Raw genomic sequence first — 57,336 nt, 5'->3', positions numbered from 1 at the left:
TGCTGGTCGAAGACGGCCTGCGCCGCTGGGTGCCCGGCACCGAGCAGGGCCGGGTGCTGCTGCAGGAGATGCGCGAGGCGATGGCCGCCGATGAAAAGCCGATGCCGGAGCTGGAGATGCTGGCCTGGGGCCGGCTGCCGCTGGCGTGGTCGGCGCGCTGCTTCACCGCACGCGCGCTGGACCTGCCCAAGGACCAGTGCGGGTTCCGCTGCATCGAACATCCCGAAGGCATGCCGCTGTCCACCCGCGAGGGCGAACCGTTCCTGACCATCAACGGCATCCAGGTGCAGGGCAGCGAAGTGATCGACATGGCGCCGCTGCGCGACGAACTGGCCGCATGCGGCGTGGGCGTGTTGCGGATCTCGCCGCAGGCCGAAGGCACCGCCGGCGTGGTCGGGCGTTTCCGCCAGGCCCTGGATGCGACGGAACTGCCGCAGCCGTTGGGCCCACCGAGCGGCTACTGGGATGGCCTGCCGGGCAAGGCCGCGCTGGCGATGGCGGTGGCCACGGGCGCGGCCTGAGCCGGCGCGCTTTCACTCCGCGTCGCCGCGCCAGTGCGCTCCCAGGCTGCCGCCACGCTGCAGCGCCGCCTCGACCAGCCGGGACGCCAACCGACCCTGCCAGCCGCAGGCGTGGGCATCCTCGCGCAGGTTGCGCTGCGCTTCGACCAGCCCGCCGGCATCGCGCACCGGACCCAGCGCGTGCCACAACAGCGCGCGCAGCCGATCCAGCGCATCGGCATTGGCGGCCTGGCCAGGGCCGGCCCAGGCGAAGTCGCCGCCTGCCGGCGGTGCGGCATCGCCGGCGCCCGCCAGGCGGCAGCCGATGCGATGGCCGAACCCCAGCCCCGCCAGCAGCGAATTGCTCGCCAGCCGGTTGGCGCCATGCACGCCGTTGCAGGCCACTTCGCCCCCCGCATGCAGGCCGGGCACGCCGGTGCGGCCATCCAGGTCGACGGCCAGTCCGCCCATGTGGAAATGTGCGGCCGGGGTGATGGGAATGCGCGCGACCGCCGGGTCGATGCCATGCGCGCGGCAGGCCGCATGCACGGTGGGGAAGCGCGACGGCCACGCATCGCCCAGCAGGGTCGCGTCCAGCCAGGCACGGCCGCCGTCGCGCAGTTCCTGCCAGACCCGGCGTGCGACCAGGTCGCGCGGGGCGAGGTCCTCCAGCGGATGCAGGCCGGCCATCAGGCGCCGGCCGTGGTCGTCGTACAGCCGTGCGCCGGCGCCGCGCAGCGCTTCGGTGACCAGCGGCAAGGCGCCGCCGGACGCAGCCGTCGCCGGCACCGCCAGCGCAGTCGGATGGAACTGCACGAACTCCAGGTCGCGCGCGGCCGCACCGGCGGCCAGGCCCAGCGCCAGGCCGCTGCCGTCGGCACCGGCCGGATTGGTGGTGGCCGCGAACAGCGCGCCGATGCCGCCGGTGGCCAGGACCACGTCGCCGGTTTCCACCATCGTGGCGCGGCCGGATGCCGCGCGCAGGCGCACGCCGGCAATCGCGCCTCCACGCAGCAGCAGCGCCTGGACCTGCACGCCACCGCGTACCTCGACATGGCCGGCAGCGCGCACCGCGCGTGCCAGCGCGGCCACCAGCCGCGCGCCGCTGGCGTCGCCACCGGCGTGCACGATCCGGTGGGCGCGATGGCCGCCCTCGCGGCCCAGGCACAGGCCGTCACCGTCGCGGTCGAAGTCCAGCCCCTGCGCCTGCAGGCGCGCGATCGCCGCCGGCGCCCGCGTGACCAGGTGGCGCACCGCGGCGCGGTGGTTGTGGTGCGCGCCGGCGAGCAGGGTGTCGAGCGCATGCGCGGCCGGCGAGTCGCCGGCGCCCAGGGCCACGGCGATGCCGCCCTGCGCCAGTGCGGTGGTGCTGCCGGCGCCATCGGCGCCGCGCGCCAGCAGCAGCACCGGCCGCGGTGCCGCGGCCAGGGCGACCGACAGGCCGGCCCGCCGCTGCCGACCACCACCAGCGGCGCGCGCGGCGCCCTCACGCGCGGTCGTGGCGGCCGACCGCCAGCATCCGTTCCAGTGCGGTGCGCGCGCGCGCGGCGATCTCCGGCGGCACCACCACTTCGTGCTTCAGTTCCTGCAGGCAGGCGTGGATGTTGGGCAGGGTGATCCGCTGCATGTGCGGGCACAGGTTGCAGGGCTTGATGAATTCGGTCTTCGGGAAGCGCGCGCGCAGGTTGTCGGCCATCGAGCATTCGGTGATCAGTGCCACCCGCGACGGCTGCTCGCGTTCGAGCCAGGCGCCCATCGCCGTGGTCGAACCGACGAAATCGGCCTCGTCCTGGACGTCCGGCGGGCACTCGGGGTGGGCGACCAGCTTCGCGTCGAAGCGTTCGCGCGCGTGCCGCGCCTGCTGCGCGGTGAACTGCTCATGCACTTCGCAGCGGCCGTCCCACAGCACCAGGTCGATCCCGGTCTGCTGGGCGACGTGGTGGCCGAGGAAGCGGTCGGGCAGGAAGATCACCTTGCTGGAGCCGGACGCGGCGGCCATCGCTTCCACCACCCGGGTGGCGTTGGCCGAGGTGCAGCAGGCGTCGGATTCGGCCTTCACCTCGGCGCTGGTGTTGACGTAGCTGACCACCGGCGCACCTGGATGGCGCTCGCGCAACCCGCGCACGTCGGCGGCGGTGATCGAGGCGGCGAGCGAGCAGCCCGCTTCCAGGTCCGGGATCAGCACGGTCTTGTCGGGGGCCAGGATCTTGGCGCTTTCGGCCATGAAGTGCACGCCGGCCAACACGATCAGCTGCGCGTCGCAGTCGGCGGCGGCGCGGGCCAGCGCCAGCGAGTCGCCGGTGACGTCAGCCACGCCGTGGAAGATCTCCGGCGACTGGTAGCTGTGGGCCATGATCCCCGCGCCGCGCTCGCGCTTGAGCGGGCGGATCGCATCGATCCACGGCAGGTGCAGCGGCCATTCCAGGCAGGGCAGCAGCGGTTCGAGCCGCGCGCCCAGTTCGGCGTAGCGTGCTTCCAGTTCCGGGCTCCAGCTCATGCCGGGGCGGGCGGGGACACCGGCCCGTGCGGGCGACGCGGGCCGGCCGTCAGCCATTGCGGTGGGCCTCGCGCGCGGCACGCAGCAGGCTGCTGCTGCGGTGCAGGAGCACGCGCAGCCCCAGCGGCAGGTCTTCCCACGGCAGCCGGTCGAGCAGGTTGCGCACGGTCAGGCCCAGCTCGGTGTCGCCGGTCAGGACCAGGCGGCGCTGGAAGAACAGGGTGTCGGCATCCTCCAGGCGGCTGGCCAGCAGGGCCAGGTCGGTGGCGCTGCCGCGCACGGTCGCCTCGGCCGGTTCGCGGCAGGCGCGCAGGCGTTCGCCATTCCAGGTGAACACCCATTCCAGGCCGAGGTCGTCCACGCTGATGCCGAGGCGGCGGTCGTGCACGATCGCCAGGGTGTCGGCGTCGAGGCTGGCCAACGCCCGGCCCAGCGCGCGCTCGGCCAGCGGTTCGTGGCTGGCGCGCGGCAGGCGGCTCAGCAGCGGCTTCCAGCGCCGCGGCGGCGGCAGCAGGCGCAGCAGCCGGTTGCCGGCGGCGGCCGGGGACAGGGACAGGCGGACAGAGGCGGGCGGAGTGATCATCGGGGCCGGGAAGCGGGGTCCGGTGGCACCGGACTGGGCCTGCTGCCGGCAGGCATCGGAGATCAGCGTGCGCATCAGCGCGTCGGCGGTGTCGCCGGGCACGGCCACGCGTGCGGCCACCGAACGGGCGCGCGACAGCACGTGCGCCTCGCGGTCGCCGTCGCGCACCGGCAAGCCGGCCAGGTGTTTGCCGTGACGCACGGCACCGACCAGGTGCCGGCGGACGCCGGCCAGCACCACCACCGCATCGTCGACGTGGTCGATCGCATGGCGCGCGCCGGCCAGGGTGCCGGAGGCGATCCGGCGCGCCGGACCACGGATGGGCCGCGGGGGACGGGGAGGTCTGTACATGCGGTCGGGCGCGGCGGGGTGATGCGCAGCGATGCTAGCGGCCGCCGGGCGGGGGGCTCCTGATCCAGGTCAAGCCGTGGCGATGCGCGGCGCTCCGTGCTCGAGCGCGAACGCCCGTGCCCGGTGCAGGCAGCGCAGCATGCAGCCGATGCTGGTGGCGGAGGCCACCGCCAGCAGGATCCCGGCCAGCATTGCCAGCGGTGGCCAGGCCACGGCCAGCACCAGCAGCACCGCGGCGGCCAGGTGCGCACACAGCGCCAGGTGCTTGTCTTCATCCGGCAGCAGGCGGCCCACCGCCAGGATCCGCACCCCGCGCGGGCAGCGGCCGCGCAGCGCGACCCAGGTGATGAAGCTGGTGATCTCCAGCAGCATGCCGTTGACCAGCAGCGGCACGCCGATGCCGAGCGCGAACAGTCCGGCGAACATGCCCGCGCGCGGCCCTGTGCCGGTGCCACCACCGGCGGCCGCCGTGCACAGCGCCAGCCCGGCCAGCAGCAGGGCGATGCTGCCGGCCCGCCAGAAGCGCAACAGTGCCGGGTTGCGCCGGTGCGGCGCGCGCCATTGCAGCCACAGCACCGCCAGCGCGAACGTGGCCGCCGGCAACGCCAGTGCCAGTGCCGGCCACAGCGGCGCCGCTCCGGCCAGGCGTGCGGTCACGCCGGCAACCAGCAGCACCGCGGTCGCGGCCAGCCACGCACGCAGCACGCGTGGCGGTACCGCCACGGTGCCCTGGAACATCGGCAGCGTGGTGCTCGCCACCGCACCGAGCAGGCACAGCATCCAGCCGCCGGCACCGAGCATGGCATGAGCATCGACCACGCGGTCCAGCGGCAGGGCGATGCGGCCACCGAGCACGGCTGCGGCCAGCACGCCCAGGGCGACGGTGGCCAGCAGCGCCAGCAGCGCCACGCCGATGCCGGCGCGCAGCAGCCGCCCGGCGCCACGCCGGAGCAGGGCGGGCAACGGTGGCAGCACCACGGCCAGCAATGCGCCGGCCAGCAGCAGCGAAGCCGGTGCCAGCAGCGCGTGCGAGCGGTACAGGCCGACGGCGAACAGCAGCAGTCCGAGGTTGAGCGCGGCATGCGCCAGCGGCGCCAGCACGCGCGCGCCGGGCAGCGGCGTGGCCGCGGCCACGGGCAGGAACTGCAGCAGGCTGCCCAGCATCGCGTTGCCGAGCACGCCCAGGGTGAACAGGTGCACCAGTACCACCGCTGGCGGCGCCCAGCGCCCCAGCGCCAGCGCATCGCCGTCGAACACCAGCAGCACGCCGGCCACCACGCCCCACAGCGGCGCGGTGAGCAGGAAGCGCAGCGGCCGCGCCGACGGCGGTGCGTGGGTCAGCGCGAGTCCGCTCATTCCGCCGCGGGTTCGGCGGCAAGAAGCGCGCGATCCTCCCCGTGGCGGATCGTCATGCGCTGCATCGGTTCCGGCGGTGGCAGGTGGCGCAGGTCCAGCGGCGCGGACACGGCTTGCTCCAGGGGGCGAGGCTGCGGCCAGCTTCGCGGAGCGGCGATGGCCTTGCCTTGACCTGCATCAGGCTGCGGCGCAATCGCGCGCCGGATTGATCCTGGTCATGGAGAACGCGTGCACGCATTCACTACGTTGCGCGCACCCCACACGAGGACGCTCCATGAAAACGCGTTGCGCGCGACGTACCTTCCCTACCCTGCTGGCGCTGCCGCTGGCGTTGTCGCCACTGCTCGCGGTCGCCGCCAGCGAAAGCGCTGCCCCGATCCTCGACCTGCGCTACCGCCACGAGCAGGTCGACCAGTCCGGCTTCGACCGCGACGCGGTCGCCGACACCCTGCGCGTGCGCGCCGGCTATCGCAGCGTTTCCTGGCACGGCTGGTCGGCGCTGGCCGAGGCCGACGCGGTACTGGGCCTGGGCGGCGACCGCCACAACGACACCCGCAATGGCCAGCGCCAGTACCCGGTGATCGCCGACCCGGTCGGCGCGGAGATCAACCAGGCGCTGCTGCGCCACGCCGGCGACGGCCACGTCGCCACCTTCGGCCGGCAGCGGATCAACCTGGGCAACCAGCGCTTCGTCGGCGGTTCGGCCTGGCGCCAGAACGAGCAGACCTTCGACGGCGTGCGGCTGCAGGCGACGCCGGGCGAGCGCGTGGCGCTGGAATATGCGTGGATCGGCGGGGTCAACACCGTTTTCGGTCCCGCCGACAGCGATGCGTCCAACGCCGCCAATCGTTCCGACAACGGCGGCGACAGCCACCTGCTGCAGGCCACGTTGCGGCTGGCGCCGGCGTTTTCGGCCACCGCCTACCACTACCGGCTGGAGCTGGACGACCTGGCGGTCACCGCCACCGCGCCGCTGGGCACGCTGTCCAGCCGCACCAGCGGCCTGCGCCTGGAAGGCAAGCAGGGCCCGTGGAGCTACGCCGGCGAGTACGCGTACCAGCGCGAACTGGATTCCAACCCGTGGCGGCTGGACAGCCGCTATCGCCTGGCCGAACTGGGCTATGCGCTGCGCAAGGCGGTGCTCAAGGCCGGCTTCGAATCGCTCGGCGGCGGCGAGGGCGGCGGCAACCGCGCCTTCCAGACCCCGCTGGCGACCAAGCACGCCTTCCAGGGTTGGGCCGACATGTTCCTGACCACGCCGGCGCAGGGCGTGGACGACCGCTACGCCGGGGTGACCGTGCCGCTGGGGGGTGGCAGCCTGCAGGCCTGGTACCACGACTTCGTGCCCGAGCGCGGCGGCGGGCGCTACGGCAAGGAGATCGACCTGTCCTGGGCGCGGCCGGTGCCGGGGGTGAAGGGCCTGGCCGGCCTGGTCAAGCTGGCGCGCTACCGCAGCGATGACGCCACTCGCACGCTGGATACCGACAAGTTCTGGCTGCAACTGCAGTACGCGTACTGAGCCGGCCGGGTGGCGGGCGACAGGCCCGCCACCTCCCGGCCGCTTACCCGTCGCCCGTGGCGTCCAGCAGGTGGCGTTCGTCGTTGCGGCAGATGGTGAGCGCGGCGCCGCCCTGGACCAGGTCGCGCATGCGCCAGGCGAAGCCGTCCGCGTCGAGCAACGGCAGCAGCGGCAGCGGCCGCATCGGCGTCAGCGCGACCAGGTGCCAGCCGGGCGGCAGCAGGCGCAGGGTTTCGAGGATGCGCTCCATCGGCTCCGGCGGCGGGCGGTCGCGCAGGTCCAGGTGCAGTGCGGTCATGGTGTGTCGTCTTCCACGAGGTCGAACGCGTCGTCGTCGCTGCCGTGTTCCACGCCGCAGTCCAGGGACATGCCGGCCGCGTCCATCGATTCGAGCAGGCATCCCGCCTGCGGGCAGGCCGCTTCCGGCAGCGCGATGTCGTGCAGTCCACCCATGGCTCATCCTCCCAGCAACAGCAACCAGCCCAGCGGATGGTGGAAGCGGGCGATGCCGTAGACCTGCAGGAAGCACAGCCCCGCGCCCACTACCAGCATCGCGCGCGCCGCGCCGCGGCGTTCGCGGCGGAACGCGAGGATGCCCAGCACCACGTACGCGGCCACGAACAGCAGCTTCACCCACAGCCAGCCGTTGGCGAACAGACCGCTGGGCAGGATCGTCAGCAGCATGAGCGCGGCGGTCAGCAGCGCCGTGTCGATGGTGTAGCTCAGGTAGCGCACCGGTGCCAGCCGCGGCCAGCGCATGCCGGCCAGCAGGGCCAGCGCGCGCAGGGCGAAGAATGCGCCGCTGGCCAGCGCCGAGGCGATGTGGACCAGCTTGATGTCGGGGTAGAAGGTGATCATGCGGTTCGCGTTTCCCTGCGCCTCAACCGGGCCGTCCGTCGCGTCGCGGGGTCAGGTAGATGTGGCCGATCCGCGCCACCCACGGCGACAGCGCCAGCAGCCAGCCGACCGCGGCCACGGCCTGCCACAGGCCCGGGTCGGGCAGCACGTCGGCGAGGATGCGCACGGTCGCCACCACCTGGATCGCCACGAAGGCGAACCAGGCGATGCCGTACATCCGCAGCGGCCGGCCCGAATGACCCTGCGTCACCCGCGTGACCATCGCCACCAGCACGCTGCCGAAGAAACCGACGAACAGCGCATGCATCGGCGCGCGGCCGAGGATGAATTCACCACCCAGCAGGTAGGACAGGCTCTGCGCCAGGTACAGCGCGAAAGTGACCGGCAGCCACGCCGTGCCGATGAACAGCACCGCCAGCAGTCCCGGCATGCGCGGCCCGCCGGCGAGGCGGCGCGGCCACCAGCGCCACACCGCGTAACCGGTAAGCGCCAGCAACGGCGCGTCGGCCAGCCACAGCCAGGCGTAGGCATGCACCAGCTCCAGGCCCAGGTGCAGCATCACCAGCACCCACACCGCGCCCAGCAGCCACAGCGGCCGCCACGCCCTGTAACCGGGCACCGCGTTGCCGGCGAAGAACGGGAACATGCGATGGGCCACGGTCACGTACACCGGCAGCAGCAGTCCGAAACCGCCGAGCTTGATGCTGGCGAACGCCCAGCGCGCATCGGTACCAAGCACGAAGGCGATGAACATGGCGATGCCCAGCCAGCCCAGCACCAGCGCGGCGAAGCACGAACGCGCATGCCAGGTCTTGCCCTTCTCGTCGGCCAGCAGCCGGCCCAGGATCGCCAGCCCCGCGGTCCAGCCGCCCAGCGCCATCCACAGGCCCACGGTCAGCCCCGCTTCCCAGCCGGCGGCGCCGAGCAGGATCGCCAGCTGGCCGCCCATCAGCCCCAGCCCCACCGGCACGTAATGCCAGCGCTTGAGGTCGGGCAGGCCCATCCAGCGCGGGAACACGGTCAGCAGGAAGCCGAAGATGAAGCTGGGCAGCACCAGGTACTGCATCAGGAAGGCGTGCAGCCAGCCCGGCGGGATCGCCAGCTGCGGCATGGTCCACAGGCCCCAGCGCACCGACGCCAGCCACAGCGCCCACCACAGCATCGCCAGCAGCACGTTGGACGCGCCGACGAAGAACATCAGCCGGTGCGGCGCGTGCGCCAGCCAGCGGGGTGAGGCGGCAGGACGCCGCGCAGGGGGCATGGGAGCGACCTCGATGTGCATGGAGGCAGTCTGTGCCAGCCGGCCTGGCCGTGCCTTGACCCAGGTCAGGCCAGCGGCAGCCGTGCACGAGTCTACGCGCTGCACCGTGCGCGGGCAGCCGGGACTCTTCTCCCGATTGCCGGGTGCGTTGGGGCGGGGCCTGGAAAGCACGAAAAGCTCGAGAAGCGTCGGCTTCGGCGGGGGCCGCCGTTCTGCCGCACTGGGGGCCGTCGCTCACGTCGGCGTCCCTGCCCAGTTCGCGAGCGCGGCACATCCATGTGCCGCTCGACCCCCAATGCGACAGAACGACGTCCTGTCGCGGCGTTGAGTCCACGGTTTCTGTTGTCCCCGCCGGACCGCAGTGCGCGGTTGGCCCTGTTGGGGCGTGGCTCCGATCAAACGCACGCGGTTGTCTCTTGTAGAGCGGGGCTTGCCCCGCTCTACAAAAGCGCAACACATGGCCGTGCCGCTGGCCGAAGGCCAATAGAAGCCACGCCCTAAAAGATCGCGAAGGACGCCGTACCCTGGGTATATGGCCCAAGTGGCACATGGATGTGCCACGGCCCTGAGTAAAGACAGGATGTCGTCCCGAAGGGTGGGTCATATACCCAGGGTGCGGCGGCCCCCGCCGGAGCCGAGAGCTTTGGCGCCTTCGAACGCGACGCACCGACCGGGGCGTACGCTCTTGCCTCCGAAGAATAAAAAAAACCGGGGCCGCTCGCGCGGCCCCGGCCCCCCCCCATCGCTGCAACCGCTGTCAGTGCTTCGGCACGATCGCCGCCGCGGCAACCGCGGTCGCCGACGGCACCGGCGCTTCCCGCTTCGGCGACACCCACAGCCGGAACACGAACCAGGCCAGTGCCAGCGCGCCGACGCTGAACAGCGTGTCGGCCGGTACCCGCATCCACACCAGCAGGTCCACGATCGGCTGCTGCATGAACTCGGCCGAACGCGCGTACCAGTAGCCGTTGTCGATCGCCGCGTTGAGCTGCAGGATGCCCAGCGGCAGCAGCGTGAGCAGCGACATTCCGGCCAGGCCGATGTTGAGCGACCAGAACGAAGTCTTCAGCAGCCGCTCGCTCCACACCAGGTCAGGCTTCAGCCCGCGCAGGCAGAACAGCATCAGGCCGATGCCGAGCATGCCGTACACGCCGAACATCGCGGTGTGGCCATGGTTGGCGGTCAGGTTCAGGCCCTGCATGTAGTACAGCGGCAGCGGCGGGTTGATCAGGAAGCCGAACAGGCCGGCGCCCACCAGGTTCCAGAACGACACCGCCAGGAAGAACATGATCGGCCACTTGTACCTGGCCATCCACGGAGTCGCCTTGCCCAGCTTGTAGTTGTGGTAGGCCTCGAAGCCGACATAGGCCAGCGGCACCACTTCCAGCGCCGAGAAGCTCGCGCCCAGGGCGATCACCGCCGTCGGCGTACCGGTGAAGTACAGGTGGTGCAGGGTGCCAAGCACGCCGCCGGCCATGAAGATGATCGTGGCGAACAGCACCGCGATCGTGGCCGACTTCACCTGCAGCAGGCCCAGGCGGGTGAACAGGAAGGCGATCACCGCCACCGCGAACACCTCGAAGAAGCCCTCGACCCACAGGTGTACGACCCACCAGCGCCAGTACTCGACCATCGACAGGTGGCTGTGCTCGCCCCACATCAGGCCGGCCGAGTAGAAGATGCCGATCGCCACCACCGACAGGAACAGCAGGCTGACGATCGAGCGCGACTCGGCGCCCTTGCGCATCGCCGGCCACAGTGCGCGGCCGACCAGGGTCAGCCACAGCAGCAGGCCGATGAACAGGAACCACTGCCAGAACCGGCCCAGGTCCACGTACTCCCAGCCCTGGTGGCCGAACCAGAAGTTCTTGTCCAGGCCCAGCTTCTGCATCACCGCGAACCACTGCCCGGCGAAGGAACCGACCACGATCACGATCAGGCAGGTCCAGAGGAAGTTCACCCCCAGGCGCTGGAACTTCGGCTCGTGCCCGGAGATCGCCGGGGCGATGTACAGGCCCATGCCCAGCCAGGCGGTGGCGATCCACAGCACCGCCAGCTGGGTGTGCCAGGTGCGGGTCAGCGAGTAGGGCAGGATCTCGGCCAGGGCGAAGCCGTAGGCCTCCTGGCCCTCGACCTGGTAGTGCGCGGTGGTCGCGCCCAGCAGGATCTGCACCAGGAACAGCGCGATCACCACCCAGAAGTACTTGGCGGTGGCGCGCATCGACGGGGTGACCTTGATCGCGGCCAGCGGGTCGCTCTTGGGCAGCACCGGCACCATTTCTTCGCCGTGGCTGACCGCGTAGTGCCAGCCGAGCAGGCCGATGCCGGCGATCAGGAACAGCACGCTGAACACCGTCCACATGAACAGGTTCGACGGCGGGGTGTTGCCGACCAGCTCGTCGTGCGGCCAGTTGGCGGTGTAGGTGATGTCCGCGCCCGGACGCTGGGTCACCGAGGACCAGGCGGCCCACCAGTAGAACGCGGTGAGCTGGCGGCGGTGTTCGGCGTCGGGCACGGTGTCGTTGCGCATGGCATAGGCCTCGCGCAGTTCCGCCGTGGACGGATCGTTGCCGAACAGCAGCTGGTAGTGCGCGGCGACCTTGGCCATCGCCTCGGCGCGGTCGGCGTCGATGGTGATGGTGCCGGTGGCCGCGTCGTAGGTGTTGGGCCGCAGCAGGGCCTGCACGCGCTGTGTGTAGGCGGCCTGGGTGGCGGCATCCAGGGTCTTGTAGCTGTCCACGCCGTGCTCGCGCGCGGCCCAGGTGTCGAGGACCGCTTCGGCCTCGCGGTGCAGCCAGTCCGCGCCCCAGTCCGGGGCGACGTAGCCGCCGTGGCCCCAGATCGAGCCCAGCTGCTGGCCGCCGATCGACTGCCACACCTGGCGGCCGGTCTCGATGTCCTTGCGGGTGTAGACCACGGTGCCGTCGGTGGTGACCACCTGTTCGGGCATCGGTGGCGCCTGGCGGTGGATCTCGCTGCCCACCCATAGCAGGGCGGCGAACGAGGCGATGAGCAGGACCGCCAGGCCTGCCCAAAGCTTGCGGGTGGAATTCATGGCGTGGCTCTCTCGCTGCGGGGAAACGCCCGCATCATCGGCCCGCGCGGCCGCGGCCCTCCATGACACAGGTCAAGCCGCGCCCGCTTCCCCTGTAGGAGCCCGCATGAGGGCGACCCCGCGTGGCCCGGACACGCGGCGGTCAACGCGATCTTCCGGACCCGGCGCGTTGAACGATGCCGCCTTCCGGCGCCACCGGGTCGCCCTCATGCGGGCTCCTACAGGGAGCGCAGGGCGCAGCGCGCAAGCGCACAGGGCGCAAGGGTGCAGGGTGCAAGTGCACAGAGCGCAGGGCGCAGCGCGGGCAGGCGGGGTGCCGGCCCGGGGCCGGGGGCTACTCGCGCAGGACCGCCAGGGCCAGGGCTTCCAGCCGCGGCATGTCCACGATCTCCACGTCGCGCTGCTTGATGTGCAGCAGGCCTTCGGTCTCGAAGCGGCGCAGCACGCGGCTGACCGTCTCCGGGGCCTGGCGCAGGTAGTTGGCGATGTCGGTGCGCGACATGGTCAGCTGGAACCGCCGCGGCGAGAACCCGCGCGCGGCCAGCCGCCGCGACAGGCCGATCAGGAACGCGGCCATGCGCTCGTCGGCGGTGTTGTCGCGGGCGAACAGCGAAGCCACGCCGATGTCGCGGCTCATCAGCCGGAACAGGTGCTGCTGCAGGTTGGGCAGGCGCGCGGCGAGCAGGGCGATCTTCGGGAACGAGAACCGGCACAGCATCACCGTGTCCAGCGCCACCGCATTGCACGGGTAGCGGTCGTCGTGGATGCCGTTGAGCCCGATCACTTCGCCGGGCAGGTGGAAGCCCAGTACCTGTTCATGCCCGTTGCGGTCGATCTGGTAGGTCTTGACCGTGCCGGCGCGCACCGCGGCGATCGCGGTGAACGGATCGCCCTCGCGGAACAGGTGTTCGCCCGGGTGCAGCGGGCCGACGTGCTCGACCAGCACGTGCAGGTCCATCAGCGCGCTCTTGTCCATGCCCTGCGACAGGCAGGCCTGGGAAAAGGCGCAGGTGGAGCAGAAAGTCAGCGCATCGCCGTCGTCGGCCATCACGCCGGGGCCGGTGCGCGGGAAGACGACGCCCGACGGGTTCATGCGCGCCTCTCCGCCAGGATCAGACGGTGCGCGAATACCGGGGCGATGCCGCGTCGGCGGCCGGGGTGAGATAGCGGTCGAAGCACATGGCAATGATACGCAGCAACAGCCGCCCGCGCGAGGTCGCGTGCAGCCCGCGGCGGTCCACTTCGACCAGGCCGTCGTCCTGCAGCGGCGCCAGCCGCGCCAGCGAATCGCGGAAATAGTCGCGGAAATCGATCACGTGGCGGCGGCCCACCACCTCGAAATCCAGCTCACCATGGCACATCAGCGACTGGATCACGTCGGCGCGGATCACGTCGTCCGGGTCCATCTCCATGCCGCGCCACACCGGCAGGCGGCCGGCGTCGATCGCGTGCTCCCAGCCGGGGAGGTCGCGCGGGTTCTGGCTGAAGCTGGCGCCGATGTGGCTGATCGCGCTCACCCCCAGGCCCAGCAGGTCGCTTTCGGCGTGGGTGGTGTAGCCCATGAAGTTGCGGTGCAGGCTGCCGTCGCGCTGCGCGCGCGCCAGCTCGTCCTCGGGCAGGGCGAAGTGGTCCATGCCGATGTACTCGTAGCCGGCGGCGCCGAGCTTGTCGATCGCCAGGCGCAGCAGGTCCAGCTTGGCCTGCGCCGAGGGCAGGTCGGCGGCGTTGATGCGCTGCTGCGGGCGGAACAGGTTGGGCAGGTGCGCGTAGCCGTAGATCGCCAGCCGGTCCGGGCGCGCCTGCAGGGTGATGTCCAGGGTGCGCGAGAAGCCTTCCAGGGTCTGCTTCGGCAGGCCGTAGATCAGGTCGACGTTGACCGAGCGGAAACCGTGCCGTCGGCACGCGTCAATAATTCCCAGGGTCTGCTCCACGCCCTGCACGCGGTTGACCGCTTCCTGCACCACCGGGTCGAAGTCCTGCACGCCCAGGCTGGCGCGGTTGAAGCCGGCCTCGGCCAACTGGCCGACTTTGCCAGGGGTGATGAAGCGCGGGTCCAGCTCGATCGAACAGTCCATCTTCGAGCGGCGGGCGAAGGTGAAGTGCCGGCGCAGCACGTCCACCACCTCGGCGATCTGCTCCGGGTCGAGGAAGTTGGGCGTGCCGCCGCCGAAATGCACCTGCTCCACGTCGCGGTCGCGGTCGAACATGGACGAAGCCATGGCGATCTCGCGGTACAGCCGGGTCAGGTACGCGGCGCCGCGGGTCTTGTCGCGGGTGATGATCCGGTTGCAGCCGCAGTAGAAGCACGGGCTGGTGCAGAACGGGATGTGCAGGTACAGCGAGATCGGCCGCGGGATCGGATCGCCGTTGCTCTCCGCGGCGACCTTGCGCAGCTCGGCCTCGCCGAAGCCGGGCGAGAACTGCGGCGCGGTCGGATACGAGGTATAGCGCGGCCCCGGCACGTCGTAGCGCTGGAGCAGCTGCGGGTCGAAGAGGGCGGAGAGACTGGCCATGGAGCACAGGCTAGGACCGTACGCCTGGCCTGTCCTTGATGCAGGTCAATCCGGGCGGTCGTACCATCGCCGCCGAAGCGGGCGTGGTCATGCCGGTGCGTGCGCGCCCGCATGCGCGCCTGACCGGGATCAAGGCGCAGCCACATCGTTGCGTCCACGCTGGTGCCATGGCCTACCTGCCGCTGCTGCTGCTCCACCTGCTGGCCGCCATCGCCTTCATCGGCACGGTGCTGGTGGAGGTGCTGTTCCTGCCGGGCGTGCGCCGGCGCCTGCCCGCGGCGGTGGGCGTGCGGCTGGAAGCGGCCTTCGCCGCGCAGGCGCGGCGGGTGATGCCCTGGGTGCTGCTGGTGCTGTACACGGCCGGCCTGGGCCTGGCCTGGCACCACCGCGGCGCATTGGCGCAGCCGCTGGCGAGCACATTCGGCCTGCTGCTGTCGATCAAGATCGCGCTGGCGGCCAGCGTTTTCGGCCATTTCCTGCTGGCGATGGCCTGGCAGCGCCGCGGCCGCCTCTCCGGCCGCCGTTCGCACTGGCTGCACCGCAGCGTGCTGCTGCACGTCCTCGCGATCACGTTCCTGGCCAAGGCGATGTTCCACCTGTGACGCAGCGGGCGGGCTTCCCCGGGAGGGGAGGCGCGCAGGTCCGTATTGCCGGGTGAATGGAAGCCGGAGCCACTATCCGGTGCGCGTGCGACGCCAGGCCGGTGATGCACGTTCGCAGTGCGCTTTGCACCCAGGCGGTGCACTGCAGTTCGCCACGAGGGTGCGCCAGGGCCATCGGCCGGCGCCGTGCGGGGTGCGACAAGTACCTGATTCCATGTGGCTTTCGAGCGCGTTGCTGCACCGCGTCAGGTTCTGGCATGGGCATTGCATTGCAGCATCGTGAAGGCGCGACGGCGTGCCTGCGCACGCATCGTGCCTGCGCCAACCGCCGCACCCCACTTCCGGAGATGGCTGCCGATGAATCGATCGTTCTGGAAAGCCGGGCACGCACCCACCCTGCTGTCGGCGTTCCTCTACTTCGACATGAGCTTCATGGTCTGGTACCTGCTCGGCCCGTTGCAGGTGCAGATCGCGCAGGCGCTGCAGCTCGATACCCAGCAGCGCGCGCTGATGGTCGCCGTGCCGATCCTGTGCGGCGCGGTGCTGCGGCTGTTCCTCGGCCTGCTGGCCGACCGCATCGGCGCCAGGCGTACCGGCCTGCTCGCGCAGGGGGTGGTGATCCTGGCGCTGCTCGCCGCGTGGCGGCTGGGCGTGCACAGCTTCGGCCAGGCGCTGTTGCTGGGCGCGATGCTCGGCGTGGCCGGTGCCTCGTTCGCGGTGGCGCTGCCGCTGGCCTCGCGCTGGTATCCGCCCGAACACCAGGGCACGGCGATGGGCATTGCCGGTGCCGGCAACTCGGGCACGGTGTTCGCGGCCCTTTTCGCACCGGTGCTGGCCACCGCCTTCGGCTTCCAGAACGTATTCGGCCTGGCCGCGATCCCGCTGCTGGTGGTGCTGGCGATCTTCGCCGCCTGTGCCAGGGATGCGCCGGTACCGGTCGCGCGCAAGACCCTGGGCGACTACGCGCGGGCCCTGGTCGGCAACCGCGACTCGTGGTGGTTCATGTTCTTCTACGCGATCACCTTCGGCGGCTTCGCCGGGTTCGCCAGCGCGCTTCCGGGCTATTTCCACGACGAGTTCGGCTTCGCGCCGAAGGTCGCCGGCTGGGCCACCGCCGCCTGCGTGCTGGCGGGATCGCTGATGCGTCCGCTCGGCGGCGTGATCGCCGACCGCATCGGCGGTACGCGCTCGCTGCAGATGGTGTACGTCGCGGTCACCGCACTGGTCGCCACCGCGGCGCTGGGGATCGGCGGACCGGTGGCGACGGTGGCGCTGTTCGTGCTGACCCTGCTGTGCCTGGGCGCAGGCAACGGCGCGGTGTTCCAGCTGGTGCCGCAGCGTTTCGGCGCCGAGATCGGCCTGATGACCGGCCTGATCGGGATGGCCGGCGGCGTCGGCGGTTTCCTGCTTGCGGCCGGGCTGGGCGTGGCCAGGCAGCACGCCGGTTCCTACGCGCCGGGCCTGTGGCTGTTCGCCGGCATCGCGCTGGCCGCATCGCTGTGCCTGGTCGGGGTCAAGCAGCGCTGGCGCCTGCACTGGGCCCAGCCGGGCGCGGCCCGGGTCTGAGCCATGCGCAGGCGATACGCGAAGCAGGCCACGGCACCTGCACGACCGGCACCGTGACGGGCCGCACCAAGGGGAACCGATGATGAAGAAGCCAGGACTGGTGGTGGTGGGCAACGGCATGGCCGGCATCCGCACGCTCGAGGAGCTGCTGAAGCTGGTGCCGGACATGTACGAAATCACCGTGTTCGGTGCCGAGCCGCACCCGAACTACAACCGCATCCTGCTCTCGCCGGTGCTGGCCGGCGAGCAGGCCTTCGACGAGATCGTGCTCAACCCGCTGTCCTGGTACGCCGACAACGGCATCACCCTGCACCTGGGCAAGGAAGTCACCACGATCGACCGCGTGCGCCGCAAGGTCATCGCTGCCGACGGCACCGAAGCGGAGTACGACCGCCTGCTGCTGGCCACCGGCTCGGTGCCCTTCATCCTGCCGGTGCCGGGCAACGACCTGAAAGGCGTGATCGGCTACCGCGACATCCACGACACGCAGACCATGATCGACACCGCCAGGGTGAAGAAGCATGCGGTGGTGATCGGCGGCGGCCTACTCGGGCTGGAGGCGGCCAACGGCCTGAAGCTGCGCGGGATGGAAGTGACCGTCGTGCATCTGGCCGGCTGGCTGCTGGAGCGCCAGCTCGATCCGATGGCCGGTGCGCTGCTGCAGAAGTCGCTGGCCGAGCGTGGGCTGTCGTTCCGCCTCAACACCTCCACCACCGCGATCCTCGGCAACGAGGCCGGCGAGGTGAGCGCAGTGCGCTTCTCCGACGGCGAGGAGATCCCCGCCGAGCTGGTGGTGATGGCCGCCGGCATCCGCCCCAACACCACCCTGGCCCAGGCTGCGGGCATCCACTGCAACCGCGGCATCGTGGTCAACGACACCCTGCAGACCTACGACCCGCGCGTATACGCGGTGGGCGAATGCGCCGCCCACCGCGGCATCGCCTACGGCCTGGTCGCGCCGCTGTTCGAGCAGGCGAAGATCTGCGCCAACCACCTGGCTACCTACGGCATCGGCATCTACAAGGGCTCGGCGGTGTCGACCAAGCTCAAGGTCACCGGCATCGACCTGTTCTCGGCCGGCGAGTTCATGGGCGGCGAGGGCACCGAGGAGATCGTGCTCTCCGACCCGGCCGGCGGCATGTACAAGAAGCTGGTGATCAAGGACGACAGGCTGGTCGGCGCCTGCCTGTACGGCGATACCGGCGACGGTGCCTGGTACTTCAAGCAGATCAAGGACGGCAGCGCGGTCGGCGACCGCCGCGACACCCTGGCCTTCGGCGAGACCGCCCTGGGCGACGCCGGAACCGCCGGCCAGGACCGTGCCGCGAGCATGGCCGACAGCGACGAGGTCTGCGGCTGCAATGGCGTGTGCAAGGGCACCATTGTCCGGGCGATCCGCGAACAGGGCCTGTTCACGGTCGACGACGTCAAGAAGCAGACCAAGGCAGCCAGCTCCTGCGGCTCGTGCACCGGCCTGGTCGAGCAGATCCTGATGAACTGCCTGGGTTCCAACTTCCAGGAGACGCCGAAGACCAAGGCGGTGTGCGGCTGCACCACGCTCAGCCACGGCGAGGTGCGCCAGGCCATCCGCGGGCACCACCTGGTCAGCCACGCCCAGGCCTACGCCTTCATGGAATGGCGCACGCCCAACGGCTGCGCCACCTGCCGCCCGGCGATCAACTACTACCTGCTCTCGACTTGGCCGCGCGAGGCGGTGGACGACCCGCAGAGCCGCTTCATCAACGAGCGCGCCCACGCCAACATCCAGAAGGACGGCACCTTCTCGGTGATCCCGCAGATGAAGGGCGGCGTCACCAACGCCGGCGAGCTGCGCCGCATCGCCGACGTGGCCGACAAGTACGCCATCCCGATGGTCAAGGTCACCGGCGGCCAGCGCATCGACCTGCTCGGGGTGAAGAAGGAGGACCTGGTCGGCGTGTGGAAGGACCTGGGCATGAACTCCGGCCACGCCTACGGCAAGTCGATCCGCACGGTGAAGACCTGCGTGGGCAGCGAGTTCTGCCGCTTCGGCACCCAGAACAGCACGCAGATGGGCATCGACCTGGAAACGATGCTCGCCAACATGTGGAGCCCACACAAGGTCAAGCTGGCGGTGTCCGGCTGCCCGCGCAACTGCGCCGAATCGGGGATCAAGGACGTGGGCATCATCGCCGTGGACTCGGGCTGGGAGATCCACGTCGGCGGCAACGGCGGGATCAAGACCGAGGTCGCGCGCTTCCTGGTCAAGGTGAAGACGCCGGACGAGGTGAAGGAATACACCGGCGCCTTCCTGCAGCTGTACCGCGAGGAGGCCTACTACCTCGACCGCACCGTGCACTACATCGAACGCGTCGGCCTGGACTACATCAAGCGCAAGGTGGTCGAGGACGCAGGCAACCGCCGCGCCCTGTACGAGCGCCTGCTGTACGCGCTGGAAGGCCTGCCCGACCCGTGGGCGGCGCGGATCGCCGGCACCCAGGCGCGCGAGTACGCGCCACTGAAACTGGATGCACCCCCGCCCGACCGCCGCATCGCCGTGGCCCTGGAGGACTGAGATGGACGCAACGGACGATGCCTGGGTCCGCGTCTGCGCGATCGACGAGATCCCGCTGCTGGGGTCGCGGGTGCTGGAGTGCGGCGAGGGCGACAACATCGCCCTGTTCCGGCCGGCGGCCGCGCGCGTGTTCGCGCTGGCCGACCGCTGCCCGCACAAGGGCGGGCCGCTGTCGCAGGGGATTGTCAGCGGCGACACCGTGACCTGCCCGCTGCACGGCTGGAACATCCAGCTCGACAGCGGCCAGGCCTGCGCCCCGGACGTGGGCTGCGCGCGCAGGTACCCGGTGCAGCTGCGCGGCGGCGAGGTGTGGCTTTCGCTGGCCGTGGCTGCGGACGCGGACGCCGGGGCCACGGAGGCCGCGGCCTGATGGATGGCGCCGGCGTCCCGGCGGGCGAGGCCGGCGCCGCGGGCGTGCAGCGCCGCACCACGCCTTCGACCTGCTGCTACTGCGGCGTCGGCTGCGGCGTGCTGGTGCACAGCGAGCACGGCGGCGACGGCCGCGGACGCATCACCGGGGTGGAAGGCGACCCGCAGCATCCTGCCAACTTCGGCCGCCTGTGCAGCAAGGGCCGCGCCCTGGCCGACAGCGCGCGCAGCCTGCACGGGCGCGCGCTGTGGCCGGAGCTGCGCAACCACCGCCAGGATGCGCGGCGGCCGGTGGACTGGTCGCTGGCGCTGGACACGGTGGCCGAGCGCCTGGCCGGGATCGTCGAGCGCCACGGCCCGGACGCGGTGGCGTTCTACCTGTCCGGCCAGCTGCTGACCGAGGACTACTACGTCTTCAACAAGCTGGCCAAGGGCCTGCTGGGCACCAACAACATCGACACCAATTCGCGCCTCTGCATGTCCAGCGCGGTCGCCGGCTACAAACTGGCCTTCGGCACCGACGGCCCGCCCACCTGCTACGAGGACCTGGAACACGCGAAGACGGTGCTGTTCGCCGGCAGCAATGCCGCTTACGCGCACCCGGTGCTGTTCCGCCGGCTGGAGGCGGCGAAGGCGGCCGACCCGGACGTGCGCTGGATCGTGGTCGACCCGCGCCGCACCGACACCGCGGCGATGGCCGACCTGCACCTGCCGATCCAGCCGGGCACCGACGTGGCCCTGTTCAACGGCATGCTCCACCACCTGGTGTGGGAGGGCCTGCTGGACCAGGCGTTCATCGACGCGCACACCACCGGCTTCGCCGAACTGAAAAACCTGCTGCGCGAGTACACCCCGCGCATGTCGGCGGAGATCTGCGGCATCCCCGCGCAGGACCTGGTCACCGCCGCCGAATGGTTCGGCCGCAGCCCGGCGGCGCTGTCGCTGTACTGCATGGGCCTGAACCAGTCCGCGCACGGCACCGACAAGAACCTGGCGCTGATCCACCTGCACCTGGCCACCCGTCAGCTTGGCCGCCCCGGCGCCGGCCCGTTCTCGCTCACCGGCCAGCCCAACGCGATGGGCGGGCGCGAGGTCGGCGGCATGGCCACGATGCTGGCCGCGCACCGCGAGATCGACGATCCCGCGCACCGCGCCGAGGTCGAGGCGCTGTGGAAGCTGGCCCCCGGCACGCTGTCGCCGCGGCCCGGGCTGGCGGCGGTGGAACTGTTCGACGCCGTGCGTTCCGGCAAGGTCAAGGCGGTGTGGATCGCCTGCACCAACCCGGTCCACTCCATGCCCGACATCGGCCAGGTGCGCGAGGCGCTGCAGCGCGCCGAGTACGTGATCGTGCAGGAAGCGTTCACCGGCACCGACACCGTGCCCTACGCCGACGCGTTGCTGCCGGCGGCGACCTGGGGCGAGAAGGAAGGCACGGTCACCAATTCCGAGCGGCGCATCTCGCGGGTGCGCGCGGCGGTGGCCGCGCCGGGGCAGGCCAGGCCGGACGGGTGGATCGTGCGCGAGGTCGCGCGCCGGATCGAGGCGCGGCTGGCCGCGCCCGGCGCCGCGTCGCTGTTCGAGGCCGAAACGCCGGCGCAGGTGTTCGACGAACACCGCGCGCTCACCGTCGGCCGCGACCTGGACATCGGCGGCCTCGACTACGCCCGGCTGGAAGCCGACGGCCCGCAGCAGTGGCCGTTTCCCGCCGGCAGCGCGCACGGCCAGGCGCGGCGCTACGCCGATGGCGTGTTCGCCACCGCCGACGGCCGCGCCCGCTTCCACGCCACGCCCTACCGGCCGGTGGCCGAACCGACATCGGCGCGCTTCCCGCTGCACCTGCTGACCGGCCGCCTGCGCGACCAGTGGCACGGCATGTCGCGCACCGGGCGGGTGCCGGGACTGTTCGCGCACAGCCCCGAGCCGGGCCTGCGCATGCATCCGGACGACGCGGCGCGGCGCGGCTTGAAGGCGGGCGAACTGGTCCGGGTGAGCAGCAAGCGCGGCGAACTGGTGCTGCCGCTGGAACTGTCCGACGAGGTCGGCTCGGGGACCGTGTTCGCGGCGATGCACTGGAACGGGCAGCACCTGTCCAGCGGCGGCATCAACGAAGTCAGCCTGCCGGCGGTGGACGCGCGTTCGCGCCAGCCCGAGCTCAAGCACGCGGCAGTGCGGGTGGAACCGGCGCCGTTCGGCTGGCATCTGCTGGCCGCGCGCCGCGGCGATGTGCTGGCGATGCGCGAGGCGGTGCAGCCGCTGCTCCGGGATTGCGGCTATGCCGGCCTGTCGCTGCAGGCCGAGGCCGACGCGCCCGAAGGCATCGCCTGGCTGGTGCTGCGCGCGGCGGCGGCCGAGGCGAGGCCGGCGGCCTGGCTGCAGGCGCTGGACGCGGCACTGGCCCTGGCCGCCGGCGCCGACACGCTCGAATACCGCGACGTCCGCCGCGGCCTGCTCAAGCGCGTGGCCTGGCGCGACGACGCCGGCCAGCATTTCATCGACGGCCTGCTGTGGACCGACGCGCAGCCCGGCGGCGACGCGCTGCTGCGCACCGCGCTGTCCGGCGCGGCGTGGCGCGGGCCGCGGCTGGCCGCGTTCTCGGCGCTGGCCGACGTCGCGCGCGACCCGCTGGTGTGCGTGTGCCGGCAGGTCACCGAATCGGCGATCCGCGCCGAGGTCGGCCGCGGCGCGGACGTGCCGGCGCTCAAGCAGAAGCTGGGCTGCGGCACGGTCTGCGGCTCCTGCATTCCCCAGCTCACCCGCCTGGCCCGCGAGGCGGCCAGCGCATGAACCCGACGGAGACGCCGATGGCCATCGACACGAACGGCACTGCCGCCCCGCGCCGTATCCCGGCCGAAGTGGTGCTGCTCTCCGCCGGCCCGGGCGACCTGGAACTGCTCACCCTCAAGGCGGTGCGCGCGCTGCAGTGCGCCGAGGTGCTGTTGCTGGACGAACTGGTCGATCCGGACATCGTCGGGCTGGCCCCGCACGCACGCGTGGTGCGCGTGGGCAAGCGCGGCGGCTGCCGGTCCACGCCGCAGGCCTTCATCTGCCGGCTGATGCGCCGCTACGCGCTGCAGGGCCTGCGCGTGGTCCGGGTCAAGGGCGGCGATGCGCTGCTGTTCGGCCGCGCCGGCGAGGAGATCGCGTTCCTGCGCGCGGCCGGCGTGCCGGTGCGCATCGTCAACGGCGTCAGCGCCGCCTTCGCCGCGGCCGCCTCGCTGGGCGTATCGCTGACCCACCGCGGGCATTGCCACGGCGTCACCTTCGTCACCGCGCACACCGCCGACCATGGCGAGCCGGACTGGGAGGCGCTGTGCCGCGCCGCCACCACCCTGGCGATCTATATGGGAATGGGTCGCATCGATGCGATCGCCGCGTCTCTGCTGCGGCACCTGCCGGCCGATACGCCGGTGGCTGTCGTGCAGGCGGCCAGCCAGCAGGGTGAGCGCCGTCACGTGTTGCCACTGCGTGCGCTGGCGCGGTCGCCGCATGCGTTCGAGATGGGGCAGCCGGGCGTGGTCCTGGTCGGGCCGGCACTGGCCGAAGCCGTCGATGGCCCGGCGACAGGCCAGGATGCAGGCGCTGGTCAGCAACGCTGCGCGGTGCGGTAGCGCGGACGTGGCACGCGGATTTCAATGCTGAGTGCCGGCAATCGCGACGGCGTCGCGATGCGGCAACCGGAACGGGCGCGTGGCCTGGGCCACGCGCCCGCCGGCCCGGTCAGCGCATCTCCAGGCCCAGCGCCTTGGCGATGTCTTCCCAGGAAACGTACTTGTAGTTCTGGTTTTCCACCGGCATGACGTTGCGCCCGTCCTGGGCGATCATCGCGCCGTGCTCGAAGCCAGGGCCGAGGTTGCGGCTGGTGACTTCCAGGCCGTCGGTCTCGGAGATGCCGTCGATGCCGCGCGCCGGATCGGCGACCACCGCGAACGAGCCCAGGTATTCCTGCTTGCCTTCGCGACGGTAGACCGCATAGGTGTCGTTGCCCTGGCTGGAGAACACCAGGTAGCCCCGGCCATCGCCGAGGTCGTACATGCCGATGCCTTCCAGGTCGTCCTTCATCGCCGGGTTGTCGGCGACGCGGGCCACGGCGGTCTTCACATCGCCGCTGGCCGGATCGGCCGACATGCGCCACAGCGCGACGTCCTCCTCGTTGACGTAGAGCGTGCCGCTGGCGTCGTCGACCACGCAGCCTTCGGTCTGCGAATCGAAGGTCAGGTCGCGGACATGCTCGGCGCGGACCTTGCCGTCCGTGGTGGGCACCAGCCGCCACTGGCGCATGGCGGTGTCGTCGCCGTTGATGAACACATACGTGTCGCCGCTGCCGGCGGCGCGGTACATGCACAGGCCGTAGGGATCGCCCAGGCCGGTCGGCTGCACGCCGTCGGCGACGTTGACCAGCTGGCGCTTGTCGGTGTCCAGCACGTAGATGGCGATGCTCTTGTCGGTGCGGTTGCTGGAGGTGACCAGCACCACCGGTCGGCCGCCCAGGTCGAAGCCTTCGCGCAGGTCGACGTTGTTCATCTTGCCGTCGGGCAGGAACTGCACCACCTGGCCCTGCATGTCGTACACGTACAGGCCGGCTTTCTTGTCGGTGGCAATGACCAGGCTGCGCGACGGATCGGTCGGATGCGCCCAGATCGCCGGGTCGTCGGCCGCATCGCCATAGCTGCCGGCCGGCACGGTTTCCACGCGCGCGGTCACCGCGGCCACCTTCGGCGGCGCGGCCGCCGGCACGGGCTTGCCCGGATCCAGGCCCAGCGCCTTGCCGATCGCGGCCAGCGAAACCAGCTTGGTGTTCGCGCCGTCCTCGTCGTTGACCAGCAGCACGCCGGCGGGGAAGTCGGTACCCAGCGGCCGGCTGTCGGCGAACAGCAGGCCCGGTTCCTTCACCGCTTCGGCGTCCTGGCCGGGAGCGGAGACCTGGAAGCTGCCCAGGTAGGCACCGTCCTTGGCGCGGTCGTAGATGTTGATGCGGCCGGCGGTGGCATCGGAGGCGAACAGCCACTGGTGGCCCTCGCCGCCGTCGTGCACGGCCAGGCCGGACACTTCCTCTTCGATGTGGCCCAGTCGCGGCGCGTCGATCAGCGTGGCCGACACGTCGGCCTCCGGATCGGCGTTGAAGCGCCAGATGCCGACTGCTTCCTCGGAAGCGAACACATGGCCGTTGGTGTCGACCACGCACTGCTTGAGCGGGGAGGGCAGGCTGATGCGGCGCACCGGCCGGGCGTCGAGCTTGCCGTCGCCGGCGTCGAAGATCACCTGCTGATCCACCTCGCCGCCGTCGCCGACGATGAACGCATGCAGCGAGCCGTCCAGCCGGTGCTGGTACAGGCAGATGCCTTCGCCGGCGAAGCCCAGCGGCAGCGGACGCGCGCCGACCTCGACCAGGCCTTCGCCGGTGCGCTGGAACAGCCGCAGGAAATTGCCGGTCGTATCCACGGCAGCCACGACATCGGCCACGCGGCCGCCGCCCAGGCGCACGCCACTGGCGATATCCAGCGCGGCGACTTCGCCGGCGGCGGTGGTGGCCACGCGCTTGCCGTCGACGCCGTAGGTTTCCAGGCCGCCCAGGGCGGCGGTGGCGATCAGCTGCGCGCGCGCCGGATCGGCGTCGTCGCGGACCAGGATGGCCGCGTTGGTCTCGCCGCTGGCGGTCGGCTCGGTCTGCGTGGTGGCCGGAACGAGAGTCGCGGCGGCAGTCCTGTCCGCGCCTGCGGCCCCCTCCTGCGACCGGCAGCCGGCGACGAATGGCAGCGCGAGCGCGGCCGCGATGCCGAAGGCAAGGGCGTGCTTGGATTTCATCAGGTCTCCTCCCCGTAGAGCGCCGCGTCGGGCGTGCGGCCACCTTACAGGGCGATTTCGGCGATTTGCAAGAGAAATTCTAAGACTGTTGCAAAATAGAATTTTTGTTCGTAATCTGCTCCCGCAGCCTCCGGTCCGGCGGTATTGCACGGGCTCGCGGCCGTTGTCCTTGGGAGGGACTCGACGATGCGTAAGATCCGAAGGAATGCCTTGGCGGCATTCATATTGAGCAACCTTGCAGTCATGGCGGGCCAGGTATCGGCCCAGGATCCAAACAGTGCGGCAGCGGCAGACACCGACCCCACCCAGCTGGACACCGTGCAGGTGACCGGCCGACGGGCGGCGGATCGGGCGGCGATCGACGACAAGCGTTTCGCCGATGCACAGGTCGATGCGATCCGTTCCGACGACGTCGGCCGGCTGCCCGACCAGAACGTGGCCGAGGCGGTACGGCGCCTGCCCGGCGTCACCACCCAGAACGATCAGGGCGAAGGCCGTTACCTGACGGTGCGCGGCGTCTCGCCCGACCTGCTGAACGTGTCACTCAACGGCCAGACGGCGCCGGCACCGGAGCCGGATGGCCGGCAGGTGAAGCTGGACGACATTCCGTCGGCGCTGATCGGCGCGGTCACCGTGTCCAAGACGATCACCCCGGACATGGACGCCAACTCGATCGCCGGTGCGGTGAATATCGAAACCCTCAGTGCGTTTGATCGCCAGGGCAACTTCGGCAACCTGCGCGGCGCGTACGGGCACAACGACCTCAACAACTCCAATCCGTACGAGTTCGACGGCGCTTACGGCGGCCGCTTCGGCGCAGACGGGCAGTTCGGCGCGGTGGTGGCGCTGAACTATTCCGACCGCAAGATCGGAACGCAGAACGTACAGAACACCGGCGACTGGATCGAGGTCGACGACGAAATCGTCCCCGAAGGTCTGGACTTGCGCCAGTACAACACCAACCGCACGCGCAGTGGCGCGGTCGCCAACTTCGACTGGCGGCCCAACGACGACACCAGCATGTTCCTGCGCCTGATGTACTCCAAGTACGAGGACTCCGAGACCCGCGACCGGTTCTCGGTGGAATTCGACGAGGACGGCATCATCCCGCTCGGCCCGGATGGCGGAAACTTCACCGACGCCGAGGGCGCGCGCGCGCTGCGTACCCGCCAGGAGGACACCAGCACCTTCACGTCCTCGATCGGCGGCAAGTTCAAGTTCGACGACAGCGAGCTGCGCACCGAACTGACCTACTCGCGCGCCGACAAGCGCGACCCGCACCGCGACGAGTGGGGCTTCAAGCAGGGCGACGTGAGCGGCGAGTACAACCTGGTGCCCGACCCGTACCTGGTCGTGCCGTGGGGCGAGGATCCGTACGACGCCTCGCTGTACGAGCCGGACTTCTACGAGCCCGAGTCGCGTCGCGCCGTGGAGGACCTGTACCAGGCGCGCGTGGATTACATGATGCCGATCGCGATCGGCGACGGCTCGGACCTGCAGTTCGGCGCCAAGTACATCGACCGTCGCAAGACCAACGACCAGAACGGCGAGGCCTGGGAATACGATGACGGCGACCTGACCCTGGCCGATGTCGCAGGCAGGCCGATCGGCAGCATCTGGAACGGGCGCTATCGTTTCGGGCCGACGATCAACGGTCCGGCGGCCAATGCCTACTTCAATGCCAATACCGGCGAGTTCGAAGAGGACGAGGCAGGCACGTTGTCCGCCTCGCTGGCCGGCGATTTCCGCATCACCGAGAAGATCACCTCGGCCTACATCATGGGCCGGCTGCGCTACGGCGACGTGACCTGGATCCCCGGCGTGCGCATGGAGCACACCCAGGGTGATTACGCGGCCTATGCGTTCGACCTGGACAACGCGTCGCTGGACGATCCGTTCAACAGCTTTGGATCGCGCAGCTACACCGACTTCTTCCCGGGCCTGAACGTACGTTTCGACCCCAAGGAGAACCTGGTCGTGCGCGCCGCGGCGACCCGGGCGATCGGCCGGCCGAACTACGAGTCGCTGGCGCCGTTCGTGGAGATCGAGGATGCGAGCAGCTCCGAGCCGGAGGTATCGATGGGTAATCCGGACCTGAAGCCGCTGTACTCGAACAACTTCGACCTGTCGATCGAGTACTACGTCGGCAATCGCGGCCTGCTGTCGGCGGCGGTGTTCTACAAGGACATCGAGAACCCGATCTTCGAGTCGACCAACGGCGGGCAGGACGGCACGTTCGGCGGCATGGACCTGACCAATGCCGAAGTCAGCAGCTGGACCAATGCCGATTCGGCCAAGCTCAAGGGCCTGGAGCTCAACGCGCAGTACGAGCTCAGCTTCCTGCCGGCGCCATTCGACGGTTTCAGCGTGGGTGCCAACATGACGTTCTCCGATTCGGAGGCTTCGGGCATCCCCGATCGCGACGATACGCTGCCGCTGATCGACCAGTCCGACCGGGTCGCTTCGGCGCAGATCTCCTACGAGAAGTACGGTTTCTCGGCGCGCCTGGCCTATACCTACCGCTCCGAGCAGCTGATGGAAGTGGGCGGAGATCCCGGGGAAGACGTCTACCTGGATCGCCTGGACCAGTGGGATGCGCGCGTGGCCTACACCTTCGGTGAAGACCTGACCGTGTTCTTGGAGGGCAGCAACCTCAACGATGCGGCCATGCGCACCTACATGGGCTACCGCGACCGGCTGGGCGAGACGGAGATCTACGGCGCCACTGTCCGCCTGGGCCTGCAATACAAGTTCTGACGCTCCCCGCGTGCTGATGTGCTTGCGGCGGCCCTGCGGGGCCGCCGGTTTTGTCCGGAGTCGCATAACATGAAGACCATCCCCTTGCTGCGCGGCCTGTTGGCCGCGTCCGTCGTGGCGGCGATCGCCGGCTGTACCGACCGCGGCGCGCAGGCGCCGCAGGCGCAGGCCGACGCACCGGCCGCCGTCGATGCCGCCGAAGCGCAGGAACCGCTCAAGCTCGATCGCGTGGTGATGCTGATGCGCCACGGCGTGCGCCCACCGACCAAGGCCAAGGTGGCGCCCGATGGCGTCGCCGACCAGCCCTGGCCGGCGTGGCCGGTCGAGTTCGGCCAGCTCACTCCGCACGGCTTCGACGCCGTGGAGCGGCTGGGCGCCTGGGACATCGCGCAATGGCGCCAGCGCGGGCTGCTGGCGTCCAACGGCTGTCCTGCGGCGGGCGACGTCGAAGTGGCGGCCAGTTCCAAACCGCGCACGCAGGACACCGCGCGCGCGCTGGTGGCCGGCATGTGGCCCGGCTGCGCAGTGGATATCGCTTTTCCTGCGAGTCCCGAAGCGGACGTGGAATTCCATCCACTGGATGCCGGCGCGATGCCGATCGATCCGGACGAGGCCTTGCGCGCGGTGCAGGCCATGGCGCCTGCCGGCGGGATGGAGGCCGAGCTGCGCGCGCAGGCGCCGCTGTTTGCGCTGCTGAACCAGGCGCTGGGTTGCGAGCCCGGCCAGGCCTGCGACATCTCGCGCATGACGCCGGGCATCGTGCGCAACGAGGACGACCGTCCCGACGTGGGCGATCCGTTCGGCCTGGCCTCCACCATCAGCCAGACCTTCCTGCTCGAGTACCTGGAAGGCAAGCCGATGGAGGAGGTGGCCTGGGGCCGGCTTACGCCGGAGCAGATCGGGCAGCTGCTGGAATTCCATTCCCTCAAGTTCCGCTACGAAGGGCGCGCGCCCTACGTGGCCGCGCGCGCGGCCTCACCGCTGGCCACGCGCATGCTGGCGGCGATGGAGGGCGGGCCGAGGCTGACGGTGCTGGTCGGCCACGACACCAACATCGCAGACCTGGGCGGGTTCCTGGACCTGCACTGGACCGTGCCCGGCTATCCGCGCGACGACCCGCCGCCGGGCGGTGCGCTCGGCTTCGAGGTGCTGTCCGATGCGAAGGGGCAGCAGTTCGTGCGCGCGTTCTACCGCTCGCAGACCATGCCGCAGGTGCGTGAACTGCAGGTGCTGGATGCCTCCAATCCGGCCGCGCACGAGTACCTGCCGATTCCCGGGTGCGCCGAACCCTGCAGTCTCGAACGCTTCGGCGAACTGGTCCGCGGCAGGTTGATCGCGCCGTTGCACGCCGCCGCCGAAGCCACGCATTGACGGAGGCGGGCTGGCCGCCCCGGCGTGACTTCTGCGGCGACATCTACTGCCACAAGAAAGAAGACCCGGCATTGCCGGGTCTTCTCATTCCCGCCAATGCAGCCCTGGACTCAGGGCTGCACGACCTTGCCGGTGCGCGCCGATTCGGCGGCCGCCTCGGCCAGCGCAAGTGCGGCCACGCCATCGACATAACCCACCGAAGGCTGCGCGCCGTCGAGGATATCGGCGAAGTGCTCCATCTCGCGGCGATACGCTTCGGCGTAGCGGTCGAGGAAGAAGTTCTGGAAGCGATCGGCCGCCGCGCCGCCTTCGCCCCATACCTGCACAGTGGATTCGGTGACGTTGTCGGCGCGGACCATGCCGGCCGAGGCGTAGGCCTCGATACGCTGGTCGTAGCCGAAGCCCGAACGCCGGCTGTTGGAGATCACGCACAGCTTGCCCGACGCGGTGCGCAGCAGGGTGCGGGCGGTGTCCACGTCGCCCAGCTTGCCGATTTCCGGATCGACCAGGCAGCTGCCGCTGGCAAACACCGCCACCGGCTCTTCGCCCAGCAGCCAGCGGGCCATGTCGAAGTCGTGGATGGCCATGTCCTTGAACAGGCCGCCGGAAATGGCGACATACGCAGGCGGCGGCGGCGAGGGATCGTTGGAGGTGATCTGCAGGGTTTCCAGGCTGCCGACGCTGCCGCCATCCAGGCGCGCCTTGAGCGCCTGGAAGTTGGGATCGAAGCGGCGGTTGAAGGCCAGCAGCAGGCGCGCGGCGGGCAGTTCGCGCGCGGCCGGGCGGGCCCGCGCCAGGTCCTGGTCGATCGGCTTCTCGCAGAACACCGCCTTGCCGGCCGCCGCGGCGCGCAGGCTGTACTCCAGGTGCGTATCGGTGGAACTGGCGATGATCACGCCGGCCACCGCCGGATCGGCCAGCGCCTGGTCCAGGGTGGTGACGGCGGTGTTCCATTCGGTGGCCAGCGCCTGGGCGGCCGCGTCCACCGGATCGACGATGCCGGCCAGGCGCAGGCGGGGATCGAGCGCCGCGTTGCGGGCGTGGATGCGGCCGATGCGGCCGGCGCCGATCAGGACGATGTCATGCATGGCGGTTCCTTCAGAGGAAGACGGGGGCGCCGGAGCGCACGGATTGCTGGCAGGCCTCGGCCAGCACGAGCGCGGCGATGCCATCGGCATAACCGACCTGCGGTTGCGCCTGCCCGCGCAGCACGCTGGCGAAGTGATCCAGCTGCAGCCGATAGGCCTCGCCGTAGCGCCGCGGGAAATCGGGCTGGATCGGCGCGCCTGCCGTGCCGCCATCGGTCAGCGCCAGCACGGTATCGGCCTGGACATTGCCGGCCGCCAGCATGCCGCCGGAGCCGCAGGCCTCGATCCGCTGGTCGTAGCCATAGCCACTGCGGCGGGTGTTGGAGATCACGCACAACCGGCCGCTGGGCGTGCGCAGCAGGGTGCGCGCGGTATCCACGTCGCCGAGCCGGCCGATTTCCGGGTCCACCAGGCAGCTGGCCAGGGCGAACACCTCGCTGGGCTCCTCGCCCAGCAGCCAGCGGGCCATGTCCAGGTCATGGATCGTGAAGTCCTTGAACAGCCCGCCGCTGGTGGGAACGAAGCCTGGCGGCGGGGCGGCCGGATCGTGGTTGACGATGTGCAGCGTCTCCAGAACGCCGATCTCGCCGCCGAGCAGGCGCTGCCGCAGCGCACGGAAGTGCGGGTCGAAGCGCCGGTTGAAGCCGAGCTGGAAGCGGGCGCCTGCGAATTCCGGCGCCGCCCCGCGGACCTTGTCCAGGTCCAGGTCGATGGGCTTTTCGCAGAACACCGCCTTGCCGGCGCGCACCGCGGCCAGCGCGTGCTGCAGGTGCTGGTCGGTGGAGCTGCAGACCAGTACGCCGGCCACCGACGGGTCGGCCAGGGCCTGTTCCAGCGGCGCGACCTGCGCGTCGAAGCGGCCGGCCATGGCGGCGGCGGCCTCCGGGCGCGGGTCGACCACGTACTTCAGGCGCAGGGCCGGGTGGGTGGCGGCATTGGTCCCATGGACCTGTCCCATCCTGCCGGCGCCGATCAGCGCGACATCGATTCGCTCCACAATGCCCTCCACGGCGCTGGATGCAGCAGATAGAATATTTGTTCTTTTTTGGAATGCAAATAGAATTTACACTGCCCGTAGCGAGCGACCACCCGGCCGGACCGCTCCTGACCCCCGCGAACCGCAAGGAGCCCCGCATGACCCAGCGCAATGTCCCGCCCGCGACCGCAGAGGAATTGCGCTCGGCGATCCTCGAGCAGTACGAGGAGCTGAGCAAACGACTCAAGCAGATCGCGCGCTACGTGCTGGACGAGCCCAGCGCGGTGGCGCTGGAAACGGTGGCGGTGCTGGCCGAGCGCACCGAGGTGCAGCCGTCGGCGATCGTGCGCTTCGCCAAGCATTTCGGCTTCGATGGTGCCAGCCAGATGCAGCGGCTGTTCGTCGACGGCCTGCTCGGCAGCGCCCAGCAGGGTTACGGCGAGCGCGTGCGCGAGTTCACCCAGGCGGTGGACAACAAGGCTGTCGGCGATCCGGGGCAGGTGCTGGCAGAGTTCGTCGAGGGCAACACGCTGGCGCTGGAAAACCTGGCCAAGATGGTCAGCCGCGACGAGCTGGCCCGCGCGGTCAAGTTGCTGGTCCAGGCCGAGACGGTGTTCATCGCCGGCTTCCGCCGATCCTTCGCGGTGGCTTCGTACCTGGCCTATTCGCTGCACCAGGCCGACAAGCGCACGGTGCTGATCGACGGCATCGGCGGCATGGCGATGCAGCAGGCCCATGCGCTGTCCCCGCGCGACCTGCTGGTGGCGGTCAGCTACCACCCGTACGCCGAGGAAAGCGTGCAACTGGTGCACGCGGCCGCCGATCGCGGCTGCAAGGTGCTGTCGATCAGCGACAGCCTGGTCAGCCCGGTGGCCAAGCCGGCCACCCAGGTGCTGCAGGTGCGCGAGGCGGAGATCCGCAAGTTCCGCTCGCTGTCGGCGTCGATGTGCCTGGCCCAGGCCCTGGTGATCTCGTACGCGTTCGCTACGACCGGCGGCGGCACCCCGGCCCGCGGGGCGAAGAAGGCCGGTAAAAAAATGAAATGAATGTTGCGTTGGGATAAAAAATAGAATATACGTTACACGTGTCGTGGCGATGGTCGCCGCGCACGGGCAAGGGGCGGCCTGCATGGCGGCGGAGCGACAACTGGACCTGATCACGATCGGCCGGTCCTGCATCGACCTCTATGGCGAGCAGATCGGCGGACGGCTGGAGGACATGGCGTCCTTCGCCAAGTACATCGGCGGCAGCCCGACCAATACCGCGGTCGGGGCGTCACGCCTGGGCCTGCGCAGCGGCCTGCTGACCCGGGTCGGCGCCGACCACTTCGGCCGTTTCATCCGCGAGCAACTCGCGCGCGAAGGCGTGGTCACCGCCGGCGTTCTGGAGGACCCGTCGCGGCTGACCGCGCTGGTGTTCCTGGGCATCCGCGACCCGGAAACCTTCCCGCTGATCTTCTACCGCGAGAACTGCGCGGACATGGCGCTGGAAGCCGGCGACGTGGACGAGGCCTTCATCCGCTCGGCCGGTGCGGTGCTGATCAACGGCACCCACCTGTCGCGCGACAACGTCTTCGATGCGTGCCTGCGTGCCTGCACGATCGCCCGCGCCAATGGCGCGCGCGTGGTGTTCGACATCGATTACCGGCCGGTCCTGTGGGGACTGACCCGCAAGGACATGGGTGAGAACCGCTTCGTCGCCGATGCCGGTGTCACCGCGCGCCTGCAGCAGGTACTGCCGCTGTGCGACCTGATCGTGGGCACCGAGGAAGAGGTGCACATCCTCGGCGGGACCACCGACACGATCGCTGCGTTACGCGCGATCCGCGAGAAATCCGATGCGCTGCTGGTGTGCAAGCGCGGACCACTGGGCTGCGTCGCCTTCCCCGCGCAGGTGCCCGACCGCCTGGAGCAGGGCGTGGTCGGTCGCGGCTTCAGTGTGGAGGTGTTCAACGTGCTTGGCGCCGGCGATGCGTTCATGGCCGGCTTCCTGCGTGGATGGCTGCGCGATGAGCCGCTGGAGCAGTCGTGCAGCTACGCCAATGCCTGCGGGGCGATCGTGGTGTCGCGGCACGGCTGCTCGCCGGCGATGCCGACCTGGGACGAGCTGCAGCAGTTCCTGGCCAGCACCCATCCGCATCGCCTGCGCGATGACCTGGCGCTGGAACAGACCCATTGGGCCACCACCCGCGTGGGCGACTGGCCGCACCTGACCGTGCTGGCGATGGACCATCGCAGCCAGTTCGAGGCGCTGTGCGAACAGACCGGCGCCGACCCGGCGCTGATCCCGCGGTTCAAGGCGCTGGCGCTCAAGGCGGTCGACCGGCTGGCCGGCGGAGACCCCGGGTTCGGCCTGCTGCTCGATGGTCGCTTCGGCATGCGCGGGCTGGAGGCGGCGGCCGATCATCCGTACTGGATCGGCCGGCCGATCGAACTGCCCGGCTCGTGCCCGCTCGAGTTCGAAAGCAGCCCGGACGTGGCCACCGAGCTGTCGACCTGGCCGGCCAACCACGTGGTCAAGTGCCTGGTGTTCTACCACCCGGACGATCCGGCCGACCTGCGCGAGCGCCAGGAGCGCCAGCTGCTGCGGCTGCACGACGCCGCGCGCCAGACCCGCCACGAGCTGCTGGTGGAGATCATCGCTTCGCGCAATGGCGTGGTGGACGATGCCACGGTCGCCCGCGCCATGCAGCGCATGTACGATCTGGGCATGCGTCCGGACTGGTGGAAGCTGGAGCCCAACGACAGCGCCCGCGCCTGGCGCAACATCGAGGCGGGGATCGCCGCCAACGATCCGCGCTGCCGCGGCGTGGTGCTGCTGGGCCTGTCGGCGCCGGAAGACGAACTGATCGCCTCGTTCCAGGCCGCCGCGTCGGTGCCGGTGGTCAAGGGCTTTGCGGTCGGTCGCACGATCTTCGCCGACGCCGCCGAGCGCTGGCTGACCGGCAAGATCGACGATGAGGCTGCGATCGAGGACCTGGCGCGCCGCTTCAGCGTGCTGGTCGATGCCTGGCGTGCGGCCAAGGCGAACCAGGGAGCCCGCTGACGGCATGGACAGGATCCGACTCACCGCCGCGCAGGCGACCGTGCGCTGGCTGGCGGCCCAGCAGGTGGAGGTCGATGGTGCGCGCGTGCCGTATTTCGCCGGCGCCTGGGCGATCTTCGGCCACGGCAATGTCGCAGGCCTGGGCGAGGCGCTGTATGCGCACCGCGATGTGCTGCCGACCTTGCGCGCGCACAACGAGCAGGGCATGGCGCATGCCGCGGTGGCCTACGCCAAGCAGATGCGCCGGCAACGGGCGATGGTATGCACCAGCTCGATCGGGCCGGGCGCGACCAACATGGTCACCGCTGCGGCCGTGGCGCATGTGAACCGCCTGCCGGTGTTGTTCCTGCCCGGCGACGTCTATGCCAGCCGGCGCCCGGATCCGGTGCTGCAGCAGGTGGAGAACTTCGCCGACGGCACCGTGTCGGCCAACGACTGCTTCCGCCCGGTCTCGCGCTATTTCGACCGCATCATGCGGCCCGAGCAGATCCTGGATGCGCTGCCCAAGGCGATGGCCGTGCTGCGCGATCCGGCGGCCTGCGGTCCGGCGACCCTGGCGTTCTGCCAGGACGTGCAGGCCGAGGCGTTCGACTATCCGGTGGAATTCTTCGCGCCGCGCTTCTGGCCCACGCGGCGTCCGCCGCCGGATGCAGCCGAACTCGACGCGCTGGTCGCTGCCATCCGCACAGCGAAGCGTCCGTTGCTGGTCGCCGGCGGCGGCGTGCTCTACAGCCTGGCCGAAGGCGAACTGGCCGCGCTGGCCGATGCCACCGGCCTGCCGGTCGCCGAAACGCAGGCTGGCAAGGGCGGCTTGCCCTGGGACCATCCGCGCAACCTGGGTTCGATTGGCGTCACCGGATCCAGCGCCGCCAACGCTGCGGCGCAATCGGCCGATGTCGTGGTCGGCCTGGGTACGCGCCTGCAGGATTTCACCACGGGCTCGCGCAGCCTGTTCCCGGACGCGCGCCTGTTCCAGGTGAACCTGCAGCCGTTCGATGCGCACAAGCACGGCGCCGTGCCCGTGGTGGGCGATGCGCACGTGGTGCTCGCCGCGCTGCGCGAACGGTTGGCCGGCTGGCACGTGGCGCAGGGCGTGCAGGACATCGATGCCGGTGAACTGTCGCGCTGGAACGCGAACGTGCAGGCGGCCACCGCCGGCGCGGCCGACATGCGGCTGCCCAGCGACGCGCAGGTGATCGGCGCGGTACAGGCGAGCGTGGGCGATGACGCGGTGGTGGTCTGCGCCGCCGGCGGCCTGCCGGGCGAGCTGCACAAGCTGTGGCGCTGCGCCCGACCGGGCGGCTACCACTTGGAGTACGGCTACTCGTGCATGGGTTACGAGATCGCCGGCGCGCTGGGGGTGAAGCTGGCGCAACCCGACCGGCAGGTCGTGGTCATGGTCGGTGACGGCAGCTACCTGATGATGAATTCGGAGCTGAGCACCTCGGTGATGCTCGGCCTCAACCTGGTCGTGGTGGTGCTGGACAACCGCGGCTTCGGCTGCATCAACCGGTTGCAGCACGCCACCGGCGGGGCGGGCTTCAACAACCTGCTGGCCGACAGTGCGCACGAGACGCTGCCGGCGATCGATTTCGCCGCGCACGCGCGCAGCCTGGGAGCCGACGCCGAGCACGTGGGCACCCTCGGGGAACTGCGCGCGGCACTCGGGCGCGCGCGTGCGGCGGACCGCACGCACGTGGTGGTCATCGATACCGATCCGCGCAAGACCACCGAAGCCGGCGGCTGGTGGTGGGATGTGGCCGTGCCGGAAGTCTCCGCGCGCGCTGAAGTCAACGAAGCGCGCCGTGCCTACGAGGCCGGCGCGCGCATGAAACGGGACCTGTCATGAGCATACGTTTTGGTGTGAGCCCCATTGCCTGGGCCAATGACGACATGCCCGAGCTGGGCGGCGACACACCGCTGGAGGACATCCTGCGCGACATCCAGGAAGTAGGCTTCGAGGGCGTGGAGCTGGGCGGGAAGTTCCCGCGCGATCCGGCCACCCTCAAGGCGCTGCTCGCGCGCTACCGGCTGGACCTGATCGGCGGCTGGTACAGCGGTTCGCTGCTGGTCCAGGACGCGCAGGCCGAGATCGCCGCGATGCAGGACCACCTGGCCCTGCTCAAGGCGCTGGGCAGCACCGTGTTCGTGTTCGCCGAGACCAGCAATGCGGTCCACGGCAATCGCGGTGTCGCGCTGTCCGACACGCCACGCCTGCCGGCAGCGGGTTGGGCGGAATTCGGCCAGCGCCTGACCCAGGTCGCCGACTACGTGCGTTCCCAGGGAATCAGGTTCGCCTATCACCACCACCTGGGCACGGTGGTCGAGCGCGGCGAAGACCTGGATGCCTTCATCGCCCACACCGGCCCATCGGTCGGCCTGACCGTGGACACGGGCCACGCCGCGCTCGGCGGCATCGATGCGTTGAAGGTCATTCGCGAACATCCCGGCCGCGTGGCGCATGTGCATTGCAAGGACGTGCGTGGCGCGACCTTCGACAAGGTCGTGCAGGACCGCGCCAGTTTCCTCGATGGTGTGCTGGCCGGGATGTTCACCGTACCCGGCGACGGCGGGCTGGATTACGCACAGGTGATGGCCGAGCTCAAGCGCATCGACTATTCGGGCTGGATCGTGATCGAGGCCGAGCAGGATCCTGCACTGGCCGATCCGCGCACCTACGCCGAGCTCGGGCTGCGCACGCTGCGCAACGAGGCGTCGAAGGCGGGCCTGCAATGAACGGCTCGCTGCGCGTGCGCCCGCATGCGCCGGATGCCGACGGCACGGTGCTGGCGGTCACCCCCGCCAGCGCGGGGTGGGACCATGTCGGCTTCCGCGTGGTGAAGCTGGACGACGGGCAGTCGTATTCCGGCGGCGAGCCGGGCAGGGAAGCCTGCCTGGTGCTGGTGGCCGGCAGTGCCGACATCATCGCCGCCGACAGTCGCTTCGACGGACTGGGTGGGCGCGCCTCGCCGTTCGAGGACCGCGCGCCGGGCGCGGTCTACGTGCCCGCCGGTGTCGCTTACACGGTCACCGCGCGTGGCGCGGTCGAGCTGGCGGTGTGCACCGCGCCCGGCACCGGTGACGGCGAAGTCCGCGCGATCGATGCGGCGCGCATGTCGCGCGAAACGCGTGGCGGCGGCACCAACACCCGCTACGTGCGCAACATCCTGCCCGAGGGCGAGCCGGCGCAGAGCCTGCTGGTGGTGGAGGTGATCACCCCCGGCGGCCACTGGTCCAGCTATCCGCCTCACAAGCACGATACGGCCACCGTCGGCGAGGAAACGCTGCTGGAGGAGACCTATTACCACCGGCTGCAGCCGCCGCAGGGTTTCGCGTTCCAGCGCGTCTATACCGATGACCGCTCCATCGACCAGGCCGTGGCGGTGGAGGATGGCGATGTGGTGATGGTGCCGCGCGGCTACCACCCGGTCGGCGCCCCGCACGGCTACGACCTGTACTACCTCAACGTGATGGCGGGGCCCGAGCGCCGCTGGATCTTCCGCAACGACCCGGCGCACGACTGGATCGTGCGCAAGGGCTGAATCAGCAAGGCAGGCACGACATGCGCAATATCGACCATTTCATCGACGGACGCCGCGTCGCGGGTACTTCGGGCCGGCACGGCGATGTGTTCGACCCCAACAGCGGCCAGGTGCAGGCGCACGTGGCCCTGGCCAACACGGCCGAGCTGGATCGCGCCGTGCAGAGTGCCGTACTCGCCCAGCGTGGCTGGGCAAAGGTCAATCCGCAGCGGCGCGCACGGGTGATGTTCGAATTCAAGCGCCTGCTCGAGGTGCACATGGACGAGCTGGCGGCGCTGCTGTCCAGCGAGCATGGCAAGGTCCACGGCGATTCGCGGGGCGACATCCAACGCGGGCTGGAGGTGATCGAGTTCGCCTGCGGCATCCCGCATCTGCTCAAGGGCGAGTACACCCAGGGCGCCGGCCCGGGCATCGACGTGTACTCGATGCGGCAGCCGCTGGGCGTGGTCGCCGGCATCACTCCGTTCAACTTCCCGGCGATGATCCCGATGTGGATGTTCGGCCCGGCCATCGCCGCCGGCAACGCCTTCATCCTCAAGCCGTCCGAACGCGATCCGTCGGTGCCGCTGCGCCTGGCCGAGCTGATGATCGAGGCCGGCCTGCCCGAGGGCGTACTCAATGTCGTGCACGGCGACAAGGACGTGGTCGAGGCGATCCTCAAGCACCCGCAGATCCGTGCGGTGAGTTTCGTCGGGTCTTCCGACATCGCACAGTCGGTGTATGCGCTGGGCGCCCAGCACGGCAAGCGCGTGCAGTGCATGGGCGGGGCCAAGAACCACGGCATCGTCCTGCCCGACGCCGACCTGGACCAGGCGGTGGCCGACATCCTCGGCGCCGCCTACGGTTCGGCCGGCGAGCGTTGCATGGCGCTGCCGGTGGTGGTGCCAGTGGGCGAGGCCACCGCGCAGGCGCTGCGCGAGAAGCTGGTCGCGCGAATTCCGGACCTGCGCGTGGGCGTGTCCAGCGATCCGCAGGCGCAGTTCGGGCCGGTGGTGACCGCCGCGCACCGCGCGCGCATCGAACAGTACATCCAGATGGGCGTGGACGAGGGCGCCGAACTGGTGGTCGACGGGCGCGGCTTCCGCCTGCCAGGGCATGGGGACGGCTTCTTCCTCGGACCCAGCCTGTTCGACCGGGTCACCGACAAGATGACCACTTACCGCGAAGAGATCTTCGGCCCGGTGCTGCAGATCGTGCGCGCCGACAGCTTCGAGCAGGCGCTGGCGCTGCCCAGCCAGCACCAGTACGGCAACGGCGTGACGATCTTCACCCGCAACGGCGACGCGGCGCGCGAGTTCGCCGAGCAGGTCGAGGTGGGCATGGTCGGCATCAACGTGCCGATCCCGGTACCGGTGGCGTACCACAGCTTCGGCGGCTGGAAGCGTTCGGGCTTCGGCGACCTGAACCAGTACGGCCAGGATGGCGTGCGCTTCTTCACCCGCACCAAGACTGTGACCCAGCGCTGGCCGCGCGGCGGCGCGGTGGCCGACCAGAGTTTCGTGATACCGACCATGCGCTGACTGACTTTGCTTGGCCCTGTGCGCGGGTCGCGCACGTCGCCATGCATTCCTGGGAGGGGAGCGTGATGGGATTCCTGAGGTTCTTCGCCACCGGTGCCGATCGCACACCGCTCGACGACAGCGGCCGGATCGCCGAGCTGTTCCGCAAGCACCGGATCCGGGTGATGCTCGCCATCACCCTGGGCTACGGCCTGATCTATACCTGCCGCCTGGCGCTGGGCGTGGTCAAGAAGCCGTTGATCGACGCAGGCGTGTTCTCGCCGGCCGACCTGGGGCTGATCGGCTCGGCGCTGTTCTACACCTACGCGATCGGAAAGCTGACCAATGGGTTCCTCGCCGACCACGCCAACATGAAGCGGTTCCTCGCTTTCGCCTTCATGATGACGGCGCTGTGCAACCTGGCGATGGGCTTTGCGACCACCCTGTGGCTGGCGGTGGTGCTGTGGGGACTCAATGGCTGGTTCCAGAGCTTCGGCGCGCCAGGCGGCGTGGTGGCGATGACCCACTGGTTCTCCAATCGCGAGCGCGGCCGCGCTTACGGTGTCTGGAGCACGGCGCATTCGATTGGCGAGGGCCTGACTTTCCTGGTGGTGGGCGTGGCCGTCAGTTCGCTGGGCTGGCGCTGGGGTTTCTGGGGTCCGGGCCTGATCGGCCTGTTCACCGCGCTGGGTTGCTACCTGCTGATCCAGGACCGGCCCGGCACGCTGGGCCTGCCCAACATCAACGACTGGAAGCAGGACCGCTACGACCAGGGCAACAAACCGGGTATGAAGTCGGTGCTGGCCCTGCAGCTGTCGATCCTGAAGATCCCGGCGATATGGGTGCTGTGCCTGGCCAGCGCGACCACCTACGTGACCCGCTACGCGATCAACTCGTGGGGAATCCTGTACCTGCAGGAAGCGCGTGGCTTCTCGCTGCCGGCAGCCGGCACGCTGCTGATGACCAGCACGCTGGCCGGCATCGCCGGCGCGGTCGCATTCGGCTTCATCTCGGACAAGTGGTTCGGCGCGCGCCGCCCGCCGGCCAACCTGCTGTTCGGAGTGCTCGAACTGACCGGGCTGTGCCTGTTCTTCTTCGGCCCCAACACCATGCCGATGCTGATCCTGTCGATGCTGCTGTTCGGCATGGGCCTGACTGGCCTGGTGACCTCGCTGGGCGGCCTGTTCGCGGTGGACATCGCGCCCAAGCGCGTGGCCGGCGCGACGATGGGCGTGATCGGCATCTTCAGCTACATCGGTGCCGCCGTGCAGGAACAGGTGTCGGGCAGCCTGATCGAGCGCGGCATGCAGGTGGTCGAAGGCGTGCGCACCTATGATTTCGGGCCGGTGATCTGGTTCTGGATCGGATCGTCGGTGGTTTCCATGCTGCTGGCGGCCAGCCTGTGGCGTACCCGCTTGCGCGACTGATCCGTTGCGCGGCTGACAGCGATCGAGGCGGTGAAGTGATGAGCGACGTGCTGCAGGCTTCCGACGAATTGAAGGCGATGATCCAGGCCGCACAGGCGGCCGGCGCCGGGCTGCAGGCGCATTTCGCGCGCCTGTCCGAACTGGGCGTGCGCGCCAAGAGCGGCCCGGCCGACCTGGTGTCCGTCGCCGACGAGGAAGCCGAGCGCACCACGCGCGCGATCCTGGCCCAGGCGCGCCCGGACTATGGCTTCCTCGGCGAGGAGGGCGGGACCTTCGGCGGCGGCGACGCGCGCCACCTGTGGATCGTCGATCCGCTCGACGGCACTACCAACTTCCTGTTCGGCAACCCGCTGTGGGGCGTCAACGTGGCGCTGGCCCGCGACGGCCAGGTGATCGCCGGGGTGACCTGGCTGCCGATGATCGACGAGCTGTACGTGGCCGAGCAGGGCAAGGGCTGCTGGCTCAACGGGCAACGGATCCACGTGTCCGCGCGGGGTACGCTGATCGAGTCGGTGCTCGCCTGCGGCATTCCGTTCGCGGGCAAGCCCGACCATCCGGTGTTCGCGCGCGAGATGGCCCTGCTCAGCGCCAAGGTCGCCGGCATCCGCCGCACCGGCGCCTGCGCGGTGGACATGGCCTGGGTCGCGGCCGGGCGCTGGGACGCTTACTGGGAACGGGCACTCAACGCCTGGGACATGGCACCGGGCGTGATCCTGGTGCAGGAAGCCGGTGGCGTGGCCAGCGCGGTGGACGGATCGCCGCTGGACCTGCACGGCCAGAACGTGTGCGTCTCCAACGGCGCCGTGCATGGCGTGCTGATCGACGTGCTCAACCAGGCGCGGGACGGTGGCGCATGAAGATTTCCCGACGCGGTTTCGCCAAACTGGGTGGCCTGGGCGGGCTGGTTGCGCTGCTGGGCCCCTGGTCGCGCGCGCAGGCCGAGGCGCTCGGCTACCCGCGCGCGCTGCAGGGGCCGATGATCGGAGCGCCCGGGCCGGATCATTTCAGCGTGTGGGTACGCGCCAGCGGCCTGTTCGACGTGACCCTGGAGTATTCGACCGACCGCGACTTCGCCAGTTTCGTCACCGGTCCGACGGCACGCGCCCGCGCCGACGACGAGGCCTGCGTGGTGCTGCGCGCCACCGGCCTGAAGCCCGATACCGCGTACTGGTACCGGCTGCGCTTCGATGGCGAGCTCGACCGCTTCCAGCCGCTGCCGCACCGCACCCGCACCGCGCCGGCCGGCGCGGCCGATTTCCGGATCGCGTTCGGCTCGTGCTGCCGGCTGCAGTACGACCCCGACCAGCGGATCTGGAATGCGGTGCGCGCGCTGGAGCCGGACATGTTCATCTGGCTGGGCGACAACATCTATGCCGACAGCGACCAGGTTCCGACCCTGGTCGACCAGTACGGCCGTGGCCGCGCGGTGGAGCGGCTGGAGCCGCTGCTGCGCTCCACCCCGCAGCTGGCGACCTGGGACGACCACGACTTCGGCTTCAACAACTCCGACGGCCGCAGCCCGTTCAAGGCGCAATCGCTGCGTGTATTCCGCAACTTCTGGGCCAATCCGTCGTATGGCGAGGCCGACAACCCCGGCGTCTACTTCAGGCAGCACTACGGCGGCGTGGATTTCTTCGTGCTCGACGGACGCTACCACCGCGACCCGACCGACCAGGTCGACGATGCCAACAAGACCATGCTTGGTGCGCGCCAGAAGGCCTGGCTCAAGCGCGAGCTCAAGGCTTCGCGCACGCCGTTCAAGGTGCTGGCCATCGGCGGTGGCTGGTCGTCGGCGGAGAACGAGGACGGCGGCGATTCCTGGGCCGTCTACCTGACCGAACGCAACGAGATCTTCGATTTCATCCGCGACGAGAACATCGGCGGGGTGGTGTGCATTTCCGGCGACTCGCACATGGGCGAGCTCAACTGCATTCCGCGTTCGGAGCAGGGCGGCTACGACATCTACGACCTATGTTCCTCGCCGCTGGCGCAGATGCCGGCCAACAAGAACATCCGCCAGGTGCCGGAAGTACGCGTGCGCGATACCTGGACCCGCTCGGTCAACGTCGGCCTGATGCGCTTCGACATGACCGGCGATACGCCCACGCTCACCTACGCCCTGCACGACGTGATGGGCGAGCCGGTGTGGGACCCGCTGGTGCTGACCCCGGACGACCTGCGCAACGGCGTGCGTACCTGGGACCGCAAGTCCGATCCGAAGGAGCTGGAGCGGCTGCAGCGCTTCCGCGAGGGCAAGGGCTACTACGGCTTCGATCCGCCCGAGGGCTGGCCTAGCCGCCCACACTACGACGGATCGTCAGACTGACCGTCCCGGGCGAGACGCGCTTGCGCAGTTCGGTATCGGACACCGGGCCGTCGGCGCGGGTGTCGTCCCAGTTCCAGCGCTGCTCGCGGAAGTCGCGTCCGAACAGGTCGGTGACTTCAGCCCGCAACCGCCAGTGCTCGCCCATGCGGCGCTCGGCGAACAGGGTCCAGCCGGCGTCCTCAGACTCGCGGGTGACGCGGTCGTAGCGGTACTTGGTCTCGCGCTCGCCCAGGTGTTCGAGCAGGATGCCCCAATTGAGCTGCAGCGACGCCAGCTCCTGGGTGAACTCGATTTCGCCTTCGAACGGCTTCTCTTCCGAAATCCCGCGCGCCTGTCCGGTCACCGGGTCGGTGACCGTGCTCGTGCGCCACAGCGCTGTGGTGCGCAGGCGCGCATTGGGCAGTACGGCGATCGGCACCGACAGGTCCAGCGACAGCGTGTCGCGACGGCCGTCGCCGATGTTGCCGGGCGCATCGAAGATCTCGTCGCCCTGCTGCACCAGCACCCGGTCGACCACGTCGCTGATCCGGTCGTGGGTCCAGCCCAGGGTCACCGCCGCGTCCTCGCTGAAATGGTGTTCCCAGGAGAACGCGGTGCGCCAGCTGCTGTCCGGCTTCAGCTGCGCGTTGCCCGCGCTGATCGTGCCGCCTTCCAGCGAGGCCGATGCGGCGAAGTCGGAGAAGTCCAGCTGGCCGACCTCGCGCGAGACCGACAGGCGCCACTGGTTGGCCTCGTCCGGATTCCAGCGCAGCGCGACGCGCGGCTTGGGATAGGTGAAGCGGCGTTCGAGGTCTTCGTCGCCGGTCTGGGCCAGGTCCGATTTCTCCAGGCGCATGCCCGCCTCCAGGGTCCAGTCGTCGGCCGGCTGCCAGGTCAGGCCTGCGGCCGCCTCGATGCGGCGTTCGCTCACGCGCACCTGAGATCCGGGGACCTCCACGACTCCGCCGTTCTCCAGCAGGCGGTTGTGGCGCTCCAGGAAATTGTCGGCGCCCTCGATGCTGGCGTTGAATGCCAGCGTGTCGGAGGTCGCATGGGTCAGGTCCAGGCGGGCGATGGTTTCGCCGCTGCGCCCGTCCTCGTCGAAGCGTTCCTCGTCATCGCCCTCGCGCGACTCCTCCACGTTGTCGATATCCGCACGCTGGCGGCTGGCCATCATCTCCAGCGTGCTGCGGCCGCGCATCTGCAGCACATAGCGTGCCCCCAGCTCGGTTTCGCGGTAGGTCTCACGTTCGCGGCTGACCTGGTCGTCCTCATCGCCGCCGCTGATCGTGCCGTCGGTGTCGGTGTACTCCGCGCGCGCGGCGCCGACCAGGCTCAACTGGCCTGCGCCGAGCGGTCGCCGCCAGCTCGCGCTGGCTTCTTCCTTGCGCTTGGTGGTGCGCGTGTCCCAGTCGCTGCGCACGCTGTCGCCGCCGATGTCCTGCTCCACGATGCTGCCCTTGCCGGTGTCGTCGTCCAGTTCCGGTTCCAGCTTCAGGCTCAGGTCCAGCGCCTGCCCGTTCCAGCGACGGCCGTACTCCAGCTCGCCCTGCGGAGCGATCCAGCCATCCGGCGAGGCGCTCAGCCCGGCCTCCAGCGCCAGTTCGGTACTGGCATCGCTGCGGCGCACGACATTGGCCAGCACCGGGTAACCGCCCATGTCCACACCGGGCGTGCCAGCCTGGATCAGCTCGATGCGCTCCACCGAACGCGCCGGGATGCGCTTGAGCAGGCCGGCCAGGCTCTCGCGCTTGCTCGTGGGGCGCGCCCCGTCGAACAGCACGTTGCCGGAGGCACCGGCATAGCCACGCACGTCGGCATCGGCTTCGACCAGGGTGAAGCCGGGAAGCCGCAGGACCATGTCGTAGGCATTGGCGGGCGCGTTGTCGCTGAAGTACCCGGGCAGGTAGGCGCTGCGCCCGTCCTGGGCGGGGGCCGCGTCCTGCGCATGGGCCTGGAAGGCGCAGGCGGCCGCCAGCAGCAGGCAGCGGTGCATGAGGGTGTGTTTCCTGTCTGGGCGCATGGGCGACCGATTCCCGGAGAATGGCCGGCAGGCTAGACTGGCGCCGCTGACATGCCGTCGACTGCGCATGTCAGGTCGCTGTCAGGAAGCCTTCCCCATGCTCGGCGCCATGAACACGACAGCCAAGACCACCTCCCGGACGGCGTCGCGCATGCGACGCCGCGCTCCCCTCCTGATCCTGGCCGCGCTGCTGGCCATGGTGCCGGCGCACCAGGCGCTGGCCGACAAGGACGACCACATCGAAGCGCGCGAGCTGCTCAGGCGCGGCGAGATCGTGCCGCTGGCGCGGATCCTCGACGTCGTCCAGCAGCGCGTGCCCGGCGACGTGATCGAAGTCGAGCTCGAACGCGAGGACGGCCTGTGGGAATACAAGGTCAAGGTGCTGACGCCCACCGGGCGCGTGCGCAAGCTCTACCTGGACGCGCGCAACGGCGCGGTGCTGAAGATCAAGGATGATTGATGCGTTGCCTGGTGGTCGAGGACGAACCTGAGATCCGCGCCGACTTGGCGCGCGCGCTGGAGGCGGCCGGCTTCACTGTCGACGCGGTGGGCGATGGCGAGTCCGCCTGGTTCCAGGGCGACGTCGAGGACTACGACGTGGCCGTGCTCGACCTGGGCTTGCCGCGCCTGGATGGCCTGAGCGTGCTGCGTCGCTGGCGCACCGCCGGCCGCGCGTTCCCGGTGATCGTGGTGTCCGCGCGCGGCGACTGGACCGAGAAGGTCGAGGGCATCGAGGCCGGCGCCGACGATTACCTGGCGAAGCCTTTCCAGATGGGAGAGCTGGTGGCGCGCGTGCGCGGGGTCGTGCGGCGTGGCGCCGGCCGGCTTTCGCCCACGCTGGTGGCCGGGCGGCTGCGCCTGGATACCGTGCGCATGACCGCGACCTTCGACGGTGCGCCGGTGCGGATCTCGCCGCTGGAGTTCCGGCTGCTCGACCACCTCGCGCACCAGGCCGGCCGCGCCGTGTCCGCCGGCGAGCTGGCCGAGCATCTCTACGGCGTGGACGGCAGCGGCGATGCCAACGCGATCGAGGCGATCGTGGCGCGCCTGCGCCGCAAGTTCGGCAACGATCTCATCCGCACCCGTCGCGGCTTCGGCTACCTGCTGGAGGGCGAGTGATCGCACGCTCCCTGCGCTGGCGGCTGCTGCTGGCCGCGGCCGGTGCGATCCTGCTCGCGCTCGCCCTCGCATGGGTGTTCATGACCCTGCTGTTCGAGCGCCATCTGGAGCGCCGGCTCGAAGCGGAGATGACCCGGGACGCGCTGGGCCTGGTGGCGGACCTGGTGTTCGATGCGCAGGGCCGGCTGGCGCTGGAGCGCCAGCCCGGCGATGCGCGCATGGACAAGCCGGCGGGCGGCTACTACTGGCAGGTGTCCTCGCCGGCCGGCGTGCTGCGCTCGCGCTCGCTGTGGGACAGCGTGCTGCCGGTTCCACCGCAGGTGCCCACCGATGGGTGGCGGCTGCAGCGTCGGCCTGGTCCGTTCGAGCAGCCGGCCATGGTGCTGGAGCGCACGCTGCAGTTCGATTCCGACCGCCCTGCAGTGGTGGTGCAACTGGCCCAGGACACCGCCGCGCTGTCCACCGCCCGCGGCGAGTTCGGCCGCGAGCTGGCGGTGTTCCTGCTGCTGCTGTGGTGCGTGCTCACCGCGGCGGCCTGGCTGCAGGTCAGTGTCGGCCTGCGCCCGCTGCGGCGCATCCCGGCCGGGCTCGAAGCGCTGGAGCGCAGCGCCGATGCGCGCCTGCCGCCGCAGTCGCTGCAGGAGGTGCAACCGCTGGTGGATTCGATCAACGCGCTCGCCGACGCGCGGCAGAAGGACCTGGAGCAGGCGCGCCGCCGTGCCTCGGACCTGGCACACGGCCTGAAGACCCCGCTGGCCGCGCTGGCCGCGCAGAGTCGGCGTGCGCGCGAGGCCGGGGCGACAGAAGCGGCCGATGGGATGGAGCAGGCGATCTCCACGATCAAGCTGGTGGTCGACGGCGAGCTGGCGCGCATGCGCCTGGCGCGCTTGCGCCGGAGCCGTGGCAGCGCCGACGTCGGCGAGGTGGTGGAACGCCTGGCCAGCGTGATCGAGCACACCGAGAAGGGCGAGACGCTGGCGCTTGGCATCGACATCGCAGCGGGCCTGCGCTTGCCGCTCGAACCCGAGCAGCTGTCGGAGATCATGGGCGCTCTGATGGAGAACGCCGCACGCCACGCGGTCCGCCAGATCCGGGTGACGGCGGCACCCACCGCCACCGGCGTGCGCGCGGCGGTGGAAGACGACGGTCCGGGCTTGCCGCCTGCGCGGCTGCACGCGCTGCAGCACGACCGGGGCGATCTGCTCGACAGCAGCGGCTACGCCGGCGACGGGCTGGGACTGCTCATCGTCCGCGACCTGGTCGGTTCGAGCCAAGGCAGGCTGCAGTTCGCTACATCGACCCTGGGCGGCCTGCAGGTCGCGATCGACTGGCAGGCAGCGGGTTCCCGGGAATCGAACGCCTGATCGCCGCCTCGCGGCGCGCAATGCAGGCGCCGTACCCCTGTGGTAGCCTTCGGCCAAAGCAACGCACTGCTGCGTTCCCAACCTGCAAAGGCCAGGCACATGGAGCAGAACGGCCAGGAAGTCCGGACCCGCAACCAGGAGCGCATCGCGTTCCTGTTGCTGGTGGGAGTGATCTTTCCGCTGCTGGCGATCATGATCGTCGCCGGCTACGGCTTTTTGGTGTGGATGTGGCAGGTGTTCTTCGCCGGGCCGCCGACCGCGTGAGCCGATGGCCGTGTCCGCTCCCCTGACCCGCCGTGCCTTGCTCTTCGGTCGCACCGCGCCCGCGGCTCCGGCGCTGCGCCCGCCGTGGGCGCTGGCCGAGGCCGCCTTCGCCTCCCGCTGCACGCGCTGCGACGCCTGCGTGCGCGCCTGCCCCGAGCAGGTGCTCGCGCGCGGGCCCGACGGATTGCCGCGCTTCGACGCCGTTGCCGGCGAATGCACCTTCTGCGGCGACTGCGCGGCGGCCTGCGCCACCGGCGCACTCGACGCCACCCTCTCCCCGCCCTGGGAGCTGCGCGCCCGGGTCGGCGACGGCTGCCTGCCGGCGCACGGCGTGGTCTGCGCCAGCTGCCGCGAGATCTGTCCCGAGTCCGCGATCCGGGTCCCGCCCGGCGGGCGCGGCGCGGCCGTGGTCGACGCCGAGCGCTGCAGCGGCTGCGGCGCCTGCGTCGGCATCTGCCCCACCGCCGCGATCGCCCTTTCACATGCGCCGCTGGAGGTGCCGGCATGAGCGCCCCGGCACGCGACGACGAGGTCCACATCGCCAGCTTCGTGGTCCAGCACCGCGACGACGCCGGCGCCGCACTGGCCGCGATGGTGGCCGCGCAGGCCGACCTGGAACTGGCCCTGTCCAGCCCGACCCGCAGCGTCGTGCTGTGCGAGACGGCCGACCGCCACGCGGTGATGGACCGCGTCGACCAGCTCAAGGAGGTCCCCGGCGTGCTGAACGTCCTGCTGGTCCACCACCATGCCGAGCCGCGCCACGCGCTCGACGAACCCCTGCCCACCGCCACCGCGAGCGGAGCCCACGCATGAGCACCACACGTCGCGATTTCATCCGCAGCAGCGCCATCGCCACCGCCGCGGCCGCCGCCGGCCTGCCGCTGCCCGGCGGCGGCAGCAACCTCATCACCGAAGGCGACCTGACCTCGCTGAAATGGAGCAAGGCGCCGTGCCGCTACTGCGGCACCGGCTGCGGGGTGAACGTGGCCGTGCGCGACGGGCGCGTGGTCGCCACCCACGGCGACGTGCATTCGGAGGTCAACCGCGGCATCAACTGCGTCAAGGGCTACTTCCTGTCCAAGGTGATGTACGGCGAGGACCGCCTGACCAAACCGCTGCTGCGCAAGAAGAACGGCGCCTACGCCAAGGACGGGGACTTCACTCCGGTGGAGTGGGACGAGGCCTTCGACGTGATGGCCGAGCAGTTCAAGAAGGTGCTCAAGGCCAAGGGCGGCGACGGCATCGGCATGTTCGGCTCGGGCCAGTGGACGATCTGGGAGGGCTACGCGGCCAACAAGCTGATGAAGGCCGGCTTCCGCAGCACCCACATCGCCCCCAACGCGCGGCACTGCATGGCCTCGGCGGTGATGGGCTTCATGCGCCCCTTCGGCATGGACGAGCCGATGGGCTGCTACGACGACATCGAGGCCGCCGACGCGTTCGTGCTGTGGGGCTCGAACATGGCCGAGATGCACCCGATCCTGTGGACCCGGGTCACCGACCGCCGGCTGTCGAACCCGCACGTCAAGGTCGCGGTGATGTCGACCTTCGAGCACCGCAGCTTCGAGCTGGCCGACATCCCGATCGTGTTCAAGCCGCAGACCGACCTGTACATCCTCAACTACATCGCCAACCACATCATCCAGTCCGGCAACGTCAACAAGGCCTTCGTCGACAGCCGGCTGAACTTCAAGCGCGGCAACACCAACATCGGCTACGGCCTGCGCCCGGAGCACCCGCTGGAGCAGGCGGCCGAGAACGCCGACGACCCGGGCGGCGGCGAGCCGATCACGTTCGAGGAATTCGCCGAGTTCGTGAAGCCGTACACGCTGGAGAAGACCGCGGAGATGAGCGGCGTGGACCGCGGCTGGCTGCAGCAGCTGGCCGAGCTGTACGCCAACCCGGAGGTGAAGGTCACCTCGTTCTGGACCATGGGCTTCAACCAGCACACCCGCGGGGTGTGGGCCAACAACATGGTCTACAACATCCACCTGCTGACCGGGAAGATCTCCACCCCGGGCAACAGCCCGTTCTCGCTGACCGGGCAGCCCTCGGCCTGCGGCACCGCGCGCGAGGTCGGCACCTTCAGCCACCGCCTGCCGGCGGACCTGGCGATCGCCAACCCCGAGCACCGCAAGTTCGCCGAAGGCATCTGGAAGATCCCGGAGGGCACGCTCAACCCCAAGCCGGGCTACCACGCCGTGCAGCAGAACCGCATGCTGCGCGACGGCAAGCTCAACGCCTACTGGGTGCAGGTCAACAACAACATGCAGGCCTCGGCCAACATCCTCGAGGAGGCCTGGCCGGGCTACCGCAACCCGGACAACTTCATCGTCGTCTCCGACGCCTATCCCACCGTCACCTGCCAGGCGGCCGACCTGATCCTGCCCACCGCGATGTGGGTGGAGAAGGAGGGCGCCTACGGCAATGCCGAGCGCCGCACCCAGTTCTGGCACCAGATGGTCGACGCGCCGGGCGACGCGAAGTCGGACCTGTGGCAGCTGATGGAGTTCTCCAAGCGTTTCACCACCGACGAGTGCTGGCCGGCCGAACTGCTGGCGGCCAACCCGGAGTTCAAGGGCAAGACCCTGTTCGAAGTGCTGTTCGCCAACGGCCAGGTCGACAGCTTCCCGCTCTCGGACATCGAAGAAGGCTATTCCAACCACGAGTCCGAGCACTTCGGCTTCTACGTGCAGAAGGGCCTGTTCGAGGAATACGCCACCTTCGGCCGCGGCCACGGCCACGACCTGGCGCCGTTCGAGATGTACCACCAGGCCCGCGGCCTGCGCTGGCCGGTGGTGGACGGCAAGGAGACCCGCCGCCGCTACATCGAGGGTGCCGACCCGTACGTGAAGCCGGGCGAGGGCCACAAGTTCTACGGCTTCCCCGACAACCGCGCGGTGGTGTGGGCGCTGCCGTACGAGCCGCCGGCCGAGTCGCCCGACGCCGACTACGACATGTGGCTGGTCACCGGGCGGGTGCTGGAGCACTGGCACTCCGGCTCGATGACCATGCGCATCCCCGAGCTGTACCGCTCGTTCCCGGCCGCGTGCGTGTTCATGAACCCGGACGACGCGCGCGCGCGCGGCCTCAAGCGCGGCGACGAGGTGCGGGTGGTGTCGCGGCGCGGGGAGATGCGTTCGCGGGTGGAGACGCGCGGCCGCAACCGGATGCCCAAGGGCGTGATCTTCGTGCCCTGGTTCGACGCCGGCCAGCTGATCAACAAGGTCACGCTCGACGCGACCGACCCGATCTCCAAGCAGACCGACTTCAAGAAGTGCGCGGTCAAGGTCGTCACGGCCTAGGCCCAGGAGGATTCCCATGCGCAACAAACCCCTGGTGGTCGTGGTCGCGCTGGTGGCGCTGCTGTCGGTGCTGGTGTTCGCCGCCGGCTGGATGTTCGGCAGCAAGCGTTCCGGTGGCGACGAGGCCACGCCGGCCACGGCCAGCGTGCCGGTGGACGCACGCGCCATCTTCATCCCCGGCGGCGGCCAGATCGACGCGATCCGCCGCGGCGTCCCGGTCGACAAGGAAGGCCACCCGCCGCCGATGGCACGGGTGGAGAACACCGACATCCGCCGGGTGCGCAACTACCCGATGCAGCCGCCGACCATCCCGCACACCATCGACGGCTACCAGGTGGACCTCAACAGCAACCGCTGCATGCTCTGCCACGGCCGCTCCAACGCCGCCACCTTCCAGGCACCCCCGGTCAGCGTGACCCACTACATGGACCGCGACGCCCAGTTCCTGGCCACGATCTCGCCGCGGCGCTACTTCTGCAGCCAGTGCCACGTGGTCCAGACCGATGCGCCCACGCTGGTGGCCAACGGCTTCAAGGACATCGACAGCGTGCTGGCGGCCGAAGCGCCGCCATCGGGAGGGCACTGAACCATGTGGGCGAAGACCAAGGCCTGGGTACGGTCGACCTGGCGGACGCTGCGTTCGCCCAGCCGCTACTACAGCCTGGGCTTCCTGACCGTGGCCGGGTTCGTCGCCGGGATCCTGTTCTGGGGCGGATTCAACACCGCGCTGGAGGCGACCAATACCGAGAAGTTCTGCACCAGCTGCCACGAGATGCGCGACAACGTGTTCCAGGAGCTGAAGAGCACCATCCACTACACCAACCGCTCCGGCGTGCGCGCCACCTGCCCGGACTGCCACGTGCCGCACAACTGGACCGACAAGATCGCGCGCAAGATGCAGGCCTCCAAGGAGGTCTGGGGCAAGATCTTCGGCACCATCAACACCCGCGAGAAATTCCTCGACGAACGCCTGGTGCTGGCCGGCCACGAATGGTCGCGACTGAAGGCCAACGACTCGCTGGAATGCCGCAACTGCCATGACTTCGACTCGATGGACCTGACCCGGCAGAGCCCGCGCGCGGCGCAGATCCACGGCCTGTGGCTGCGCACCGGCGAGCGCACCTGCATCGACTGCCACAAGGGCATCGCCCACCAGCTGCCGAACATGGCGGGAGTGCCGCAAGGCTAGGCCGGATTCGGCGGGCAACCAGCTGGTGCTCGCCGCCGACGTCGGCGGCCTGCTGGGCATGGGCCGGGACGGCGGGGAGGATGGCGACGTGTTCCGCTTCCAGGCCTCGCTCAAGTACGACTTCATCCGCTGAATACCGGGCGGCCACGGCGAGGCGGCGCCCGCGGACGGGGCGACGGTCGGCTTGCCGGAGCCCCGGCTGCACAGCGGTCACGCATACGTGCGTGGATGTATGTCATTTTGTGGTGGCCCACTTCTGGAGAGCGAGAATGCGCATCCTTGTCCGAAGCCCGCTGGCGGCGGCCTGCCTGCTCGTCGCGGCCTGCACCGGTGATGTCGCCACCCCCGGCTCCACCGCTACCCGGGCGGAGCCTGCACAGGCCGCCGCCGCGCCTGCGGCAAGCGCCGCGCCGCAGGCGGTGCTGTTCCGCAACGTCCGCGTCTTCGACGGCGTGTCCGGCGGCCTTTCCGGCGCGCAGGACGTGCTGGTCCGCGGCAACCGGATCGAACGCATCGCCGCGGGACTGGAAGCCGAATCCGGCGCGCAGGTGATCGACGGCGGCGGGCGGGTGCTCATGCCCGGCCTGATCGACGCGCACTGGCACAGCATGATGGCCGCCCCGCCGCTGGCCGCGATCCTGGGCGGCGACGAGCGCTACCTGACCGCGATCGCCGCCGCCGAATCCACCCGCACCCTGATGCGCGGCTTCACCAGCGTGCGCGACGTCGGCGGCAACTCCTTCGGCCTCAAGCGGGCAGTGGACGAAGGCGTGCTGCCCGGCCCGCGCATCTACGCGGCCGGTGCGATGATCAGCGTGACCAGCGGCCACGGCGACTTCCGCCAGGCCGGTGACCTGCCACGGACGATGGGCGCGCCCGGCCCCACCGACATGGACGGCGACACCGCCATCGCCGACAGCCCCGATGAGGTGCGCATGCGCGTGCGCGAGCAGCTCATGCGCGGCGCCGCGCAGGTCAAGCTGACCGCCGGCGGCGGTGTGTCCTCGCCGCACAGCCCGCTGGATGCGATCACCTTCACCCCGGCCGAACTGCGAGCGGCGACCGAGGCGGCCGGCAACTGGGGCACCTACGTCACCGTGCACGCCTACACCGCCGAAGCGGTGCGCCAGGCGGTGGAGGCGGGGGTCAAGGTCATCGAGCACGGCAGCCTGATGGACGAAGACACCGCGCGCCTGCTCGCGCAGAAGGGCGTCTGGCTGAGCATCCAGCCGTTCCCCGACGCGCTGGCAGAAGCGTTCCCGCCGGGCTCGTTCGAGCGGCAGAAGGCCGACGAGGTGTTCGCCGGCAACAACCACGCCTACGACCTGGCGAAGAAGTACAAGCTCAAGACCGCCTGGGGCACCGACGTGCTGTTCTCCGCTGCACTGGCGGCGCAGCAGGGCGCGATCCTGGCCAGCCTGACCCGCTGGTACACCCCGGCCGAGGCACTGGTCATGGCCACCGGCACCAACGGCGAACTGCTGCAGCTGAGCGGCAAGCGCAATCCCTACCCGGGCGAGGTCGGCGTGGTGAAGGAAGGCGCGCTCGCCGATCTGCTGCTGGTCGACGGCGACCCGACCGTGGACATCTCGCTGGTCACCCGGCCCGAGCAGAGCTTCAAGGTGATCATGAAGGACGGGGTGGTCTACAAGGACACGCTGTAGGGCGACCGCTACGCGCACCGCCTCGTCTGCCGCAGGGCTGGTTTCCCGTTGGGTGGCGTTGCCCGCCCCACAGGTTGTGTATACAATGTGTGCACAGCCTCAGGAGTGCTGTGCATGCCCGCCGCCGCCACCAAGACCATCAACTTCCGGGCGCCTGCCGCCAAGCAGGCGTTGATCGACCGTGCCGCGGAGGTGTCCGGCAAGAACCGCACCGAGTTCATCCTGGACGCGTCCTGCGAGAAGGCGCGCGAAGTGCTGGCCGACCAGACCCACTTCGTGGCCAGCCGCAAGGTCATGCAGCGGTTCAACGAGTTGGTGGAAGCGCCCCTCGCCGACCCCGAGGCGTTGCGCCGACTGCTGGACACGCCGGCGCCCTGGGAGCGTTGACCCTTGGCGATCAGCGCGCCTGGCCTGCTGGACGACACGCATCGGCTGGACGGCTTCCGCTGTGCATCGCCCGGACTCACCCGCTGGCTGATCGAACGTGCGCGCAAGAACCACCAGGACGGGGCTTCCCGTTGCTTCGTCGTCTGCGACGAGCGGCGTGACGTGGTCGGCTACTACGCGCTCGCTGCAGGATCGCTGTCGCATGAGGCCGCGCCGGGCAGCGTCCGGCGCAACATGCCAGACCCGATTCCCGTCGCGGTACTGGGCCGCCTGGCCGTGCATGAGGACTGGGCGGGCCGCGGCGTCGGCAGCGGCCTGCTGAAGGATGCCGTTCTGCGGGTCGCGCTCACTGCGCAGGAACTGGGCATTCGCGCCCTGCTCTGTCATGCCAGCGACGAGACCGCGAGAGCCTTCTACCTGCAACGCGGCTTTATTCCTTCACCCATCGAGCCGTTGACGGTGATGTTGAGCCTGCCGCACCTGCTGGAGGCGCTTCGTCGCACTCGATGAGCTGGTGCGGGCGGAACTCCCTGAAACGCAAAAGCCCCGCATCGGCGGGGCTTTCGATATGGTGGCTATGGGTGGACTCGAACCACCGACCCCAGCATTATGAGTGCTGTGCTCTAACCGGCTGAGCTACATAGCCACGCGGAGAACCGCGAATTCTTCACCTTCCCGACCGCGGTGTCAATGCGCCGCTTGTCGGCCCGCCGGGGCCATGGCAGAGTCGGGACAGTCGAATTTTCTGGAGTCCGCATCGTGATCGATCCGGACGGATACAGGCCGAACGTCGGCATCGTCCTGATGCGCGCGGATGGCCAGGTGTTCTGGGCGCGCAGGGTGCGCCGGGATGGCTGGCAGTTCCCGCAGGGGGGCATGCGCAGCGACGAGACCCCGACCGAGGCCATGTACCGCGAGCTGCACGAGGAGACCGGCCTGTCGCCCGAGCACGTGGAACTGCTCGGCGCCACGCCCGGCTGGCTGCGCTATCGCCTGCCGGGGCGGGCGGTCCGCCGCGGTGGCGAGGGGCCGGTGTGCATCGGCCAGAAGCAGGTCTGGTTCCTGCTGCGCCTGGTCGGGGACGAGTCGCTGGTCCGCTTCGATGCCACCGAGACCCCGGAATTCGACCACTGGCGCTGGGTCGACTTCTGGTATCCGGTCGAGCATGTGGTCAGTTTCAAGCGCGGGGTCTACGCCCGGGCGCTGCGCCACCTGGCGCCGGTGGCCGAAAGCACGGGGGCCGCCCTGCAGCAGATGTCCGCGGCGGCGCTGGAGGCCTGGCTGCCGGGCAGCAATGCCGGCCACGACCGCCCAAGGCGCAGGCCGCGGGGCGCACGCGGGCGTCGTTCATCTGGCTGAACGACCGGAGGCGGGCCAGCGGCCGATGCGACTCCCTCACAATTGACAACGATTCTCATCCTTGCTGGAATGGCGCCAGCCTTCCCGCCGGACCCGCCCCCGTGTACGTCTGCCTCTGCAACGGTGTCACCGACCGCCACATCCGCGAAGCCGTGGACAAGGGCTGCAGCAGCGTCGGCGAGCTGACCATGCGCACCGGCTGCGGGGCCAGCTGCGGTTCCTGCCTGGACATGGCCTCCGAGATGATCGAGCAGATGCGCGCCGAGCTGCCGCTGCCGGTCCTGGCCTGCGCGGCCTGAGCCGCGTTCCCGGCCGGCGCGGCAGGCGCCGGCGAATGAGCACGATTCGCGTTACTTCGCCGCCACGCGCGGCGCGCTAGAGTGCGTGCGTTTCCCGCAACACGGAGCGCGATGCCATGAGAGGCGACGCCAAGGTCATCGAGTACCTCAACAAGGCGCTGTACAACGAACTCACCGCGATCAACCAGTACTTCCTGCACGCCAAGATGCTGAAGAACTGGGGCCTGAAGGAGCTGGCCGAGCACGAGTACAAGGAGTCGATCGACGAGATGCGGCACGCCGACTGGCTCGCCGAACGCATCCTGTTCCTCGAAGGACTGCCCAACTTCCAGGCACTGGGCAAGCTGCGCATCGGCGAGACGCCGCGCGAACTGCTGGAGTGCGACCTGGCGCTGGAGATGGAAGGCATCCCGCTGCTGCGCGAGGCGGTGGCCTACGCCGATTCGATCGGCGACTACGTCAGCCGCCAGCTGTTCGTGAAGATCCTCGACAACGAGGAAGAGCACGTGGACTGGCTGGAAACCCAGCTCGACCTGATCGGGCGGATCGGCGAGCCCAACTACCTGTTGAGCAAGCTCGAGGACTGAACCGGGGCCTGGCTGGCCGAGAGCCAGCCCTGCAGGGCCACGCGCGCGCGCGCGTATTCGGCGATGAGCAGGGCCACGGCCACCGCCGGCCGTTCCAGCGCGTGGGCGCGGGCGCCCAGTTCGATCCGCTTGGCCGCGCCGGACAGCGCCAGCGCACCGACGTTGGCGCTGGACGACTTCAGCGCGTGCGCGGCCTCGCGCATCACTTCCAGGTCGGGGATCGCCGAGGCCTGTTCCATCAGCCGGATCAGGCGCGGCGCGTCCTCCAGGAACAGGTTGACGATCGACAGCGCTTCGTCGCCGGCGATCTCGCGCAGTTCGTCCAGCATTTCCGGCTCGAGCACCGGCGGCGGGGGCGGCTGCGCCGAAGGCGCGTCCTC

General features: G+C 70.0%; 50 protein-coding genes and 1 tRNA gene (1 of these 51 only partly in view). 34 read left to right on the top strand and 17 right to left on the bottom strand.

The genetic code is table 11. The annotated features are described in order from the left end of the window. Positions 1-521, top strand: the 3' portion of a protein-coding gene (locus CSC64_RS06265) for a U32 family peptidase (protein ID WP_162434469.1). Its footprint begins 376 nt before the window's first position; the window shows 521 of its 897 coding nt (coding positions 377-897); its start codon lies off the left edge, out of view; it ends in the stop codon at positions 519-521. A gap of 12 nt (positions 522-533) precedes the next feature. Here CSC64_RS06265 and CSC64_RS06260 read toward each other — a convergent pair whose 3' ends face one another. The 4 genes from CSC64_RS06260 to CSC64_RS06245 form a co-directional block, all read right to left on the bottom strand. Then, positions 534-1,907, bottom strand: coding sequence for an L-aspartate oxidase (locus tag CSC64_RS06260; RefSeq protein WP_238389784.1), 1,374 nt, complete (start codon positions 1,905-1,907; stop codon positions 534-536). A gap of 79 nt (positions 1,908-1,986) precedes the next feature. After that, entirely contained in the window at positions 1,987-2,997 is a 1,011-nt protein-coding gene (nadA, locus tag CSC64_RS06255) for a quinolinate synthase NadA (RefSeq protein ID WP_162434468.1), read from the bottom strand. Positions 2,998-3,046: 49 nt separating this feature from the next. Continuing rightward, a complete protein-coding gene (ubiT, locus tag CSC64_RS06250) occupies positions 3,047-3,931 on the bottom strand; it encodes a ubiquinone anaerobic biosynthesis accessory factor UbiT (protein WP_162434467.1) in 885 nt (294 codons plus the stop codon). Between the two features lie 69 nt (positions 3,932-4,000). Beyond that, positions 4,001-5,287 carry a hypothetical protein gene (locus tag CSC64_RS06245; protein ID WP_162434466.1) on the bottom strand — a complete coding sequence of 429 codons (1,287 nt, stop codon included), beginning with the start codon at positions 5,285-5,287 and terminating at the stop codon, positions 4,001-4,003. Positions 5,288-5,561: 274 nt separating this feature from the next. Here CSC64_RS06245 and CSC64_RS06240 point away from each other — a divergent pair, with 274 nt between their 5' ends. After that, on the top strand, positions 5,562-6,806 hold the full coding sequence (locus CSC64_RS06240; RefSeq protein ID WP_162434465.1) for an alginate export family protein: 1,245 nt from the start codon (positions 5,562-5,564) through the stop codon (positions 6,804-6,806). 43 nt (positions 6,807-6,849) lie between these two features. On the opposite strand, the gene CSC64_RS06235 is transcribed toward CSC64_RS06240, so the two are convergent. The 7 genes from CSC64_RS06235 to hemN form a co-directional block, all read right to left on the bottom strand. Further along, entirely contained in the window at positions 6,850-7,104 is a 255-nt protein-coding gene (locus CSC64_RS06235; protein ID WP_162434464.1) for a DUF2249 domain-containing protein, read from the bottom strand. After that, positions 7,101-7,259 (bottom strand): hypothetical protein, encoded by a 159-nt coding sequence (locus CSC64_RS06230; protein WP_162434463.1) that lies wholly within the window; start codon positions 7,257-7,259, stop codon positions 7,101-7,103. The genes CSC64_RS06235 and CSC64_RS06230 overlap by 4 nt, the downstream gene beginning before the upstream one ends. Positions 7,260-7,262: 3 nt before the next feature. Then, complete coding sequence (locus CSC64_RS06225) at positions 7,263-7,664, bottom strand: SirB2 family protein (protein ID WP_162434462.1); 402 nt, start codon at positions 7,662-7,664, stop codon at positions 7,263-7,265. Between the two features lie 22 nt (positions 7,665-7,686). Next, positions 7,687-8,946: an NnrS family protein gene (locus CSC64_RS06220; RefSeq protein WP_162434461.1), complete on the bottom strand. Its 1,260-nt coding sequence runs from the start codon at positions 8,944-8,946 to the stop codon at positions 7,687-7,689. A 736-nt stretch (positions 8,947-9,682) separates the two neighbouring features. Then, entirely contained in the window at positions 9,683-11,980 is a 2,298-nt protein-coding gene (locus CSC64_RS06215; RefSeq protein ID WP_162434460.1) for a nitric-oxide reductase large subunit, read from the bottom strand. Between the two features lie 334 nt (positions 11,981-12,314). After that, complete coding sequence (locus CSC64_RS06210; RefSeq protein ID WP_162434459.1) at positions 12,315-13,073, bottom strand: helix-turn-helix domain-containing protein; 759 nt, start codon at positions 13,071-13,073, stop codon at positions 12,315-12,317. Positions 13,074-13,092: 19 nt separating this feature from the next. After that, the gene (hemN, locus tag CSC64_RS06205) at positions 13,093-14,493 is read right to left on the bottom strand and encodes an oxygen-independent coproporphyrinogen III oxidase (RefSeq protein WP_162434458.1); all 1,401 of its coding nucleotides are present in this window, start codon (positions 14,491-14,493) and stop codon (positions 13,093-13,095) included. Between the two features lie 38 nt (positions 14,494-14,531). On the opposite strand from hemN, the gene CSC64_RS06200 reads away from it, so the two are divergent. The 6 genes from CSC64_RS06200 (at position 14,532) to cobA (ending at position 23,192) form a co-directional block, all read left to right on the top strand. Beyond that, positions 14,532-15,095, top strand: a complete 564-nt coding sequence (locus CSC64_RS06200; protein ID WP_202922326.1) for a CopD family copper resistance protein — start codon at positions 14,532-14,534, stop codon at positions 15,093-15,095. Positions 15,096-15,491: 396 nt separating this feature from the next. Then, positions 15,492-16,661 carry a nitrate/nitrite transporter gene (locus tag CSC64_RS06195; RefSeq protein WP_202922328.1) on the top strand — a complete coding sequence of 390 codons (1,170 nt, stop codon included), beginning with the start codon at positions 15,492-15,494 and terminating at the stop codon, positions 16,659-16,661. Positions 16,662-16,743: 82 nt separating this feature from the next. Further along, the gene (nirB, locus tag CSC64_RS06190; protein WP_162434456.1) at positions 16,744-19,215 is read left to right on the top strand and encodes a nitrite reductase large subunit NirB; all 2,472 of its coding nucleotides are present in this window, start codon (positions 16,744-16,746) and stop codon (positions 19,213-19,215) included. Position 19,216: 1 nt separating this feature from the next. Then, positions 19,217-19,585: a nitrite reductase small subunit NirD gene (gene nirD, locus CSC64_RS06185; RefSeq protein WP_162434455.1), complete on the top strand. Its 369-nt coding sequence runs from the start codon at positions 19,217-19,219 to the stop codon at positions 19,583-19,585. Then, positions 19,585-22,368 (top strand): nitrate reductase, encoded by a 2,784-nt coding sequence (locus CSC64_RS06180; protein WP_162434454.1) that lies wholly within the window; start codon positions 19,585-19,587, stop codon positions 22,366-22,368. The genes nirD and CSC64_RS06180 overlap by 1 nt, the downstream gene beginning before the upstream one ends. Before the next feature lie 68 nt (positions 22,369-22,436). Next, positions 22,437-23,192: a uroporphyrinogen-III C-methyltransferase gene (cobA, locus tag CSC64_RS06175; RefSeq protein WP_202922327.1), complete on the top strand. Its 756-nt coding sequence runs from the start codon at positions 22,437-22,439 to the stop codon at positions 23,190-23,192. Between the two features lie 109 nt (positions 23,193-23,301). Here the strand turns inward: cobA and CSC64_RS06170 are convergent, their stop codons facing one another. Beyond that, the gene (locus tag CSC64_RS06170; protein ID WP_162434452.1) at positions 23,302-25,386 is read right to left on the bottom strand and encodes a phytase; all 2,085 of its coding nucleotides are present in this window, start codon (positions 25,384-25,386) and stop codon (positions 23,302-23,304) included. A 225-nt stretch (positions 25,387-25,611) separates the two neighbouring features. Here CSC64_RS06170 and CSC64_RS06165 point away from each other — a divergent pair, with 225 nt between their 5' ends. Continuing rightward, complete coding sequence (locus CSC64_RS06165; protein WP_162434451.1) at positions 25,612-28,143, top strand: TonB-dependent receptor; 2,532 nt, start codon at positions 25,612-25,614, stop codon at positions 28,141-28,143. A 69-nt stretch (positions 28,144-28,212) separates the two neighbouring features. After that, entirely contained in the window at positions 28,213-29,514 is a 1,302-nt protein-coding gene (locus CSC64_RS06160; RefSeq protein ID WP_162434450.1) for a histidine-type phosphatase, read from the top strand. 110 nt (positions 29,515-29,624) lie between these two features. Here CSC64_RS06160 and iolG (CSC64_RS06155) read toward each other — a convergent pair whose 3' ends face one another. Both iolG (CSC64_RS06155) and iolG (CSC64_RS06150) read right to left on the bottom strand, forming a co-directional pair. After that, positions 29,625-30,602, bottom strand: a complete 978-nt coding sequence (gene iolG, locus CSC64_RS06155; protein ID WP_162434449.1) for an inositol 2-dehydrogenase — start codon at positions 30,600-30,602, stop codon at positions 29,625-29,627. Between the two features lie 10 nt (positions 30,603-30,612). Beyond that, the gene (gene iolG / locus CSC64_RS06150; protein WP_202922325.1) at positions 30,613-31,599 is read right to left on the bottom strand and encodes an inositol 2-dehydrogenase; all 987 of its coding nucleotides are present in this window, start codon (positions 31,597-31,599) and stop codon (positions 30,613-30,615) included. Positions 31,600-31,736: 137 nt separating this feature from the next. On the opposite strand from iolG (CSC64_RS06150), the gene CSC64_RS06145 reads away from it, so the two are divergent. The 9 genes from CSC64_RS06145 (at position 31,737) to CSC64_RS06105 (ending at position 43,417) form a co-directional block, all read left to right on the top strand. After that, a complete protein-coding gene (locus CSC64_RS06145) occupies positions 31,737-32,624 on the top strand; it encodes a MurR/RpiR family transcriptional regulator (protein ID WP_162434448.1) in 888 nt (295 codons plus the stop codon). Positions 32,625-32,706: 82 nt separating this feature from the next. Beyond that, positions 32,707-34,623, top strand: a complete 1,917-nt coding sequence (locus tag CSC64_RS06140) for a bifunctional 5-dehydro-2-deoxygluconokinase/5-dehydro-2-deoxyphosphogluconate aldolase (RefSeq protein ID WP_162434447.1) — start codon at positions 32,707-32,709, stop codon at positions 34,621-34,623. 4 nt (positions 34,624-34,627) lie between these two features. Continuing rightward, a complete protein-coding gene (iolD, locus tag CSC64_RS06135) occupies positions 34,628-36,472 on the top strand; it encodes a 3D-(3,5/4)-trihydroxycyclohexane-1,2-dione acylhydrolase (decyclizing) (protein WP_162434446.1) in 1,845 nt (614 codons plus the stop codon). Beyond that, complete coding sequence (gene iolE, locus CSC64_RS06130) at positions 36,469-37,359, top strand: myo-inosose-2 dehydratase (RefSeq protein WP_162434445.1); 891 nt, start codon at positions 36,469-36,471, stop codon at positions 37,357-37,359. Before iolD ends, iolE begins: the two co-directional genes overlap by 4 nt. After that, a complete protein-coding gene (gene iolB / locus CSC64_RS06125; protein ID WP_162434444.1) occupies positions 37,356-38,165 on the top strand; it encodes a 5-deoxy-glucuronate isomerase in 810 nt (269 codons plus the stop codon). The genes iolE and iolB overlap by 4 nt, the downstream gene beginning before the upstream one ends. Before the next feature lie 20 nt (positions 38,166-38,185). After that, positions 38,186-39,685 carry a CoA-acylating methylmalonate-semialdehyde dehydrogenase gene (locus CSC64_RS06120; protein ID WP_162434443.1) on the top strand — a complete coding sequence of 500 codons (1,500 nt, stop codon included), beginning with the start codon at positions 38,186-38,188 and terminating at the stop codon, positions 39,683-39,685. 65 nt (positions 39,686-39,750) lie between these two features. Beyond that, positions 39,751-41,091: an MFS transporter gene (locus tag CSC64_RS06115; RefSeq protein WP_238389786.1), complete on the top strand. Its 1,341-nt coding sequence runs from the start codon at positions 39,751-39,753 to the stop codon at positions 41,089-41,091. A 38-nt stretch (positions 41,092-41,129) separates the two neighbouring features. Continuing rightward, complete coding sequence (locus CSC64_RS06110) at positions 41,130-41,948, top strand: inositol monophosphatase family protein (RefSeq protein ID WP_202922324.1); 819 nt, start codon at positions 41,130-41,132, stop codon at positions 41,946-41,948. After that, the gene (locus CSC64_RS06105) at positions 41,945-43,417 is read left to right on the top strand and encodes an alkaline phosphatase D family protein (protein ID WP_162434441.1); all 1,473 of its coding nucleotides are present in this window, start codon (positions 41,945-41,947) and stop codon (positions 43,415-43,417) included. Before CSC64_RS06110 ends, CSC64_RS06105 begins: the two co-directional genes overlap by 4 nt. Here CSC64_RS06105 and CSC64_RS06100 read toward each other — a convergent pair. Continuing rightward, positions 43,383-45,392: a TonB-dependent receptor plug domain-containing protein gene (locus CSC64_RS06100; protein WP_162434440.1), complete on the bottom strand. Its 2,010-nt coding sequence runs from the start codon at positions 45,390-45,392 to the stop codon at positions 43,383-43,385. The genes CSC64_RS06105 and CSC64_RS06100 overlap by 35 nt on opposite strands. A gap of 178 nt (positions 45,393-45,570) precedes the next feature. On the opposite strand from CSC64_RS06100, the gene CSC64_RS06095 reads away from it, so the two are divergent. The 12 genes from CSC64_RS06095 to CSC64_RS06040 all read left to right on the top strand — a co-directional run bounded on the left by CSC64_RS06095 (position 45,571) and on the right by CSC64_RS06040 (position 55,221). Then, entirely contained in the window at positions 45,571-45,879 is a 309-nt protein-coding gene (locus CSC64_RS06095) for a PepSY domain-containing protein (RefSeq protein WP_238389783.1), read from the top strand. Then, entirely contained in the window at positions 45,879-46,538 is a 660-nt protein-coding gene (locus tag CSC64_RS06090; protein ID WP_162434438.1) for a response regulator transcription factor, read from the top strand. The genes CSC64_RS06095 and CSC64_RS06090 overlap by 1 nt, the downstream gene beginning before the upstream one ends. Continuing rightward, a complete protein-coding gene (locus tag CSC64_RS06085; RefSeq protein WP_238389782.1) occupies positions 46,535-47,902 on the top strand; it encodes a sensor histidine kinase in 1,368 nt (455 codons plus the stop codon). Before CSC64_RS06090 ends, CSC64_RS06085 begins: the two co-directional genes overlap by 4 nt. 99 nt (positions 47,903-48,001) lie before the next feature. Next, on the top strand, positions 48,002-48,166 hold the full coding sequence (locus CSC64_RS06080; protein WP_162434437.1) for a periplasmic nitrate reductase, NapE protein: 165 nt from the start codon (positions 48,002-48,004) through the stop codon (positions 48,164-48,166). A gap of 10 nt (positions 48,167-48,176) precedes the next feature. After that, complete coding sequence (napF, locus tag CSC64_RS06075) at positions 48,177-48,674, top strand: ferredoxin-type protein NapF (RefSeq protein ID WP_238389781.1); 498 nt, start codon at positions 48,177-48,179, stop codon at positions 48,672-48,674. Continuing rightward, entirely contained in the window at positions 48,671-48,979 is a 309-nt protein-coding gene (locus CSC64_RS06070; RefSeq protein ID WP_162434435.1) for a chaperone NapD, read from the top strand. Before napF ends, CSC64_RS06070 begins: the two co-directional genes overlap by 4 nt. Continuing rightward, the gene (gene napA / locus CSC64_RS06065; RefSeq protein WP_162434434.1) at positions 48,976-51,471 is read left to right on the top strand and encodes a periplasmic nitrate reductase subunit alpha; all 2,496 of its coding nucleotides are present in this window, start codon (positions 48,976-48,978) and stop codon (positions 51,469-51,471) included. Before CSC64_RS06070 ends, napA begins: the two co-directional genes overlap by 4 nt. A 16-nt stretch (positions 51,472-51,487) precedes the next feature. Continuing rightward, positions 51,488-52,057, top strand: coding sequence for a nitrate reductase cytochrome c-type subunit (locus CSC64_RS06060; RefSeq protein WP_162434433.1), 570 nt, complete (start codon positions 51,488-51,490; stop codon positions 52,055-52,057). Positions 52,058-52,060: 3 nt separating this feature from the next. Continuing rightward, positions 52,061-52,660, top strand: a complete 600-nt coding sequence (locus CSC64_RS06055; RefSeq protein ID WP_162434432.1) for a cytochrome c3 family protein — start codon at positions 52,061-52,063, stop codon at positions 52,658-52,660. A gap of 269 nt (positions 52,661-52,929) precedes the next feature. Then, entirely contained in the window at positions 52,930-54,324 is a 1,395-nt protein-coding gene (locus tag CSC64_RS06050; RefSeq protein WP_162434431.1) for a metal-dependent hydrolase family protein, read from the top strand. 114 nt (positions 54,325-54,438) lie between these two features. Continuing rightward, positions 54,439-54,711 carry a type II toxin-antitoxin system TacA family antitoxin gene (locus tag CSC64_RS06045; RefSeq protein WP_162434430.1) on the top strand — a complete coding sequence of 91 codons (273 nt, stop codon included), beginning with the start codon at positions 54,439-54,441 and terminating at the stop codon, positions 54,709-54,711. 3 nt (positions 54,712-54,714) lie between these two features. Continuing rightward, the gene (locus CSC64_RS06040; protein ID WP_162434429.1) at positions 54,715-55,221 is read left to right on the top strand and encodes a GNAT family N-acetyltransferase; all 507 of its coding nucleotides are present in this window, start codon (positions 54,715-54,717) and stop codon (positions 55,219-55,221) included. A 59-nt stretch (positions 55,222-55,280) separates the two neighbouring features. Here CSC64_RS06040 and CSC64_RS06035 read toward each other — a convergent pair. Next, a tRNA-Met gene (locus CSC64_RS06035) sits at positions 55,281-55,357 on the bottom strand. A gap of 113 nt (positions 55,358-55,470) precedes the next feature. On the opposite strand from CSC64_RS06035, the gene CSC64_RS06030 reads away from it, so the two are divergent. The 3 genes from CSC64_RS06030 (at position 55,471) to bfr (ending at position 56,956) form a co-directional block, all read left to right on the top strand. After that, complete coding sequence (locus CSC64_RS06030; protein ID WP_162434428.1) at positions 55,471-56,070, top strand: RNA pyrophosphohydrolase; 600 nt, start codon at positions 55,471-55,473, stop codon at positions 56,068-56,070. Between the two features lie 101 nt (positions 56,071-56,171). Next, positions 56,172-56,369 (top strand): (2Fe-2S)-binding protein, encoded by a 198-nt coding sequence (locus tag CSC64_RS06025; RefSeq protein ID WP_162434427.1) that lies wholly within the window; start codon positions 56,172-56,174, stop codon positions 56,367-56,369. Between the two features lie 116 nt (positions 56,370-56,485). Continuing rightward, entirely contained in the window at positions 56,486-56,956 is a 471-nt protein-coding gene (gene bfr, locus CSC64_RS06020) for a bacterioferritin (RefSeq protein WP_162434426.1), read from the top strand. On the opposite strand, the gene CSC64_RS06015 is transcribed toward bfr, so the two are convergent. After that, on the bottom strand, positions 56,929-57,336 hold a 408-nt coding region (locus tag CSC64_RS06015; RefSeq protein WP_162434425.1), incomplete at its 5' end, for an Hpt domain-containing protein. The two genes, bfr and CSC64_RS06015, sit on opposite strands and share 28 nt — an antisense overlap.

The organism is Pseudoxanthomonas koreensis (assembly GCF_010093225.1).
In the GTDB taxonomy this organism is placed as follows: Bacteria; Pseudomonadota; Gammaproteobacteria; order Xanthomonadales; family Xanthomonadaceae; genus Pseudoxanthomonas; species Pseudoxanthomonas koreensis.
The sequence above is the reverse complement of the archived record's forward strand: the minus strand, read 5'-3'. Positions and strand labels throughout refer to the sequence as shown.

Excerpts from the sequence above, each read along its gene's own strand:
- nadA (WP_162434468.1), bottom strand. The coding sequence starts at position 2,997 with ATGAGCTGGAGCCCGGAACTGGAAGCACGCTACGCCGAACTGGGCGCG.
- ubiT (WP_162434467.1), bottom strand. The coding sequence starts at position 3,931 with ATGTACAGACCTCCCCGTCCCCCGCGGCCCATCCGTGGTCCGGCGCGC.
- CSC64_RS06245 (WP_162434466.1), bottom strand. The coding sequence starts at position 5,287 with ATGAGCGGACTCGCGCTGACCCACGCACCGCCGTCGGCGCGGCCGCTG.
- CSC64_RS06240 (WP_162434465.1), top strand. The coding sequence starts at position 5,562 with ATGAAAACGCGTTGCGCGCGACGTACCTTCCCTACCCTGCTGGCGCTG.
- CSC64_RS06235 (WP_162434464.1), bottom strand. The coding sequence starts at position 7,104 with ATGACCGCACTGCACCTGGACCTGCGCGACCGCCCGCCGCCGGAGCCG.
- CSC64_RS06230 (WP_162434463.1), bottom strand. The coding sequence starts at position 7,259 with ATGGGTGGACTGCACGACATCGCGCTGCCGGAAGCGGCCTGCCCGCAG.
- CSC64_RS06225 (WP_162434462.1), bottom strand. The coding sequence starts at position 7,664 with ATGATCACCTTCTACCCCGACATCAAGCTGGTCCACATCGCCTCGGCG.
- CSC64_RS06220 (WP_162434461.1), bottom strand. The coding sequence starts at position 8,946 with ATGCACATCGAGGTCGCTCCCATGCCCCCTGCGCGGCGTCCTGCCGCC.
- CSC64_RS06215 (WP_162434460.1), bottom strand. The coding sequence starts at position 11,980 with ATGAATTCCACCCGCAAGCTTTGGGCAGGCCTGGCGGTCCTGCTCATC.
- CSC64_RS06210 (WP_162434459.1), bottom strand. The coding sequence starts at position 13,073 with ATGAACCCGTCGGGCGTCGTCTTCCCGCGCACCGGCCCCGGCGTGATG.
- hemN (WP_162434458.1), bottom strand. The coding sequence starts at position 14,493 with ATGGCCAGTCTCTCCGCCCTCTTCGACCCGCAGCTGCTCCAGCGCTAC.
- CSC64_RS06200 (WP_202922326.1), top strand. The coding sequence starts at position 14,532 with ATGCAGGTCAATCCGGGCGGTCGTACCATCGCCGCCGAAGCGGGCGTG.
- nirB (WP_162434456.1), top strand. The coding sequence starts at position 16,744 with ATGAAGAAGCCAGGACTGGTGGTGGTGGGCAACGGCATGGCCGGCATC.
- nirD (WP_162434455.1), top strand. The coding sequence starts at position 19,217 with ATGGACGCAACGGACGATGCCTGGGTCCGCGTCTGCGCGATCGACGAG.
- CSC64_RS06180 (WP_162434454.1), top strand. The coding sequence starts at position 19,585 with ATGGATGGCGCCGGCGTCCCGGCGGGCGAGGCCGGCGCCGCGGGCGTG.
- CSC64_RS06170 (WP_162434452.1), bottom strand. The coding sequence starts at position 25,386 with ATGAAATCCAAGCACGCCCTTGCCTTCGGCATCGCGGCCGCGCTCGCG.
- CSC64_RS06160 (WP_162434450.1), top strand. The coding sequence starts at position 28,213 with ATGAAGACCATCCCCTTGCTGCGCGGCCTGTTGGCCGCGTCCGTCGTG.
- iolG (WP_162434449.1), bottom strand. The coding sequence starts at position 30,602 with ATGCATGACATCGTCCTGATCGGCGCCGGCCGCATCGGCCGCATCCAC.
- CSC64_RS06145 (WP_162434448.1), top strand. The coding sequence starts at position 31,737 with ATGACCCAGCGCAATGTCCCGCCCGCGACCGCAGAGGAATTGCGCTCG.
- CSC64_RS06140 (WP_162434447.1), top strand. The coding sequence starts at position 32,707 with ATGGCGGCGGAGCGACAACTGGACCTGATCACGATCGGCCGGTCCTGC.
- iolD (WP_162434446.1), top strand. The coding sequence starts at position 34,628 with ATGGACAGGATCCGACTCACCGCCGCGCAGGCGACCGTGCGCTGGCTG.
- iolE (WP_162434445.1), top strand. The coding sequence starts at position 36,469 with ATGAGCATACGTTTTGGTGTGAGCCCCATTGCCTGGGCCAATGACGAC.
- iolB (WP_162434444.1), top strand. The coding sequence starts at position 37,356 with ATGAACGGCTCGCTGCGCGTGCGCCCGCATGCGCCGGATGCCGACGGC.
- CSC64_RS06120 (WP_162434443.1), top strand. The coding sequence starts at position 38,186 with ATGCGCAATATCGACCATTTCATCGACGGACGCCGCGTCGCGGGTACT.
- CSC64_RS06115 (WP_238389786.1), top strand. The coding sequence starts at position 39,751 with ATGGGATTCCTGAGGTTCTTCGCCACCGGTGCCGATCGCACACCGCTC.
- CSC64_RS06110 (WP_202922324.1), top strand. The coding sequence starts at position 41,130 with ATGAGCGACGTGCTGCAGGCTTCCGACGAATTGAAGGCGATGATCCAG.
- CSC64_RS06105 (WP_162434441.1), top strand. The coding sequence starts at position 41,945 with ATGAAGATTTCCCGACGCGGTTTCGCCAAACTGGGTGGCCTGGGCGGG.
- CSC64_RS06100 (WP_162434440.1), bottom strand. The coding sequence starts at position 45,392 with ATGCACCGCTGCCTGCTGCTGGCGGCCGCCTGCGCCTTCCAGGCCCAT.
- CSC64_RS06095 (WP_238389783.1), top strand. The coding sequence starts at position 45,571 with ATGCGACGCCGCGCTCCCCTCCTGATCCTGGCCGCGCTGCTGGCCATG.
- CSC64_RS06090 (WP_162434438.1), top strand. The coding sequence starts at position 45,879 with ATGCGTTGCCTGGTGGTCGAGGACGAACCTGAGATCCGCGCCGACTTG.
- CSC64_RS06080 (WP_162434437.1), top strand. The coding sequence starts at position 48,002 with ATGGAGCAGAACGGCCAGGAAGTCCGGACCCGCAACCAGGAGCGCATC.
- CSC64_RS06070 (WP_162434435.1), top strand. The coding sequence starts at position 48,671 with ATGAGCGCCCCGGCACGCGACGACGAGGTCCACATCGCCAGCTTCGTG.
- napA (WP_162434434.1), top strand. The coding sequence starts at position 48,976 with ATGAGCACCACACGTCGCGATTTCATCCGCAGCAGCGCCATCGCCACC.
- CSC64_RS06060 (WP_162434433.1), top strand. The coding sequence starts at position 51,488 with ATGCGCAACAAACCCCTGGTGGTCGTGGTCGCGCTGGTGGCGCTGCTG.
- CSC64_RS06055 (WP_162434432.1), top strand. The coding sequence starts at position 52,061 with ATGTGGGCGAAGACCAAGGCCTGGGTACGGTCGACCTGGCGGACGCTG.
- CSC64_RS06050 (WP_162434431.1), top strand. The coding sequence starts at position 52,930 with ATGCGCATCCTTGTCCGAAGCCCGCTGGCGGCGGCCTGCCTGCTCGTC.
- CSC64_RS06045 (WP_162434430.1), top strand. The coding sequence starts at position 54,439 with ATGCCCGCCGCCGCCACCAAGACCATCAACTTCCGGGCGCCTGCCGCC.
- bfr (WP_162434426.1), top strand. The coding sequence starts at position 56,486 with ATGAGAGGCGACGCCAAGGTCATCGAGTACCTCAACAAGGCGCTGTAC.